Annotated in this window: 46 protein-coding genes and 1 tRNA gene; 23 read left to right on the top strand and 24 right to left on the bottom strand. The window is 63.2% G+C overall.

Going from position 1 to position 54777, the window contains the following annotated elements; translation table 11 throughout:
* The first annotated feature begins 187 nt into the window (after positions 1 to 187).
* Positions 188 to 604 carry a holo-ACP synthase gene (gene acpS / locus LLH00_08740; GenBank protein MCE5271359.1) on the top strand — a complete coding sequence of 139 codons (417 nt, stop codon included), beginning with the start codon at positions 188 to 190 and terminating at the stop codon, positions 602 to 604.
* 143 nt (positions 605 to 747) lie between these two features.
* The gene (locus LLH00_08735; GenBank protein ID MCE5271358.1) at positions 748 to 2967 is read left to right on the top strand and encodes a hypothetical protein; all 2220 of its coding nucleotides are present in this window, start codon (positions 748 to 750) and stop codon (positions 2965 to 2967) included.
* A 142-nt stretch (positions 2968 to 3109) separates the two neighbouring features.
* Here the strand turns inward: LLH00_08735 and LLH00_08730 are convergent, their stop codons facing one another.
* Positions 3110 to 3814: a 2-phosphosulfolactate phosphatase gene (locus tag LLH00_08730; protein ID MCE5271357.1), complete on the bottom strand. Its 705-nt coding sequence runs from the start codon at positions 3812 to 3814 to the stop codon at positions 3110 to 3112.
* A gap of 205 nt (positions 3815 to 4019) precedes the next feature.
* Between LLH00_08730 and LLH00_08725 the strand changes: the two genes are divergently transcribed.
* From LLH00_08725 to LLH00_08705, 5 genes are all read left to right on the top strand, one after another.
* Positions 4020 to 4979 carry a hypothetical protein gene (locus LLH00_08725; protein MCE5271356.1) on the top strand — a complete coding sequence of 320 codons (960 nt, stop codon included), beginning with the start codon at positions 4020 to 4022 and terminating at the stop codon, positions 4977 to 4979.
* Positions 4980 to 5051: 72 nt separating this feature from the next.
* Positions 5052 to 6200 (top strand): hypothetical protein, encoded by a 1149-nt coding sequence (locus tag LLH00_08720; GenBank protein MCE5271355.1) that lies wholly within the window; start codon positions 5052 to 5054, stop codon positions 6198 to 6200.
* 64 nt (positions 6201 to 6264) lie between these two features.
* Positions 6265 to 7476: an SIS domain-containing protein gene (locus LLH00_08715; protein ID MCE5271354.1), complete on the top strand. Its 1212-nt coding sequence runs from the start codon at positions 6265 to 6267 to the stop codon at positions 7474 to 7476.
* Positions 7477 to 7514: 38 nt separating this feature from the next.
* Positions 7515 to 8720 carry a 6-phosphofructokinase gene (locus LLH00_08710; protein MCE5271353.1) on the top strand — a complete coding sequence of 402 codons (1206 nt, stop codon included), beginning with the start codon at positions 7515 to 7517 and terminating at the stop codon, positions 8718 to 8720.
* A gap of 321 nt (positions 8721 to 9041) precedes the next feature.
* On the top strand, positions 9042 to 12170 hold the full coding sequence (locus LLH00_08705; GenBank protein MCE5271352.1) for a PAS domain S-box protein: 3129 nt from the start codon (positions 9042 to 9044) through the stop codon (positions 12168 to 12170).
* A gap of 18 nt (positions 12171 to 12188) precedes the next feature.
* On the opposite strand, the gene LLH00_08700 is transcribed toward LLH00_08705, so the two are convergent.
* The 11 genes from LLH00_08700 to lpdA all read right to left on the bottom strand — a co-directional run bounded on the left by LLH00_08700 (position 12189) and on the right by lpdA (position 22655).
* Complete coding sequence (locus LLH00_08700; GenBank protein ID MCE5271351.1) at positions 12189 to 12509, bottom strand: cupin domain-containing protein; 321 nt, start codon at positions 12507 to 12509, stop codon at positions 12189 to 12191.
* A gap of 95 nt (positions 12510 to 12604) precedes the next feature.
* Complete coding sequence (locus tag LLH00_08695) at positions 12605 to 13171, bottom strand: NADH-quinone oxidoreductase subunit I (GenBank protein MCE5271350.1); 567 nt, start codon at positions 13169 to 13171, stop codon at positions 12605 to 12607.
* A 24-nt stretch (positions 13172 to 13195) separates the two neighbouring features.
* Entirely contained in the window at positions 13196 to 14293 is a 1098-nt protein-coding gene (locus LLH00_08690) for an NADH-quinone oxidoreductase subunit H (protein MCE5271349.1), read from the bottom strand.
* A 27-nt stretch (positions 14294 to 14320) separates the two neighbouring features.
* Complete coding sequence (locus LLH00_08685) at positions 14321 to 15958, bottom strand: 2Fe-2S iron-sulfur cluster-binding protein (GenBank protein ID MCE5271348.1); 1638 nt, start codon at positions 15956 to 15958, stop codon at positions 14321 to 14323.
* A complete protein-coding gene (gene nuoF, locus LLH00_08680) occupies positions 15955 to 17262 on the bottom strand; it encodes an NADH-quinone oxidoreductase subunit NuoF (GenBank protein MCE5271347.1) in 1308 nt (435 codons plus the stop codon). The genes LLH00_08685 and nuoF overlap by 4 nt, the downstream gene beginning before the upstream one ends.
* A 3-nt stretch (positions 17263 to 17265) precedes the next feature.
* Positions 17266 to 17751 carry an NADH-quinone oxidoreductase subunit NuoE gene (gene nuoE, locus LLH00_08675; protein ID MCE5271346.1) on the bottom strand — a complete coding sequence of 162 codons (486 nt, stop codon included), beginning with the start codon at positions 17749 to 17751 and terminating at the stop codon, positions 17266 to 17268.
* 339 nt (positions 17752 to 18090) lie between these two features.
* A complete protein-coding gene (locus tag LLH00_08670; protein ID MCE5271345.1) occupies positions 18091 to 19449 on the bottom strand; it encodes an NADH-quinone oxidoreductase subunit D in 1359 nt (452 codons plus the stop codon).
* 30 nt (positions 19450 to 19479) lie between these two features.
* On the bottom strand, positions 19480 to 19971 hold the full coding sequence (locus LLH00_08665) for an NADH-quinone oxidoreductase subunit C (protein MCE5271344.1): 492 nt from the start codon (positions 19969 to 19971) through the stop codon (positions 19480 to 19482).
* 56 nt (positions 19972 to 20027) lie between these two features.
* Positions 20028 to 20504, bottom strand: coding sequence for an NADH-quinone oxidoreductase subunit NuoB (gene nuoB, locus LLH00_08660; protein MCE5271343.1), 477 nt, complete (start codon positions 20502 to 20504; stop codon positions 20028 to 20030).
* Positions 20495 to 20851, bottom strand: a complete 357-nt coding sequence (gene ndhC, locus LLH00_08655) for an NADH-quinone oxidoreductase subunit A (protein ID MCE5271342.1) — start codon at positions 20849 to 20851, stop codon at positions 20495 to 20497. The genes nuoB and ndhC overlap by 10 nt, the downstream gene beginning before the upstream one ends.
* Before the next feature lie 403 nt (positions 20852 to 21254).
* Positions 21255 to 22655, bottom strand: coding sequence for a dihydrolipoyl dehydrogenase (gene lpdA, locus LLH00_08650; protein MCE5271341.1), 1401 nt, complete (start codon positions 22653 to 22655; stop codon positions 21255 to 21257).
* 338 nt (positions 22656 to 22993) lie between these two features.
* Between lpdA and LLH00_08645 the strand changes: the two genes are divergently transcribed.
* Genes LLH00_08645 through LLH00_08635 form a run of 3 tightly spaced genes read left to right on the top strand, consistent with a single transcriptional unit; the run spans position 22994 to position 26929 of the window.
* Complete coding sequence (locus LLH00_08645; protein MCE5271340.1) at positions 22994 to 23941, top strand: AEC family transporter; 948 nt, start codon at positions 22994 to 22996, stop codon at positions 23939 to 23941.
* 25 nt (positions 23942 to 23966) lie between these two features.
* Positions 23967 to 26096, top strand: coding sequence for a beta-galactosidase (locus tag LLH00_08640; protein ID MCE5271339.1), 2130 nt, complete (start codon positions 23967 to 23969; stop codon positions 26094 to 26096).
* On the top strand, positions 26093 to 26929 hold the full coding sequence (locus LLH00_08635) for a hypothetical protein (protein MCE5271338.1): 837 nt from the start codon (positions 26093 to 26095) through the stop codon (positions 26927 to 26929). The genes LLH00_08640 and LLH00_08635 overlap by 4 nt, the downstream gene beginning before the upstream one ends.
* 155 nt (positions 26930 to 27084) lie before the next feature.
* Here LLH00_08635 and LLH00_08630 read toward each other — a convergent pair whose 3' ends face one another.
* Positions 27085 to 28263, bottom strand: a complete 1179-nt coding sequence (locus LLH00_08630; protein ID MCE5271337.1) for a DUF2961 domain-containing protein — start codon at positions 28261 to 28263, stop codon at positions 27085 to 27087.
* 305 nt (positions 28264 to 28568) lie between these two features.
* Between LLH00_08630 and LLH00_08625 the strand changes: the two genes are divergently transcribed.
* The 3 genes from LLH00_08625 to LLH00_08615 all read left to right on the top strand — a co-directional run bounded on the left by LLH00_08625 (position 28569) and on the right by LLH00_08615 (position 30243).
* The gene (locus tag LLH00_08625) at positions 28569 to 29171 is read left to right on the top strand and encodes a sigma-70 family RNA polymerase sigma factor (protein MCE5271336.1); all 603 of its coding nucleotides are present in this window, start codon (positions 28569 to 28571) and stop codon (positions 29169 to 29171) included.
* Positions 29152 to 29547 (top strand): hypothetical protein, encoded by a 396-nt coding sequence (locus LLH00_08620; GenBank protein MCE5271335.1) that lies wholly within the window; start codon positions 29152 to 29154, stop codon positions 29545 to 29547. Before LLH00_08625 ends, LLH00_08620 begins: the two co-directional genes overlap by 20 nt.
* A gap of 117 nt (positions 29548 to 29664) precedes the next feature.
* A complete protein-coding gene (locus LLH00_08615; protein MCE5271334.1) occupies positions 29665 to 30243 on the top strand; it encodes a PspC domain-containing protein in 579 nt (192 codons plus the stop codon).
* A 97-nt stretch (positions 30244 to 30340) separates the two neighbouring features.
* Here LLH00_08615 and LLH00_08610 read toward each other — a convergent pair whose 3' ends face one another.
* A complete protein-coding gene (locus tag LLH00_08610; GenBank protein MCE5271333.1) occupies positions 30341 to 31360 on the bottom strand; it encodes a Gfo/Idh/MocA family oxidoreductase in 1020 nt (339 codons plus the stop codon).
* A 182-nt stretch (positions 31361 to 31542) separates the two neighbouring features.
* Between LLH00_08610 and LLH00_08605 the strand changes: the two genes are divergently transcribed.
* The 3 genes from LLH00_08605 to LLH00_08595 all read left to right on the top strand — a co-directional run bounded on the left by LLH00_08605 (position 31543) and on the right by LLH00_08595 (position 32543).
* A tRNA-Thr gene (locus LLH00_08605) sits at positions 31543 to 31618 on the top strand.
* A gap of 262 nt (positions 31619 to 31880) precedes the next feature.
* Entirely contained in the window at positions 31881 to 32156 is a 276-nt protein-coding gene (locus LLH00_08600) for a PilZ domain-containing protein (protein ID MCE5271332.1), read from the top strand.
* 15 nt (positions 32157 to 32171) lie between these two features.
* Positions 32172 to 32543, top strand: coding sequence for a hypothetical protein (locus LLH00_08595; GenBank protein MCE5271331.1), 372 nt, complete (start codon positions 32172 to 32174; stop codon positions 32541 to 32543).
* A 21-nt stretch (positions 32544 to 32564) separates the two neighbouring features.
* Here the strand turns inward: LLH00_08595 and malQ are convergent, their stop codons facing one another.
* The 4 genes from malQ to LLH00_08575 all read right to left on the bottom strand — a co-directional run bounded on the left by malQ (position 32565) and on the right by LLH00_08575 (position 39351).
* Positions 32565 to 34163, bottom strand: a complete 1599-nt coding sequence (malQ, locus tag LLH00_08590) for a 4-alpha-glucanotransferase (GenBank protein ID MCE5271330.1) — start codon at positions 34161 to 34163, stop codon at positions 32565 to 32567.
* A 126-nt stretch (positions 34164 to 34289) separates the two neighbouring features.
* Positions 34290 to 34505: a winged helix-turn-helix domain-containing protein gene (locus LLH00_08585; protein MCE5271329.1), complete on the bottom strand. Its 216-nt coding sequence runs from the start codon at positions 34503 to 34505 to the stop codon at positions 34290 to 34292.
* 89 nt (positions 34506 to 34594) lie between these two features.
* A complete protein-coding gene (gene glgB, locus LLH00_08580) occupies positions 34595 to 36541 on the bottom strand; it encodes a 1,4-alpha-glucan branching protein GlgB (GenBank protein MCE5271328.1) in 1947 nt (648 codons plus the stop codon).
* A gap of 395 nt (positions 36542 to 36936) precedes the next feature.
* Positions 36937 to 39351, bottom strand: coding sequence for a hypothetical protein (locus LLH00_08575; GenBank protein MCE5271327.1), 2415 nt, complete (start codon positions 39349 to 39351; stop codon positions 36937 to 36939).
* Positions 39352 to 39967: 616 nt separating this feature from the next.
* Between LLH00_08575 and LLH00_08570 the strand changes: the two genes are divergently transcribed.
* Positions 39968 to 42244: a methyl-accepting chemotaxis protein gene (locus LLH00_08570; GenBank protein ID MCE5271326.1), complete on the top strand. Its 2277-nt coding sequence runs from the start codon at positions 39968 to 39970 to the stop codon at positions 42242 to 42244.
* Between the two features lie 219 nt (positions 42245 to 42463).
* Here the strand turns inward: LLH00_08570 and LLH00_08565 are convergent, their stop codons facing one another.
* The 6 genes from LLH00_08565 to LLH00_08540 form a co-directional block, all read right to left on the bottom strand.
* Positions 42464 to 43858, bottom strand: coding sequence for an NAD(P)(+) transhydrogenase (Re/Si-specific) subunit beta (locus LLH00_08565; GenBank protein ID MCE5271325.1), 1395 nt, complete (start codon positions 43856 to 43858; stop codon positions 42464 to 42466).
* 2 nt (positions 43859 to 43860) lie between these two features.
* Entirely contained in the window at positions 43861 to 44142 is a 282-nt protein-coding gene (locus LLH00_08560) for an NAD(P) transhydrogenase subunit alpha (GenBank protein MCE5271324.1), read from the bottom strand.
* Entirely contained in the window at positions 44142 to 45329 is a 1188-nt protein-coding gene (locus tag LLH00_08555; protein MCE5271323.1) for a Re/Si-specific NAD(P)(+) transhydrogenase subunit alpha, read from the bottom strand. Before LLH00_08555 ends, LLH00_08560 begins: the two co-directional genes overlap by 1 nt.
* Before the next feature lie 215 nt (positions 45330 to 45544).
* Positions 45545 to 46147 carry a pyridoxamine 5'-phosphate oxidase gene (gene pdxH, locus LLH00_08550; GenBank protein ID MCE5271322.1) on the bottom strand — a complete coding sequence of 201 codons (603 nt, stop codon included), beginning with the start codon at positions 46145 to 46147 and terminating at the stop codon, positions 45545 to 45547.
* A 2-nt stretch (positions 46148 to 46149) separates the two neighbouring features.
* The gene (gene tenA, locus LLH00_08545) at positions 46150 to 46818 is read right to left on the bottom strand and encodes a thiaminase II (protein ID MCE5271321.1); all 669 of its coding nucleotides are present in this window, start codon (positions 46816 to 46818) and stop codon (positions 46150 to 46152) included.
* Between the two features lie 76 nt (positions 46819 to 46894).
* Entirely contained in the window at positions 46895 to 48280 is a 1386-nt protein-coding gene (locus LLH00_08540; protein ID MCE5271320.1) for a TIGR01777 family oxidoreductase, read from the bottom strand.
* 291 nt (positions 48281 to 48571) lie between these two features.
* On the opposite strand from LLH00_08540, the gene LLH00_08535 reads away from it, so the two are divergent.
* The 6 genes from LLH00_08535 to LLH00_08510 form a co-directional block, all read left to right on the top strand.
* The gene (locus LLH00_08535) at positions 48572 to 49069 is read left to right on the top strand and encodes a Rieske 2Fe-2S domain-containing protein (GenBank protein MCE5271319.1); all 498 of its coding nucleotides are present in this window, start codon (positions 48572 to 48574) and stop codon (positions 49067 to 49069) included.
* A gap of 185 nt (positions 49070 to 49254) precedes the next feature.
* Positions 49255 to 50634: a hypothetical protein gene (locus LLH00_08530; protein MCE5271318.1), complete on the top strand. Its 1380-nt coding sequence runs from the start codon at positions 49255 to 49257 to the stop codon at positions 50632 to 50634.
* The gene (locus tag LLH00_08525; protein ID MCE5271317.1) at positions 50621 to 51895 is read left to right on the top strand and encodes a hypothetical protein; all 1275 of its coding nucleotides are present in this window, start codon (positions 50621 to 50623) and stop codon (positions 51893 to 51895) included. The genes LLH00_08530 and LLH00_08525 overlap by 14 nt, the downstream gene beginning before the upstream one ends.
* A gap of 450 nt (positions 51896 to 52345) precedes the next feature.
* Positions 52346 to 53464, top strand: coding sequence for a hypothetical protein (locus LLH00_08520; protein MCE5271316.1), 1119 nt, complete (start codon positions 52346 to 52348; stop codon positions 53462 to 53464).
* A gap of 473 nt (positions 53465 to 53937) precedes the next feature.
* A complete protein-coding gene (locus LLH00_08515; GenBank protein ID MCE5271315.1) occupies positions 53938 to 54336 on the top strand; it encodes a response regulator in 399 nt (132 codons plus the stop codon).
* A 163-nt stretch (positions 54337 to 54499) separates the two neighbouring features.
* On the top strand, positions 54500 to 54777 hold a 278-nt coding region (locus LLH00_08510; protein ID MCE5271314.1), incomplete at its 3' end, for a carboxypeptidase-like regulatory domain-containing protein.

Raw genomic sequence — 54777 nt, 5'->3', positions numbered from 1 at the left:
GCAGGCCGAATATGTCCTGTTCGTTTTTGCGGCTCATTCTGCGTGTCCCGCCACCGGGCGGACCGGTGGACAAATGCCAGAGACTGACTTATTTTTGACCCAATAAAGCACAGGGGCAAATATACTACCTCGCGGGCGGCTGAATCAAGTCGGACCGCCATGACCGCAAAGGGAAACGGAGACTGACATGCTGGAAAAAGGGTCTTTACCGCCCGGGCTTTCAGTCCTGGGCCTGGGGGTGGACACGGTGGAGGTGGACCGTATCCGCGACGCGCTGGAGGCGCGCTCCGGGGCGCGGTTCGAGCGGCGGGTGTTCACCGCGGCGGAGGTGGTTTACTGCCGTTCCAAGGCCGACCCGTACCCGCATTTCGCGGCCCGTTTCGCGGCCAAGGAGGCGGTGATGAAAGCCCTGGGCACCGGCTGGACCGCCCAGGTGAACTGGACCGGGATCGAGGTGGTGCACGGCGAGCGGGGCAAACCCCTGCTGCGGCTCAATGACCAGACCGCCGAGTTTGCCCGCGGCCTCGGCCTGGCCGATTCGCACCTCTCGCTCAGCCACGACCGGGTGCGCGCCGTGGCCGTGGCCCTGCTGCTGAGAGCCTGACACAGGCTGAACCGGGCTGGCAAAGATTTAATGCTGTGTGTTGTTATGTCCGCGTAATTGTTTGTAAATAATTGAATTGAAACAGCGACTTGAAGTTGGTTGTGAGACTGAGAAAGTCCAACCTCCGGAGGTAAAAGGGAAAAATGAAATACGGTAGAGTGGTCATTCAGGCCGGAGCGGCCCTTCCGGTGCGCACCGCGGCGGAGGAGCTGGCCGCAGCCATCGGGGTGCAGATCGTGGAGCGTGAGACTGTCCAGGCGCCGGCGCGTAACGAAATAGTGCTTCTTACGGGTGAAAGCGGCCTGGCCCAGCCGTCCGTGGCCGCCCTGAGCGCCGGCCGGGACACCTCCGGCGAGTGGGAGGCCGTGGCCGAGTCCGGCGGCGGACTTGTTATCGCCGGGAGCGCCCCGCGCAGCCTCTGCCGGGCCACCCTGGGCTGGATCGCCAACCCGGCGCGGGAGACTGGGCGGTTCTCCACGTTCCGTTTCGAAGAACGCTTCACCATGTGGGACAACACCCTCAACCAGTGGTACCGCATGACCGAGGGCTTCGACCGCCGGCAGCACATCCGCGAACTGGCCCGCATGGGCCACACCGCAGTGGAGATCAACCGCTACGCCGACAGCGGCGGCTGGCATGTGCGTAACCGTGAATTTCCCAGCGACTCCTACGCCTGGTACCTGAGCTACGCCCCGGCGCTGGACGCGTTCGTGGAAAGCCCGCTCACCGCCGGGCTGTACCCGGCCGAGGAACTGGAGCACAACCTGGCCGACCTGGCCGAAGCGGCCTCGCTGGCCCGCGCCTATGGGATGGAAACCGGGTTTGTCTGCTACGAGCCGCGCAGCGTGAACGAGGCTTTCTTCAAAAAGAACCCGCAGTTGCGCGGTTCGCGCACCGACCACCCCGGGCGCAGCCTCCAGCCGCGCTACGCCCTGGACATCGCCCATCCGCGGGTGCTGGAGCACTATGCCGAGATGCTCACCCGCCTGATGCAGACCCTGCCCGACCTGCGCTATCTGGTGTTCTGGACCGGCGACAGCGGCTCGGGCCTGCCGTTCATGGAGGGGCTGTATTTCGGGCCCAACGGCAGCTGGCTGGCCCGCTCCAAGCCCCTGGAGCAGATGGCGGCCGAGTTCTCGGGCGCCCTGGCGGTCGCTGGGCGGAAAATCAACCCGCGCTTTCAAGTATTGATGGAGATCGGCTGGGAGTACCTTGAGAACGAGTGGAAGAAAATTATCCCGGCCCTGCCCGCGGGGGTGACTCTCACCCATCCGCTGACCGGCAGCGCCTCCGGCATCCTCTGCGGCGCCGACCCGGCCTCCGGAGCCGGCGCCTACCTGCCGTTCGACCGCGCCCACGGCAAGGAGCCGGCCGGCGAGGTGGTGATTTCCTCCTGGTGGGACCTGGAACCGGTATTCGGCATCCAGTTCCCCTGGCTGGTGCGCGAAAAATTCGCCAGCCTGGAGGCCTTGGAACTGAAACGCTTTTTCACCCGGGGCGGTATCTACTCGCCGCCGCAGTGCCCCTACGCGGTGAACCACGATGTATACGCCGAGCTGGTGCGCGAACGGGAGATACCGGATTTCCACGGTTTCATTTTCGCGCGCGCCCTGGACTGGTGCGAGGGCGACAAGCGCGCCGCCGCTCTTCTGGTGGATGCCTGGCAGGCCGGCGAGCAGGCCCTGCGCGACTGGCCCGCCACCAACTGGTACCACTGCGGCCCCTGCGCCACCCAGGCCCGCTGGATCACCCGTCCGCTCGTCCCGGATTTCTCGAAGCTGAACCAGGACGAGTTGGCCGCGTTCGAGCGGGCGGTGTTCACCCTGGAGTGGGATGTGGCGCGCCGGAACCTGGCTTTCGAGGGCGGTATCCGCATGTACAGCGAGGAGCGGATGGAGGAAACGGTGGCCGGCTACGACCGCCGGGTGCTGCCCAAGCTGGAGCTGACCCTGGGCCTGCTGAACAAGGCCTGCTCCCAGAAGAAACTGAAAGCAGTGGAGGACCAGCGCGACCGCTACCGGGCTCTGCTGCTGCTCATGCGCACCCTGCGCAACAGTTTCGCCGCCCAGGCCGCGATCAACCGCTACCTGCTGGGCCAGGGGGACAGGGCGGAGCAGAAAAAGAAAATGTCCCAGGCCATCGCCGACGAAACGGGCAACACCCGCGACTGGATCGCCCTGTTCGAATCCAGCCGGACGAACTTTTTCCACATTTCGGCTGTGGAGGAGACCCCGTTCATCTACAAGACCCCGCTGCAGGACCTGCGGTTGCGTCTCGAGGTGATGGAGCGCCATGTGAGCGACGCGCCCGGGCCCGACCTGGCCGAGTTGCGGGTCAGCACCGGCGAGAGCACGCTACGCTGAGCCGGGGGGGGAATTGAAAGCCCGGTGAAGGCGAAATGATTAAAAACAGTGGAGCGAAGAATTGGAGTCAGGCTGGATTCGTTTGAAATGACAGAATGGGGCACGGCGCACCGTCGTGCCCCGTTTTATTGTGCGGAGGTTCTTACTCCACCGGCGTCTTGCGCAGCTCCAGGCCCAACTCGGTGCGCTCCACCCGGATGGCCCAGGGAAACAGGTCGCGCAGCAGGCACCAGGTGACATCCGTGGGCGGGAACTGGGGCTTGTCGCCGCGCAGGAACTTGCGGGCGCTCTCGTGGCTCAGGATGCCATGCACCGCGGCCACGTGGTCGTAGGGCCGGCCCGGCTCCAGCAGAGACTGGATGTAGTCGGCGCAGCGCTCGTCCTCGGGCATCGGCTCCAGGGCGTTCCAGCCCATGGCCACGATATGAAGCTCCGCCGGGTTCAGCTTGCGCACCACGGCCGCCAGGGCGGCGGCGGTGGTGAACGCCCCGACAAACACCTGGCTGCAATGCTGCGCCGCGGCCACCGCGCCGCGCACCCCGGCCGAGGTGCGCTGCACCACGGTGCGTCCGCGAAGGACCTTGTCCCCGGCCGCCACGATGTCGCTGGGCGAGTTGCCCAGGTCGAAACCCTCCACCATCACCCCGTTCACCTCGCCCAGGGCCAGCCAGCCGTGCTCGTGCTTGAGCGCCAGGGCGCGCTCCGGGTCCTCCTCCAGGATCACCCGCTCCACTCCGGCGTTCAGCAGGAAACTCGAGCAGGTGTAGGCCCGGAAGACATCGATGATGATCGCGGTGTCGCGGGCGGCCGCAGCCCCGGTCAGCAGTTGTTGACGGTGGATTTGCATGGCCCGGAATATCGGTGTTTAGCGACTGCCTGTCAAGGCGTCCGAAAGGCCGAGGGTTTATTTTTTGACTTGAACTAAAAAGGGTGTTAGATTGCCTATCTATATGAAATTCTGATCGTACAACACCACTTAACACCGTCCCGACCCGAAAGGGACGGTGCGGATTTTGAATTGAACTGTCGCGCTGCAGCCAGGAGAATCAAAGATGCTGGGATCCTATGTCGTGATAATCGACAACGAGCGAAAAATCGACCGTCTGGTTAACGAGACCGAGAAAAGTGAAGTGACGATCAACCGTTACGGTTGTGAAGTCATCGGCTATCGAATCCATGACGCTGCCCGTGGACAGAGTGTACCGCTGCTTTGGCGCGACAGCCTGGTTGAGGCCCCGGAAAAAGGCTGGAAAAACCACGCCACGATCCTGTTCCCGATCGTGGGCGGGCTGAAGGACAAGAAAAGCCTGTTGGGTGACAAGGTCATCTCCACCCGCGGCAACCACGGTTTCGCCCGCCACAGCACTTTCGACCTGATAGAGACGAGCCATGACGGGCGGGCGATGATCCGTTACCGTCTGAAGCCCAACTCCGAGATCCGCCAGTTTTACCCCTTCGATTTCCAGCTCGACCTGGTCTACGAGTTGATCGGCAACATCCTGGCCGCCACTTTCGAGGTCACCAACCCCGGCCGTGAAACGATCCTCTACCAGTTCGGCTGGCACCCGGGGTTTGCCACCCCCGTGTTCAGCGGCAAGGGCAGCAAGACCGACTGCCGTATCCTGTTGCCCAAGGGCAAGATCACCAAATACGAAAACAACGAGCACTGCCGTCTGACCGGAAAGAGCAGCGAGATCACCGTGGGCGGCCCGCTGGTCTGGACCGAGCAGGAGTTAGAGGCCACCCTGATGTTCGGTGTCGAGGACCCCGAGATGCGTCATCTCACCCTCGAGGACCCGGCCTCCCGTGTGTCGATCCGCATGGAGTTCCCGGATTTCCCGCACCTGGGGCTCTGGTCCGAGCCGGGCGATGAGTTCATCTGCATCGAGCCCTGGCAGGGGATGGACGATCATGAGGAGCAGGAGACGTTTGACAAGAAGTTGGGGGTAGTGAAGCTGGAGCCGGGCTGCAGCGACAAGCGCACGATCACGGTCACTCCCCGAATCGCCTGACCGGGCGTGCCTGCAGCGCCGCAGAGAGAGCCGTGTCTGTCAACCACAACGCAATCCGTCGATGGAGGAAGAATGTCTGCATCAATTGAGCTGTCCGGGAAGGCCGTAGCGATGGCCGGCAAGCTGGGCCTGGACAAGCAGAAACTCGTCGCCCTGATCCAGGACATCCTCGCGGTGAGCCGCGAATCGGGCCGCGATATTTCGGGCAACATTGTCTGCGGGCTGGACGTGAACGGACCGATTGTCGACTGTGATGACTCCGAGCTGACCCCGTACCCCGGGGCCAACACGGCCATCGAGTACCTGATCGACAACGCCGGCATCGAGGTCACTCTCTGCACGGGCTGGGACCTCAAGTCCATGGAGTTCTTCAAGGAGAACCGCCTGGGCGTGGACAAGCTGGGCACGGTGGGCGAGTACGGCATGGTCTACGAGCGTGGCGGCAGGTTCAATTACCTGTACCCGTACAACGAGACCGAGGCCTGCAATTTCGTGCGGGATGTCCTGGGCGCGGCCGCCGAGCAGGGCGTGAAAGTGGCGTTCCAGGGCAATTATTCCACCGGCGCCGGCGCGATCTACATCGAGGGCGACCGCAACGGCAACGTGCTGCAGCACCCGCTGGTCAAGGGACGCCGTCCCACGGCCGGGCAGCTCTGTGACGCCATGACCGCAGGCGGCAGCAAGGCCGCCCTGAGCGCCGGCGGGGCCAAGGTGCGCTTTTCCAGTGAGCTGTCCAACATGCCCGGGGTCTACCAGGCCCTGATCAAGACCCATCCCCTGATCTCGGTGCGCGTGGCCCTGGAGGGCGCCGACTACGTGATCTGGATCGATGACCAGGACAAGGCCGGTTTCGATTTCGAGGCCCTCAAGGCGGTGACACCGGCGTTCGAGAAGCGCTCCGGGCGCAAAGCTTTGGTATACGAGGATTTCGGCGTGGACCTGATCGCCCCGGCCGTGGAGAAGGGCAACTATTCGAAGGATGCCGGCCTGCGTGCTTTCGGCCGCGAGGCGTTCGGCAACGATGATTTCCTCAGCATCATCATCGGTGACAAGCGCAGCGACATCCCCAAGACTCTGACCCGCACCCTGATGGCGGCACAGAAAGCCTCCAGCGCCGAGAAGATCGCCCGCGACGAGAAAATCCCCTCGTTCAACCCGATCGATGTGCGCGATTTCGCCCTGGCGGTCTCCGAGGCGCACCGTATCGCCGGCGGCAAATAAGGACCTTTGGACATCAGCTATATCTGTTTCTATATCCGTTAACCGAAGTCAGGAGATTGTTGAGATGGCAGATGCAATGATCAAGTTGATCCAGGCCCCGGATGCCGAGAAAGACAAGCGGGGCACCCGCCACACTCCGGCCGAGATCTACCAGCAGCCCGAGATGTGGGAACAGACCTATAAAATCTGCGAGGGCATGAAGAGCCAGATCCTCGCTTTCCTGGGCAACGAGACCGACCGCAAGTTCCTGCTCACCGGCGCCGGCACCAGCGCTTTCATCGGCATCTGCCTGGAGAACCTGTTCAACAAGGTCAGCGGCTACGAGGCCCGCGCGGTCGGAACCACCGAGATCATCACCGACCCGGCCGCCACGTTCCGCCCGGGCAAGAAATATTTCCTGGTCCATTTCGCCCGCTCCGGCAACAGCCCGGAGAGCGTGGGCACGTTCGTGCTGGGCGAGCAGAGCCAGGCCGATATCAAGCACATCGTCATCACCTGCAACAAGAACGGCAAGCTGGCGATCATGAGCCAGGCCAAGAAGGACCGCGCCCTGACCATCCTGCTGCCCGAGAAGACGAATGATGAATCCCTGGCCATGACCAGCTCGTTCTCCAGCATGGTGATCGCCGGCCAGTACCTGGCCTCGATCAAGGATAGCGTGGCCTACGGTAAAGTGGTGGCGAACCTGGCCGCGGCCGGCCGCAAAATACTCACCCAGTACACCAGTGACCTGGAGGCCCTGTGCGCCGCCGCTTTCGAGCGCGCCGTGTTCCTGGGCTCCAACACGCTGTACGGCTGCTCCAAGGAGTGCCACCTGAAGCTGCAGGAGGAGACCGACGGCAAGGTGGTGGCCAAGTTCGACAGCTTCCTCGGCCTGCGTCACGGGCCCGAGGCGGTGATCCACTCCAACACCCTGGTGGTCTACCTGATGAGCGAGGAGCCGCTGGTGCACCGCTACGAGCTGGACCTGATGAACGGGGTCAAACACAAGGGTATCGGGATGAAGAAGATCGCGGTCTGCCGCAAGGCCGACGCCGACACGAAAGCCGCCGCCGACCTGGTGATCGAGCACGGCTGCGACATCCCGGACGATTACCTCAGCCCGGCCTATGTGATTGTCGGCCAGTCGCTGGGCGTGTTCAAGTCGCTGAGCGTGGGACTGAAGCCGGACAGCCCCTCGGAGAAGGGTGTGATTACGCGTGTGGTGCAGGGTGTGAAAATCTACGATCACCCGGCGTTTCAGGCCGACGGCTCGCTGAAAGTGATCGCCGGCTGAACGGATCAAGGGCAACCCAAAACTTACGGAGTGGATCGATGTTGAAGGGTAACGCGATTATCGGGCAATCCGGCGGACCGACCTCGGTGATCAACGCCAGCCTCTGCGGCGTGGTCGAGATGGCGGTGCGCCAGGATTTCATCACCGGTGTCTACGGCATGCGCTGGGGCATCGAGGGGTTCATGCAGGAAAACCTGATCGACCTGAAGAAGGAAGACCCCAGCGTGATCGCGGCGCTGCGGCTCACTCCCTCGAGCGCGCTGGGCTCCAGCCGCCACAAGCTGAAGGACGAGGATTTCCCGAAGATACGCCAGGTTCTGGAGAAATTCAACATCCGCTATTTCTTCATGATCGGCGGCAACGACACGATGGACACGATCAACCGGGTCGAGAAATATTGTGTGGCTAACGGCTACGAGTTGCGCGGGATCGGTATCCCCAAGACCGTGGACAACGACCTGCACGGCACCGACCACACGCCGGGCTACGGAAGCGCGGCCCGCTTCGTGGCCCTTTCGGTGCTCCAAGGCGGACTGCTGGCCCGTGACATGCAGAAAGTGGACCAGTACGTGATCTACCAGGCCGTGGGGCGCGATGCCGGCTGGCTGGCCGCCGCCTCGGTCGCGGCCAAGCGCTGCGAATGCGACCCGCCGCACATCATCCTGATGCCCGAGCGCCCGTTCGACAAGGACAAGTTCCTGGCCAAAGTCGAGGAGTGCCATAAGAAATACGGCTTCGTCTCCATTGCCTGCGGCGAGGGCATCGCCTACGCGGATGGCCGTCCGGTGAGCGCCTCCGAGACCCGCGACCGTTTCGGCAACGTCGAGTTCGGCGCCATGGGCGGCACCAGTGCGGCCATGATGCTGCACCGCATGATCTCGGAAAAGTTCGGCTGGCGCGGCGAGTTTCAGGTGGTCGAGTCGCTGCAGATGTGCGGCTCCGACCGCACCAGTGCGCTGGACGTGGCCGAGGCTTTCCTCTGCGGCCAGAAAGCCGTGGAACTGGCGGCCGAGGGCAAGAGCGGCCTGATGGTCTCGCTGCTGCGCGAGGACGGGCACGAGTACCAGACCAAGCTGGGCACCGCGCCCCTGGCCGAGGTGGCCGTGCATTCCAAGCCCATGCCTGACAAGTATATCGACGCTTCGGGCATGTTTGTCACACCGGAGTTCGTCGAATACCTCAAGCCGCTGGTCGGTCCGCTGCCCAGCATGGCCCGTCTGGCCTACCATCCGGTGAAAGCCTGATTGACGGGCAGTGACGTTTGAATTGCCAGAGGGGACGGAGTTTTCAGCCGCCCCCTTTTTTTATCAAATTATTGTCCTCCCGGACCGATTTTTCGGGGGCGCATTTACTCGGCTGAATAAAAACCGTACATTCAGTTGAAAAGTACATTGTGTATTGATTATTTTTATTTGAATAGAAATTGTAATTTGAATAAGCGGTTGGTTTTGTAGATAAAATAGCCGAAAAACCTGAAGAGCGCTTTCCAGAAAATAGAAATACTTTGAGACTATCCTCAGCAGTTGTTTCGAGAAATAATAATCCCGGAAGACGAGACCTCCTCGATGCCGCGCTCAGAACGGGAAAACCTTAGAATATTGCTCGAACGGTACCAGTCCCTGGTGGATCAATCTCCTCTGGCGATTATCCGTCTTGATACCGAGGGCCGGGTCCTGGGATGGAACCGGGCGTGCGAGGCCATGTTTGGCTGGACCGCCGCCGAGGTGCTCGGGAGGAATCTGCAAACCGAAAATCCTGACAAAATCGATGAAATCAGGGCCAATGTCCAGAAGATGAATGCGGGTGAGTCGATAAGCGGCTTGGTGACCCACCGGAGGCACAAGGACGGCTCACGGGTGCCGGTGCGGCTGTTCATATCCCCCCTGCGCGACAAGAGCGGGAAAGCAGTGGAACTGGTCGGGATGTACGAGAACCTGACCGAATCGGCCCGCTCCGCGGAGCAGTTGCGCGAGAAACAGGAGAGCCTCAACCTGGCTTTGGATGCCGCAACCGCCGGTGTCTGGAGCTACAACCTCGCCACCCGTGAAATGTCGTGGGACGACCGGGTGCTCGATATATTTCAGGCGGGTGGGGTCGCTCCCGAGAAACGCCAGGATTTCCTTCGCAACGCAATCGACCCCCAGGACCGGATAAGATTGCAGGAGCGTTTCAACTCGATCGTACGGGAAAAGCTTCACCTCGTGGAGACTTTTTGTATCCGTCTGCTGGACGGCAGAATCAGGTTCATCAGTCTGCGCGGCGATGTGCTGAAGAACGAGAAGGGCGAGGTGGAAAGGGTCATGGGGCTGTGTCTGGACGATACCGAGAAAGTCCAGGCCGCCGCGGAACTCAAGCAGAAAACCGAGGAACTCGACATGTTTTTCGACGTGTCCCCGGACCTGTTCTGCATCGCGGACACCGAGGGCGTCATCCACCGGCTGAATCCGGCCTGGACCAAGGTGCTCGGTTATCCGGTCAAGGAGATGGAGGGACAGCGTTTCATCGAGTTCGTCCATCCCGAGGATGTCGGCACGACCCTGATCGAGCTGCGCAAGCTGGGCGAGGGTAAGGTGGTCTCCAATTTCATCAACCGCTACCGTTGCAAGGAAGGCGCCTATCGCTGGGTGGAATGGCGCTCGGTCCCATACCAGGAGAAACTGATTTTCGCCGCCGCCCGTGATATCACCGACCGGATCGAATCCGACAAGCGGATCATGGAAACACGGGACCGGGCGCAGAAATATTTCGATATTGTGGCAGTGATCCTGTTGATCCTCGATTCCAATGGCCGGATCGCCGACCTGAACCAGACCGGCTGCCGGATCCTGGGCCACCAGCGGGAAAACGTGCTGGGCCTCGACTGGGTGGACAATTTCGTGCCGGCCGAAGACCGCGACCGGTTGCGCGAATATTTCAGGCAGATCATGAACGGCAGGACCGGGTTCGTCGAATACGACGAGAACACGGTGATAAACAGCCAGGGCCAGGAACGGATAATCGCCTGGCACACCACGCAGATCCGAGGCAATGACGGCCGCGTGGCGTTCACTCTCAGTTCGGGGGAGGACATCACCGACCGCAAGCTGGCCGAGGAAGCCCTCCTGCGCAGCGAGCGCACTCTCGAATCGATCCTCCGGACCATCCCGGACATTGTCTACCGCCTCGATCCCGAGGGGAAGATTCTTTTCATAAACGACGCGGTGCGCAATTACGGCTATACGCCCGAGAAGATGCTCGGTCGCGGGATACTGGAGTTCGTGCACCCGGAAGACAGGCAGAGGGCCGTTCACCGGATCAACGAACGCCGCACCCGTGAGCGCCGCACGCGTTCTCTGGAAATCAGATTGATGCAGAAATCAGGCGAAAGCATGGATTTCGAGGTCCATTCAGAGGAGGTGACACAGGAACAACCGGTATTCCTTATTGACGCCGAGGGACTCTACCAGGCAGAAAAACCGAACCACGATTCTTTTATCGGCACCCAGGGCGTGGCCCGTGATATCACTGAGCGCAAGAAACTGGAGCAGCAGCAGCGCGAGCTCGAATCGATGCTGTCCCATTCGCAGAAAATGGAGTCGGTGGGGCGCCTGGCCGGCGGTGTGGCGCACGATTTCAACAATCTGCTCACCGTGATAATCGGCAGCCTGGAGCTGGCGAAAGTGTCGGCCCCCAAAGACGGGATCACCGGCGGCACGGATGACAGCCTGGAGGATGCCCTCAAGGCGGCGGAAAGGGCCCGCGACCTCACCCGTCAGCTCCTGGCTTTCGGGCACAAGCAGGTCCTTTCGGTCAAGACAGTCGGCCTGAACGAGGTCGTGCTCGGGTTCACCAATATCCTCAGCCGCGTGATCGGCGAGAATATCCGGGTCGAGACGTTCCTGCGCGCCGCGCCGGACATGGTGGAGGCCGATATTTCACAGTTGGAGCAGGTGCTGCTCAACCTGGCGGTCAACGCCCGGGACGCGATGAGCGGGGGCGGGATTCTCACCCTGGAGACCGGCAATGTCGACCTGGACGAGGAATACGCCCGCACCCACCCGGAGGCGGCCCCCGGTGAATATGTCCAGCTGGCAGTGAGCGACACCGGCTGCGGGATGGACGAGGGGCTGCGCCGGAGGATTTTCGAGCCGTTCTTCACCACCAAGAATGTCGGGTTCGGCACCGGCCTGGGGCTGTCGATGGTCTACGGCATAGTCAAGCAGCACGGCGGCAGTATCTGGGTTTACAGCGAGGTCGGTGTGGGCAGCACGTTCAAGATATACCTGCCGCGGGCGGCCTCCGGCGCAGTCGCGGCAGGCGGCCAGCCCCGGGCCGAGAGCCGTCGTGCCGAGGGCGAGTCGGTGCTGGTGGTCGAGGACGACCCTACTGTCCGTGAAACCCTGCGCCAGTTGCTGGGCCACCTGGGCTACCACGCGCTTATCGCCGCCAACGTGGAGGAGGCGGTGGTCCTGGCCAACGCGAACTCTCCACTGCAAGTCCTTCTCACCGATGTCATCCTGCAGGGCGGCACCGGCCGGGATGTGCTCGAAAAAGTCAGGGCCATCCATCCAGAGGTGCGCCCGGTGTTCATGTCCGGCTACACGGATGACGTGATAGCGCATCACGGGGTGCTGGACCAGGGAGTGCTTTTCCTGCAGAAACCTTTCAACGCCGAGACGCTGCACCGCAAGCTGCGCGAGGCCCTCGGCGGCTGAGAACGCCCGCCGGACAGCCTAAAGGTAGTCCTCCCGCGGCGGGCAGAACACGTCCAGCACCTTGCCCGCCTCGCGCACCTTGGCCCCGTGGACCACATCCGGCGGGGCGTAGTAGCTGTCGCCGGCTTGCAGTATCCGGGTTTCCCCGCCCACGGTCAGCTCGTACTCGCCGCTCACGATATAGCCCACCTGCTCGTGCGGATGGCTGTGCATCGGCAGCAGGGCATCCTTTTCGAAACTGAACTCCACCGACATCAGCTTGCCCGCGCTCAGGCAGACCCGGCGCACCACGCCGCCGCCCAGGTTGGTGACAACGGTTTCCTCTCTGGTCTTAAGCATCCTGCCGCTTCTCCTCTCTGTCCTGAAATAAATACGCCGTCCCCGGCCCGGCCGGTAAACGGCGAATGAATGGGAACGGGTCAATCACGCTCGACTCATTCCTGCAAAAAGCGTTTGTAGTCCTTGTACGGGGCCGGGTCGTGCTCCGTGGCCAGCAGCCGGTCGATGGGATACATCATCTCCTGGCGGCTGTAGCAGCTTATCTCCAGGTGGCCGCTGTCCATGCGGATCGCGTCCTCCGGGCAGGCCTCCACGCACAGGCCGCAGTAGACACACTTGCCCATGTCGATGGTGAAGCTGGCGGCCTGCTTCTCGGTCTCCGGGTCGGGGTGTTCCTTGGCCACGATGTAAATACACTTGGCCGGGCAGATCGTCTCGCACATCATGCAGCCCACACAGCGCGGGCCGCCGCCCTCGCGTCTGGTCAGGTAGTGCGCGGTGCGCAGTCGCCAGTGGTAGCCGCGATGCTGCTCCGGGTACTGGATCGTCACCGCCCCCTTGCGCCGGGTCTTGATCCCCACGGCGTTCAGGATGTGCAGGCTGAGGTTCACCACGAAATGACGGTTGGTGATCCAGAGTCCGCGCAGAATCTCGGGCAGCCAGATACGCTCCAGGAAAGTGAGCTTGCGGCGGAACTCGATCTTTTTGACAGTGATGGCCAAAACAGCCTCCGCTTGCGGCGGAACTCAGAGATTCAGCACCGCCAAAACTATCGCGGTGACAATTATGTTGGCAAAGGCCAGCGGCAACAGGAATTTCCAGCCCAGGTGCATGAGCTGGTCGTAGCGGAACCGCGGCAAGGTCCAGCGCACCAGCATCAGCACGTAGATCACGATACAGACCTTGACCGCGAACGCCGCGGCACGGAGCGCCCAGACCAGCCACGCCGCCAGGGGCAGCACGCTCGCCCCGCCGAAAGCTAAACCGCTGTCGGACAGCCAGGGAACCTGCCAGCCGCCCAGGAACAACGTGGTGGCCAGGCAGGCGATGAGTATCTTTTCCACGAAATCGGTGAACATGAACGCACCGAAACGCATGCTCGAGTATTCGAGCTGGAAGCCGATGATCTCGCTCTCGCCCTCGGGCAGGTCGAACGGGATGCGCTTGGTCTCGGCCGTGCCGGCGGTCAGGAAAATGAGGAACGCCAGGGGCTGGACCACAATGCCCCAGAGCGGCAGCCAACCCTGGAAATAGCCGCCCTGCCAGAGAACGATCTGCTGCATGTTAAGGCTGTTGTATACCAGCAGCGGGCCCACCGCCGCGGCGGCCAGGGCCACCTCGTAGCTTATCATCTGGGCCGTGGCGCGCATCGAGCCCAGCAGGGCGTAGTTGTTGTTGCTCGACCAGCCGCCTAACACCACGCCGTATACTGTCATGCCCATCATGGCGAACACGTACAGAATGCCGATCTCCGGGTTGGCGATCTGGAGCGAGAACCCGGCGCCCAGCACCGTGATCGTCGGGGAGAACGGGATCACCGCGAAGCCTAACAGGGCGAAAGTCCAGGCGATAAACGGGGCCAGCACGAACAGGGCGCGGTGCTCCGTACGCGGGATGAACTCCTCTTTCATGAACATCTTAAGGCCGTCAGTCATGATATGGAACAGGCCCAGAAGGCGGAAACCCAGGATGTCCGCGCGGTTGGCGCCGATACGGTCCTGCATCAGGGCGCTCTGCTTGCGCTCGACCCAGGTAAGGAGGCCGCCGAAAGAGAGCACTCCGGTCAGGACCGCCCCGGCTTTGGCCGTATCGATCAGGATTTCGGGCAGCATGTCGGGAAACATCGTGTCAGGCTCCGCAGGAACAGGGGATCACTTTTTCACCGGGCAGCCGGCCGGGCCGATTGACTCGTAGCTCAGGCCGGCCAGTTGCGGGACCGTTTCGGCCAGGCGCTGGAACACCTGCTCCGGCCCCTCGAACTCGTACTCACCGCCCAGGGTCTCGCCCAGACGGCGCAGGATTTCCCAGCCCGGCAGCGATTCGCCCGCTGGGTCGAACGCCCGGCGCTGGAGCTGAATGCGGCCCTCGAAATTGGTCACAGTGCCCTCGCGCTCGGCGAACGTGGCGGCCGGCAGCACAAGGTCGGCCCGCTGCGCGGTGGCACAGTCGTTGTGACCCAGGTAGATCAGGGTGTCCACTTTCTCCAGGGCGGCGTCCCAGCCCTGGCCTGCCTCGCCGGTCAGGCCGGTCAGGTCGGTGTAGCAGACCAGCAGCGTGCCGATACGGCCCTCCAGGGCGGCCCGTTTCAGTTGCGCCAGGTCCATGGACTTGTCCTCGCCCAGGCCCAGAGCCCGCGCCCCGAAGGTGTTGGGGTTCTTGTCGGCGCGGCGCAGAAAGTCATCCTCGGTGGGCTCGAACGGGGTCGCCGCGCTGAACGCGGCCCGCCAGCCGGGAAGGCGCTCATCGCAGACTTTCTTGAGCAGGAACAGCTCCTCGTTGGAGGCCTGGGGCGAGACCAGCACGGCCAGATCACGCTCCTGCGCGGAGGCGGCGGCCAGCATACGCTCGGCGGCTATTGCCAGGGCCGCGGGCCAGTCGATTGTCTCGGACGCTCCATCCACCCGGCGCAGCGGCGCGCTCAGGCGGTCGGGGTCATCGATATACTTGAAGCAGAACCGGCCCTCATCGCAAATCCACCACTTGTTGACCTCGGCGTTGAAACGCGGCTTCAGGCGCACCACCTTGCGGCCCTCGTTCTTCCAGGGACGCTTGATGTTGTAGTGGATGAAGATGTTACAGCCGCGGGAGCAGCGCGGGCAGACCGATTCGGCGGTCTGCTGATACCAGGAACGGGTCTTGAACCGGCTGTCGCGGCTGGTGAGCGCACCAACCGGGCAGATATCGACCACGTTGCCGGCGTAGGGGTTGTCCACCTGACGGCCGGAGAAAGTGTCGATCACCTCGCGGTCGCCGCGCTTGAACATCCCCAGCTCGTGGCTTTTCGAAACCTCGCGGCAGAACCGCACGCAGCGGCTGCACAGAATACAGCGCTCCTGGTCGAGCATGATATTGGGGCCGACCGGGAAAGCTTTCTTGGTCTTGCGGACCTTGTTCTCACGGATGCGCGAGGTGTACAACCCGTGGAGCATGTAGTATTCCTGCAAGCCGCACTCGCCGGCCTGGTCGCAGACCGGGCAGTCGGTGGGGTGGTTGACCAGATGGAACTCCAGGATCGACTTGCGCGCCCGCTTGACCCGCTCGGTGTCCGTGTGCACCACCATGCCCTCGCCCACGGTCATGTAGCAGGAAATCTGGAGCTTGGGAATCTTCTCTATCTCCACCAGGCACATGCGGCAGGCCCCGGCGATGGACAGCCCCGGGTGGTAGCAGTAGTGGGGGATCATGATCCCCACGCTCCTGGCCGCTTCCAGGATCGTGGCGCCCTCGGCGAACTCGTACTCGCGCCCGTCGATGGTGGTTTTCACCATTTTGGTTTCGCCGCCGCTCACCGGGTGGCTCCTTCCGCACCGGGCGAGGCGATCTCGCCCGAGGGGACATACTTGCGCGACAGACGGGCCTCGAACTCGGGCCGGAACTTGCGGATGAAGCTCATCACCGGCAGAGAGGCGGCATCGCCCAGCGGGCAGATCGTGTTGCCGCCGATCATCTCGGCGATGTCGACCAGGTTGTCCAGGTCCTGGCTCGTGCCGTTGCCGCGGTAGACACGCTCCATGATCCGGGTCATCCAGCCGGTGCCCTCGCGGCAGGGGGTGCACTGGCCGCAGGACTCGTTGGAGTAGAACTTGCAAATCCTATAGAGCACCTTGACCAGGTCGGTGTCCTCGTCCATTACGATCATCCCGCCCGAGCCCAGCATGGAGCCCAGCTTGGCCAGGCTGTCGAAATCGAGCGAGACGTCGATCTCAGCCGGGGTGAGCACCGGGCAGGAGCTGCCTCCAGGGATTACGGCCTTGAGTTTCTTTCCGCCTCGGATGCCGCCAGCCAGGTCGTAGATCACCTCGCGCATCGGGGTGCCCAGGGCGCACTCGTAGATACCGGGGCGGTTGACATGCCCGCTCACCCCGAACAGCCGCGCGCCACCGTTGCGCTCGATCCCCACCTTGGCGAACTCTTCCGGCCCGATATCCAGCACCACCGGCACGTAGGAGAGGGTTTCCACATTATTGACCAGGGTGGGGCGGCGGAACAGGCCTTTGACCGCCGGGAACGGGGGCTTGAGCTTGGGCCAGCCCTTGTAGCCCTCCAGGCTGGTCAGAAGGGCGGTTTCCTCGCCGCAGATATAGGCCCCGGCGCCGCGGTGCACGGTCACATGCACGCTGCGTCCGCTGCCCATGATCCTGTCGCCCACGTAGCCGGCTTTCCTGGCCTCGTCCAGGGCGTTTTTCAGCACCCGGTAGGGTTCCCAGTACTCGCCGCGGATGTAGACGAACACCTCATGCGCACCCACGGCCAGGGCCGCGATTGTCAGGCCCTCGATAAGCAGGTGCGGCGCGCGCATGATGATGTGCCGGTCCTTGAACGTGCCCGGCTCCGATTCATCCGCGTTCACCACCAGGTACTTGGGCGGCTCGGCATCCTTGGGCACGAAACCCCATTTCATGCCGGTGGGGAACCCGGCCCCGCCCAGGCCGCGCAGGCTGGAGGCCTTGAGCGTGGCGATTATTTTCTCGCCGGTCCATTCCTCCTCAACTATCCGCCGCAGACGGGAGTAGCCGCCCACGGACTCGAACACCGGGAGCTTCTCGCAGCCCGGGGTCTCGAAATATTTCGTAATCAGCTTGACCTGACCCATCTATCACTCCAGGCTGTCGAGCAGCTCGTCGAGTTTCTGCACAGTGAGGTTTCCGTGAAACTTGTGGTCCACCAGCACCACCGGGGCCATCTCGCAGGCGCCCAGGCACTCCACGGTCCAGAGCGTGAAGCGGCCATCCGCCGTGGTCTGCCCCGGCTCTATCCCCAGGCGCTCCTTGAGGTGCGCCACCAGTCCCTCGGCCCCGCAGAGCATGCAGCTCACGTTGTCGCAGAGCATCAGGTGGTGACGGCCCACTGGCTCCTGGATGTACATGTTGTAGAAAGTGACCACCTCGTGGACATAGCTGGCCGGCAGGTCCATGATGCCTGCGATGTAAGTCTCGGCCTCGGGGCTCACGCACCCGAACTCCTCCAGGGCCATATGTATGACATCGCCCAGCGCGGCCTTGCGGTCCGGAAGACGCTGCATCAGGCTCCGGATCAGTTGCAACTGCTCGTCGCTGAACGCAATCGGCTTATCGGTTTTCATCGTTCTTTCCGTGGAAAGGCGGTGAATGAAAATCGCATTATATTTACAGATTCACCCATTATCGGGACCAGCCGGGCGAACACAAGGTTCGCCCCTACGACAACGCTGGGCAGCACTGTACAGGCCGGCGACCAGCTTCCCCCCTTTAGCAAAGGGGTGGCAGGGGGGATTTAACCCAACAGTACGCCTTATCACCGCTTGGTGCTGCCATCCCCTGTGCAGCAGGCAAACAAGACAGAGGAAAGAGAATGATTAATTCTGCTAAATCCCCCTCAATCCCCCTTTGTCAAAGGGGGAGGTAAGGCCCAAACCTCACCCTGCCACAGTCTTGTCACCCACTCAACGGTCCAACTCACCGGCGATCATGTTGATCGAGCCGAAAGTCGGGATTATGTCGGCCACCATGCCGCCGGTTATCATCTCGTGCAGGGCGGCCATGGGGAAGAAACAGGGCCCGCGGCAATGGGCGCGCCAGGGGCGGCCCTCGCCGTTGGAGACCATATAGAACCCCAATTCGCCGTTGGCCCCCTCCACCGCGTGGTAGGCCTCGCCCTTCGGCGGGCGCACCCCCCAGTAATCCATGATGAGCATGAAATGGCCCATCAGGCCCTCGATGTTGCCGTAGGTCTCCTCCTTGGGCGGCAGCATCATGCGACGGTCGGTGCTGCGGCTCACCCCGGCGGCGGTGACCCGGTCGGTCCCGTCCAGGGTGAGGTCCACCCTGGCCTTGGAGCCCACATTGTCCGCCACGCGGGCGCGCTTGAACTCCTCCACCATCTGCGCCCCGGTCAGCTCGCGGCCGTATGGGTCCACGGCCACCGCCCCGGCGGGCATCCTGTCCAGGGCCTGGAGGATGATGCTTATGCTCTGGCGCATCTCCTCCATGCGCACCAGATAGCGCGCGTAGTTGTCGCCGTCCTCCACCACCGGCACCTCGAAATCGAGCTGGTCGTAGACCAGATAGGGCTTCACCCGCCGGATGTCGTAGGGCACGCCCACGGCGCGGATCAGGGGCCCCGTGATCCCGTAGGACAGCGCACGTTCGCGGCTCAACACCCCGATGTCCTTGGTGCGGTCGAAGAAGATACGGTTGCGGGTGAGGAGCTTGTCCACCTCGTCGATCACCTCGCGCACCTGACCCAGCACCTTTTTGGCTTTCCCGGCGAAACCCTCGGGCAGATCGGCTTTCACGCCGCCGATACGGATGTAGGTGGCCATGATCCGTCCGCCGGAGACCCACTCGATCAGGTCGTAGAGGTACTCGCGGGCTTTCATGAAATAGAGGAACGCGGTCATCGCGCCCAGCTCCATGGCCGAGGCGCCGATGCAGGTGAGATGGTCGACTATGCGGGCGATCTCGGAGACCACCACGCGCACGTACTGGCAGCGCTCGGGCACGGTCACGCCGAACAGCTTCTCGGCGGCCATGGCCCAGCCCACGTTGTTGAGCATCGAGCTGACATAGTTCAGGCGGTCGGTGTAGGGGAAGGCCATGGTCCAGCTCACGTTCTCCACGTCCTTCTCGAAACAGCGGTGCAGGTAGCCGATCTCCACCTCGGCCGAGCGCACGATCTCGCCCTCCAGAGCGGTGACAATGCGGATCACCCCGTGCATGGCCGGGTGGGAGGGACCCACGTTGAGCAGCATGCTCTCGCTGCGTAGTTGGCCTGTGGTCTGGCTGCTGTCCGTGTCGCTCATGCTCGGGTCATCTTTCCGTAGAATCTTTTCTCAGTTTTTCGGGCCGATCAGCGGCTGACGGCGATTGATCGGGTAGTCCTTGCGCAGCGGGTGGCCGACAAAGGAGTCGTACATCAGCAGGCGCTTGAGGTTCGGGTGGCCCTCGAACACCACGCCGAACATGTCCCAGCACTCGCGCTCCAGCCAGTCGGCCACCGGGTAGAGGTCGCTGAGCGTGGCCACGCGGCAGTCCTCCTCCGGCACGGTCACCTTGAGGCGCAGCCTCTCGTTGCGCTCCAGACTGTGCACCTGGTAGACCACCTCGAAACGCGGCTTGCGGGGAAGGTAATCCACACCGCACAAGTCGATCAGCATGTTGAAATCCAGCTCGGACGTGTCGCGCAGGAAGGCCACGATCTCGTGCAGGCTGTCGCGAGTCACCACGGCCACCAGATCGCCCTTGTCCTGTCCGGACTCGATAACCGCCGCGCCGAAACGGGCGGTCAGGCTGGCGAGCGTGCTGTTTTCAACCGGTTCGAGCATCCGTTCAATTCCGTGAATGATTGTTTATAACGCCGGCATATCGTTCAACCGGCGGTTCAGTATTCCTGTTTCTGTCTGGCGATCTTTTCCTGCAGCAGCATCATGCCCTGGATCACGGTCTCGGGCCGCGGCGGGCAGCCGGGGATGTAGACATCCACGGGGATGATCGTGTCGATCCCCTGGACCGTGGCGTAGTTGTCGTAGAACCCGCCGGTGCAGGTGCAGACCCCGAACGCGATGACCCACTTGGGCTCGCACATCTGGTCGTAGACCCGTCGCAGCACCGGGGCGATCTTGTGGCTGATCGTGCCCACCACGAACAGCAGGTCGGCCTGACGGGGGGTGAAACGCGGGAAAGCCATGCCGAAACGGTCGAGGTCGTAGTGCGAGCTGGAGAGCGACATGTACTCCATGCCGCAGCAGGCAGTGACAAAGGGGTAGGGGAACACCGAGTACTTGCGCGCCCAGCCCACCACCTTGTCCAGGCGCGAGGTGACCCAGTTTTCGCCGCCAAGCATCGGTTTCAGCGCCATTCCATGCCCCCTTTCAGCCACTCGTAGAGCAGGGCGAAAGTGAGCAGGAACAGGAAGATCAGCACGGCCAGCAGGCCATAGGCGCCCACCGCGTTGCGCGCGGCGATCCAGGGATAGAGGAACACCACCTCGATGTCGAAGACGATGAACAGGATCGCGGTGACATAGAAATGCACCGGGAACGGTCGTCCCGGCTCCTCGAACGGCGCCCGCCCGCACTCGAACGGGGTTTCCTTGGTCTTGTCGGTCCGGGGCCTGGGGCCGCAGAGCGCGGCCAGGCCCAAGGCGGCCCCGACCATCACCGCGGCGATAACGATTGTGATGACTACTGGAATGAAACTCTGCATCTGGAGCGCCTGGTATCCTTGTGGCAAGGGGTTCAGAGGCCGGTGCGAATTAATTTATTTTACAGTTTGGCCGCACCTTTGTCCAGTAAAAAACCCGGCATTCTTCCGGCTGTTTAACTACCGGGCATTTGCCGGGGTTACGTAAAGTCTTCAACACAATATGCTATTCCATCCCTACTAAGTTGCATTTAGCTGTCTTTTCAATCGAAACTGATTCCGCCCCACCTGCTATGGGCTAAAACAGCCAACTCCTGCGTAGGGCGGGTATTAAACCCGCCCCTGCATTTGATTCTTGGAGGTTTCCTATGTGACAGGCTCCTGCGCCTGCCCTGACCTGTTCGGGCGGCCACAGGGGGCCGCCCCTACGGTAGTTATCCTCGGGCGGTGCGGGCGCAAATCGATGTCAGATGTGTATCGCCTGCCCCAGACAGTCGGCGGCGGCCTCGGCCACGGCCTCCGAGAACGTGGGGTGCGGATGGACCGCCCGGTGCAGGGCGGCGGCATCCAGGTCGAGCCAGCGGGCCAGCGACAGCTCGGGGATCAGCTCCGTGGCCTCCGGGCCGATCAGGTGTGCTCCCAGCAGCTTTCCGGTTCCGGAGTCGATCACCAGCTTGGCGAACCCATCCGTGTTGCCCGAGGCCAGGGCCTTGCCCAGGGGCCGGAACGGGAACCGTCCCACGCGCACCTTGAACCCGGCCGCCTCGGCCTTTTTTTCGGTCAGGCCGATGCTGGCCACCTGCGGCTCGCAGTAGATCGCGCCGGGGATAAGGCCGGGCGCGGGGCGGAGGGCCGGGAGACCGCAGAGGGAGTCCACCGCCACCAGGGCCTCCCGCGAGGCGGCATGGGCCAGGAGCGGCGCGCCGATGCAATCGCCGATGGCGCTCACCCCCTTGGCAGCGGTGCGGCAAGTGTCATCCACCCGGATGAACCCGCGTTCGGTCTCCACCCCCGCAGCCTCCAGCCCGATCCCCTCGGTGTTGGCGGCCACGCCCACGGCCAGGAGCACTTTCTCAGTATCTATCTCCGTGCTGCCGGAGGCGGACTCCACAGTCACCCGGCAGAGGCCGCCCTCGCGGCTCAGGCTGGTCACTTTCGCTCCGGTGATGAACTTGATCCCGCGCTTGGTGAATATCCTGTGCAGCTCCTCGCTCACCTCCTCATCCTCCAGCGGCAGGATACGCTCCAGCAGCTCGACCACGGTCACGGTGACGCCGAAAGAGTTCAGCATGTAGGCGAACTCGATCCCGATAGCGCCGGCGCCCACGATCAGGACCGAGCGGGGCAGCTCGGGAAGGGCCAGGGCCTCGCGGCTGGTGATCACGCTGGTCCGGTCGATCTCCAGGCCCGGCACGGCCCGGGGATGGCCGCCCACGGCCAGGATTATATCCTTGGCTGCGAGTTCCAGCTCTCCGTTTTCACCTTTCACTCCCATCTTGCCGCGGCCCAGCAGTTCGCCCCGGCCCTCGACCACCGTGATCCCATTCTTTTTCATCAGGTAATTCACGCCGCGGCGGGTGCGGTCGGCCACCTGACGGCTGCGCTTGACTATGGCGCTCCAATCGAAACCCGGCTCTGCGACTTTCAGCCCGAAGTCCCCGGCGCGCAGGATATCCTGGTAAAGCTGGGCGCTGCGCAGGAGTGCTTTGCTGGGCACGCAGCCCCAGTTGAGGCAGACCCCGCCCAGGGCCTCCCGCTCGACCAGGGCCACGCTGCGGCCGAGCTGGGCGGCGCGGATAGCGGCCACGTAGCCGCCGGGGCCACCGCCCAGGACCAGAATATCGAAGCTGCTCTGTACGTCTGACATGGCGACTCCAATTACGGACAAATTGTTTTCTGTGTCGGGTCGAGTCCGGCCTGCCGTTCTCCGGTGGCGCCCATCGGCCAGTCGCTTCCGGAAGCGCACTCTATTTAGTATGAAAATGAGCCGGTCGTGTCAATTGTTTTGCCGCGTGAGTGGCTGAAATCTCGGTGCTGCCCGTGATCGGGAGCGGCCCGCCACGGTGTGGCGCCGGCCGAGCGACTTGAATAAATCGACGTAAATGGCTATCTTTTTAGCTTGTCCGGTACGACTCCGTCGGGTGCCGGCCCACGGAGAAGCCCTGATCTGAAAAAGAGTGCAAAACGGAGCGAAGATTGATTGCTGTGATCGGTAAATCCTTTCTGGCCACCCTCGCGGCGCTGATCCAGATCGCCCTGGTGATCGGGGCCTCGGCGTTCCTGGTACGGCGAAAGGTGTTCGACGAGAACCACATCCGGGCCCTGAGCGGAATTGTGGTCAATCTGTCCCTGCCCTGCCTGATATTCGGCAGCATCATGCGCGATTTCAACGTGGCCGAGTACCACGACTGGTGGAAATTTCCCCTGCTGGGTATCTTGACCGTGGTGTTCGTCCTGCCTCCCTCCTGGCTGATTTTCCGCGACCAGCACGAGCACGGACGGGCCCTGAGCGCCCTGACCACGTTCCAGAACGCGGGCTATCTGGTGCTGCCGATCGGCGAGATACTGTTCCCGGACCAGTTCCACCGGTTTTCGATCTACCTGTTCCTGCTGCTTCTGACCTACAACCCGCTGCTCTGGAGCATCGGCAGCTACCTGATCTCGCACCGCAAGGGCAACCGTCTGCGCCCGGGCCAGCTGATCACTGTCCCGTTCGTGGCGACCCTGGCCGCGATGTTCATGGTGTTTACCGGCCTGCGGGTCTGGTTCCCGACGATCATACTCAGCCCGGTGGAGATGATCGGGCGCTCCTGCGTGCCGCTGGCCACGGTGGTGCTTGGCCTGACCATCGGCTCGCTGCACGTGCAGCGGATGCCCTCGGTGTTCAACATCACGCGGGTGGCGCTGATCAAGCTGGTGGCCATTCCCTTGGTAATGTTCGCGGTGCTGAAATACACCTCTTTCAGCAGCGGGCCGCTGGAGAGTTCGTTCTGGATGCTGGAGATGTCCTCGCCGCCGGCGACCGGGCTGGCGCTGCAGGCCGTGCATTTCGGCGGAGATGAGCACCTGGTCTGCGGGGTGCTGGTGATCTCCTATCTGATCGCGCTTCTGACCATGCCGCTGTTTTTCAGCCTGACGCAGGTTCTACTCTGAGCCGCAGAGGGGACGGGTTCGAGCCGTGAATGCCCTGACCAGGATAAGCCGGAGGGACTTTCTGACCGCCCTGGGAGTACTCCCGGCAGGGGGCGCGATCCTGCTTGCCAGCGCCTGCCGCGGACGGGGCGGCGGGATCGAGGTGGGGCGGGACGGGTTTGTGATCGACAGCCGTGTGTATCCTCTCTACAGCGGGACAGTGCACTACTGGTGCCACGAGCCGGCGCGCTGGCCCGAGCTTCTGGACAACCTGTCCCGTCTGGGGCTGATCACCCTGAGAGTGGACATTCCCTGGTCACTGCACGAGCGCGCGCAGGGCGGATTCGATTTCGGCTCCGGGCGGGCGGAGCTTGACCTGGACTCTTTCCTCAAGCAGGCCGCCACGCGAGGTATGAGAGTGCTGGCCCGTCCCGGACCGTTCCAGGGCCACGAGGTCCAGGACAACGGCATCCCGCGCCGCGTGCTGTTCGACCCGCGGGTGCCGGCTCGCGGCAGCGACGGCAACATGGAGATACATTTCGGACGCAACGGGCAGTACCCGCTGCCGAGCTGTTTCAGCCAGGCTTTCGAGGACGAGGTCGGGTCCTGGTTCGACCTGGTGGGGCAGCTTCTCAAGCGCCACCTTTGCAGCGCAGGCGGTCCGGTGATCGGGGTGCAGGTGGATGACGGCGCCGGCCTTTTCATACACTCGCGCTACGTTTACAGCCTCGACTACAGCCTTCCCGCCCTGGACAGCTACCGTAGCTGGCTGGCCGGCCTCTACACCGACATCGAAGAGCTGAACAACGCCTACGGCAGCGACTACCCCTCGTTCGAGTCCGTGGAGCCGCCGCGGCGCTTCGAGGCCGAGAACCCGCACGAACTGCCCCGCCATCTCGACTGGGTGGAATTCCGCGAGGTCTCCATCGCCCGTCACCTCGACCGTCTGGCCAGCATGCTGGTCAAGCGCGGGGTGGAGGGCGTGCCGGTGTTCGCCGCCCTGCCCTCGGGTTTCCGCGCTCCGTTCAACCCGGAAGCGGTCGAGAGTTCGCATGACATCGCTTTCGCCGGGTTCGACAACTCCGGCTCCGGGACGCTGGATTACCTCACCGAGCGGCGCAGCGCAAAGATGGCCTCCGGGATCAGCCGTTACCCGTTCCACTCGGGTTTCACTCTCGGCGCAGCTCTGGAGAACGCCAATGTCCCACTCACTCCGGAGGAGTTCGAGTTCCTGGCCCTGACCGCTGTGATGCAGGGTCTGCGGGGATTGAATTTTCATCTTGCGGCCGAGGCGGACAACTGGACCGGCGGGGCTTTCACCCGGGACTGCCGGGTGCGCGGGGAGTACTGCGAGCCGTTGCGCCGGGTCGTTCGCTTTCTGCGCGAGAGCCGCTTCCAGGATTATTCCAAGCAGGCCGAGACTATCGTGCTGTTCAACCGCGGCCTGGACCGTCTGAGCGCCGCCCTGGAACACCGCCGCGACATGGCCGGCCTGGACCTGGGCGGGGAGGTGTTCAACGAGACCGCGGACCTGGGCCTTCTCAACTCGCCCGAGACCTGCACGCTCTGGCTGGACCAGGCTACGGAACTGATGCGCGAGGTGGGTTTCGACTGGGATTGCGGCGATTCTGCCATCTCCGCCGAGCGGCTCTGCTGCTACAAGGTGGCGATCCTCTCTTGCAGCGATTATCTCGACCGGCGGGAGATCGAGACCCTGCGGGCGTTCGTGTCCAAAGGCGGGGCGCTGGTGTTCGGGCCGGGACGGCCTTATCTGGACCAGAGCATGCACCGCAACCTTCAGGTGGAGAACTTTTTCGCCGGTGCGATGCCTCTGGCCGACTATCTGGCCCCGGCCGGACGAACCCAGGCGGCCAATCTCAGCCTGATCCAGATGGAAAGCCCGCACGAGGTGGGCCGCCTGATTAAGACCCTGGGCATCTCGCCCCGTTTTACCCGGGCGAACACGAGCCTGGACCTGTCGTTTTTCCAGAACCTGGAGGGCGCGGGTCTTCTTTTCGTGGCCAACAGCAGCGACCGCCCGCAGCACAGCGACATTTTCTTCCAGGGCCTCCTGACTGTCACCCCGTACGGCCGGGCGGAGGCCTCTGTCATGGAGGGAAGCCTCAGAGTGGAGCTGGCGCCGCGCAGCCTCGCAATCTGGGAGGTGCGCCCGTGATCTCGCCCCGGATGACAGTCAGGGAAATCGACCCGCGCGGTTGGAGCGCCTATGTCGGTTATCTGCAGAAAATCTCGCAGCGGGCCCCCCAGGCGGTGCTCTGGCACGAGGACGGCATCCCGCGGCGGTTCGTGCTGGACGGGGAGGCGCGACAGTTCGGGCTTTCCCGTATCACGGACGCCCGGATCAGCGCCCGGCTGATCTACGACAACAACAGCTACCGGGTCCGTCGTGTGATTATCACCGACCGCGACAGCTACGACAACCTCTGCGCGGCCCAGAACCTCACCCCGGCCCCGGATGAGGGACGCTATGCTTTCCTGGCGCGGGTGATCGAAGCGGTCAAAGCCTGTCAGAACGAGAAATTCGGGATATACCCGGAACTCAGCCTCGACCGCGGGCCGGTCGGGTTTCAGGCCATGAGCGATTTCCTGCGGCAGAACATGAGCGTGGCGGGGACTTTCCTGCTCTCGGTCTTTGCGGAGGAGAACCTGTCGTTCAGCCTGATCGCATCGGTGGAACAGGGCGAAGTGACCCTGGTCACCAGCCTGGACCGCTACGCCGGTAGCTGGGCTGCGGTCGATTTTTCGGCCGAGAGCCTGGACCGCGCCGCGGAGATGATCTCGGGCGAGTTGGGCCCTCTGGCCGGGGGACTGTTCATCCAGGAGCGCGATTTCACCCGTCTGTTCGACGGCGCCGGGCACGCCGAGTTCCCCTCGGCGCTGATTCTGGGGGGACTGGCTTTCGGCTACTCCCAGCTACCCGGAGTGGTCGAGAACACACTGCTCCACACGGCCGGGCTTTTCGCCTACGCTCCGGACTGGGCCTACTGAGCGGGCCTGGGGTGCGGGGGGGGCCGCGCCGCCGCCGTGAAACGGCGGGCGGCTGCGCACGCGGCGCCTCCGGCGCCCGGCGCGGCCCCCAGTCCGCGGCCCGAGTCTCCTGACCGTACCTAAACCTCCCGCAAACCGCATCGCACACTCCGCAATCACGGCTTGGGCGGCAGAAGAAGGTCTTTCATGCGCGAGGCGTAGGGCTCCAGCGGCCCCCACTTGGGCGAGGGCAGGCTCTGGTACCAGTAGGCCGTGGCGCAGACATCCTGCGGCGCCTCGAAATTCCGCCAGATATCCTCGCTGTAATCCGCCGGGTTGAAAGGCTTATGCGTGTCGACCATCTCCGGATAATTCTCCGGGCTCACTTTCTCTTTTAGCTGCTCGGTCATGGCGCCTTGCATCTGCTGAAGGTCGACCTGGATTTCTTTCTGGAAATACACCGGGTCTGGCACGTGGAAGCGGTAGAACCCCCAGACCCCGTTACCGCCGTCACCCAGAAGGCAGCCCTGGTAGAGGTGGTTGAACGGCCCCAGGCCCCAGGCGCTTCCCAGCAGGTCCTCGGTGCCGGTTCCCACCAGGGTGGGATACTCGCGGTCGCCGTCCAGGTAGATTTTCATCTCGCCCTCGCCGAACCATGTCGGCTGGCCGAACTGCCCGATAGCGCGCACCCCCACGTTGCAGCCCAGGTACCGTCCGCGGCCCTCGACCCGCGGCAGGATCTGGAAATCCTTCTTGGGCGTGGTGGGGTTCTCACGACGGTAGCGGGCGTGGAAATAGCAGAAATCCGCGGGCAGATTGTCGCCCACGGTGCAGTCGATGTCGTAGAACAGCGAGCCGGCGCTCTCGGGGGCCTGGTTTTCGATCGTGACCCGGGCGTGTGTCTTGAACGGCATGGGGACAAAGCAGTTGAAAGAGCGGCCCTCCGGATTGGAGAACAGGGCGCTCTCGAACGCCGCCTGACGGGCGAACGGGATGCCGAAGAAATCCTGCAGCGGGGCCTCGACCGAGGGGTAGTCCTGGTCCTCCCAATAGATACGCAGCACCAGGCCGCGCAGGTTCTCCGGCTTGTTGCGCACAGTCATCCAGATACGGCGGATGATGCCCGGTCCCTGGATGTCGGCCAGGGTGACAGTCTCGCCCGAGGCGATCTCGCGGGCCGCCGCGCCCTTGCGGGTCTGGTTTGTCTGTCCGCCCGCGCCTTTGGCTGCGGTGGGGTTCTCGAAAGAATACCAGCGCGTGCTGACCCCGGCGGGCGCCTGGAACAGCTCCTCTGCCGCGAGGGATGAGAGGGTCAGAAAGAGCAGTAGGATCAGGCTGACAGTCAAACGGTTCATGGCTTTTCTCCCTGGAATGGGTGGTGGAGGAACGGCGGCCTGGTTAGCCTCTGGGAAATGTAAACGGCTCGTGCCTCTGGTTCAACGGTAACTTTTTCTGCGGGTTGTCTGTCAATCTGTCTTGTCGTGGTGGGATAATTCTGATATTATTTCCCCAATGCTGAAACAGGAAAAACTGCTTAATAATTGAACCGTCGGCCAGTTCCCCGAGTCTGATTGTTTGGAAGATGAAACTCGGGGTTCCGGCTGGCGGGTGCGCGTAGGAGCAATGACAGGCCGGAGACAGAAACTACAAGGACCTGCGGATGGAAAGTCCCCTGGCCGGGGCGATAATAGAGGATGAAACCGCCCTGGTGGACAGACTTCAGTCTGGTGACCCCGAGGCCATCGACGAGGTGGTGGATGCGTTCAGCAAGCCGCTGTACGCTTTCATCATGCGGCTGGTGGGCGACAGCGCCACGGCTGAGGACATATTTCAGGAGACCTGGATCCGGGTGATCCGGCATATCGGTGGGTTCAGACGGCAGGCGCGCTTTTCGACCTGGCTGTTCCAGATAGCCTTGAACCAGAGCCGCAGCTCGATGCGGCGCTCCTCCAGCCGGGAATATGTGGCCTTGGAGGATGCTCCCGAGCTGTCTCAGGATCCGGATGTGGATGCCGAGTCGATCCTGCGGGCCGAGAAGGTGCGCAAGATCGTGGACAGCCTGCCGCCCAAGATGCGGGAAGTGGTGGTGCTGAGGTTCTACAACGAGAAGAGTGAGCAGGAGATTGCCGAAATTATCGATTGTCCGCTGGGCACGGTCAAGAGCCGCCTGCACCGCGCGATGATCTTCCTCAAGGAAAAGATGGACGGTTTCAACCCGTCGGAGTATGCCACGGAGGCTGAGGATGAAAACGAATTTGAATGATGCGGATGTCCAGAGGATACTGTCCGCCTACCGGGTGCCCGGTCCGCGCGCCTCGCTGCTGGAGGCGACCAAGCGCCTGATGCGCGAGGAGCTGCTGTACAGCGCCTCCCGGGCCGAGTCGGCCGCGCCGGCCTCGGCACGGACAGTGATGCTGATCGCCGGGCTGGCGGTGGTGCTCACGATGAACCTGTTCTACACGTTCGCCGTGGGCACGGTGCTGCGGTTCACCCTGCCGGCCGCCTGGACCGTGTATGTCACCCGCTCGCTGTTCTGGATGCCGCTGGCCGGTGTGTCTCTCCTTATCGGGACACTGCTGGTGGTGACGTTCAAGCTGTTGCAGCCGCGGGCTGTCCCAGCGAGGGAGCGGCAATCCTGAGCCGGACTGGAGCGGAATAATATCGCATTCCGCTGCGCGGACGTAGAGCTTTCGCAAGGTGTCCCGGCGCGGCGGTGTGTCAGGAACATGACTGTAAACCAAAGCAAGGAGAGAGAGATGGAAGATAACGGGATGAAAAAGTGCCCCTACTGCGCCGAGATGATCCGGGTCGAGGCGATTAAGTGCCGCTACTGCGGAAGTATGCTCAGCCACAAGCCGAGCGTGGCGCAGGCCGATTCCAACGGCGGCTACTGGCGACGGGTGAGCCAGGGCAAGAAAATTGCCGGGGTCTGCACCGGCCTGGCCCAGCAGTTCGAATCCCCGGTGCTGATCCTGCCGCTGCGCGTGCTGTTTGTGGTGACCACGCTGTTTTACGGGTTCGGTCTGGTGCTGTATATCGTGCTCTGGCTCCTGATGCCGCCCCCGCTGAATGTGGAAAGCCCGGCGTCGGACAAAGGCGCGGACAGCCAGGCGCAGCAGTATGCCACGCCCGCTACCGCCTACAACCATAGCGCACCGCCCCCGGTGGCCAGCTATCCCGGCCGCAGCGATTCCGCCGCCCCCGAGGTGGTGGCGCCCGGCCGCAAAGAGCCCAAGTACAAGAACCCCGCGGCCGAGAAAGCCCCGGAGGAATCATCGTCCGCCGGCACTATCGACCTGAGTCAGCCGGGTAGTGACGCCGAGCAGGAAAAGTAAACCGCCCGAAACCCGCGGCTGCGGGTTCCGGGCGGTGATAGCAGGGAATTCACCTCTTGAAGGGCGGGAGACAGAGTAACCGGGCGCTCCGCCGGTCTCAGGCCACCGGGGCCACTCCGGCGGCCGAGCCGCTACGGGCCGCCTCCAGCAGCGCCAGGGCCACGGCCACATCCCGGGCCGTGCTCTCCGGCGTGCAGTCCGGTGTCGCACCAACGGTGATTGCGCGGTGGAAATCCAGTTCCTCCAGATAGAAACCGTCCTCCGCGCCGACCTCGATAACTTCCTCTTTTCCCTCCAGGTCCAGCTTAATTATCCGTTCCCATTCCACGATCAGGCTCCCCTCGGTCCCGAAAGCCTTGAGCGGGTTGTCGCCGCGGTCTTTGGCCCGCCAGCTCAGGTTGAGTGAGCTGAGCACTCCGCTGTCATGGTTCAACAGGCAGAACGCGTGGTCCAGCTCGCCCAGGCGCGGTTCCACCGAGCGCACCTCGGCCTTGACCGAGTTTACCTTTCCGGCCAGCATCTGCAGTACGTGGATATTGTGCACTCCACCGTCCAGAAGGTAGCCGCCGGGGTAGTCGTGGTGGATACGCCACCCGGTGCGGGCGTACTTGTTGTCCAGGGGCATGAACCCCAGCGGGCTCCAACTGATCGAGACCAGCCGCCCGATCGCGCCCTGACGCACCAGTTGGGCCGCCCGGGTGAAACAGGGCGTGTAGTGGCAGTCCTCGGCCACCATGTAGGTCACTCCGCAGCGCCTGCCCAGGCCCACCGTGGCGCGGGCCTCGTCCAGGCTTGTCCCGGCGGGCTTTTCGCACAGCACATGCTTGCCGGCTCTGGCCGCCGCCTCGCTCACCGGGTAGTTCATGCCGATTGGCAGGCAGACCAGCACCGCATCCAGCGGGGCCTCGGCGATAAAGCGCTGCCAGTCCTGCCAGATCATCCTGCGCGGAACGCCCAGACGGTCGGCCAGGGCCTCGGCCTTGGCCGCGCTCCGGTTGCAGACCGCCGTGACCTCCAGCTTGTCCCGCAGGCGTTCCAGCGCCGGGGCGTGTGATTCGCTGGCGATTATGCCCGCGCCGATCAGCCCGAGCCTGATTTTCTTCTGTTCAGTCTGCATGCCGCTCTCCTGGGTCTGGTGAGTTGTTTTCCACACTTTTGTCCGAATGCCCTCGTACCACGAAAATACTTCAGTCCCCGGGCCGCGGCAAGCAAGGGACGGGGGTGAGGGGCGAAACTCTTGACGTACTTGACGAATCCGCCCCAGGGGATTATTTTTCTATCTCTTTTTTACGATTTCAGGCCACCATAGCTCAGCTGGTAGAGCAACGCACTCGTAATGCGTAGGTCCCCGGTTCGATTCCGGGTGGTGGCTCCAGTATGAGGGGACCGCTTCTTTCATGGTGCGGTCCCTTTTCTTTTCGACCAGTTCCTCTCCGGGTGCGGCCCGGCCGGCGAACTGCAGTCCTGTTGTCGTTCTAAAAACATTCCACTGGAAAATAGCAGCACAAAATATATAGCAGGAATTCACTTCAGAGTTGACATTTCAGAAATGAGCTAATATCTTTAGAAAACCTTGAGAACGTTGTTCGTTAGTATTTTCTTGAGCGGTATTGCATTACGCATGAAAGGGGTGCACCGTGATTGCCGGTAAGGACCCGAACGGAAGGCGTGCCGAAAGGGAACCCTTCATCACGGATGTCGACCTGGTGGTCGGGGCCGAGGTGATTCAGGCCATGACCGTGGACATGTCCGATACAGGTCTGCGGATCGACATGGACCGTCCGTTGAGTCTCAGGATACGGTTCCTGGTGGACGGGGCTCTGGTGGACCGCAAGGCCCAGCTCGCCCGGGCCGAGAAGACCCCGGACGGCGGGATGACCTACGGGATCGAATTTTCCGCCGATGAAGACTGACCCGCCGTAACGGGTATGAAAACCGCACTGCACGTATTCCTACTGACCGTTTCGCTTCTCGTGTCAGGCTGCACCGAGCCGCAGCCGGAACAGCGGCTACAGGCGCTTGAAAGCGCCGCTCCTGTCGACACCGCCGCCACCCGCAAATTGAAAAAAAAAGCCTGGATCCAGGCCTCACTGGGCAACTACCGCGACGCGATAACCGAGGTGAGCGCAGTGCTTCGCCGCGACCCCCGCGACGCCGAGGCCTATTTCATGCGTTTCCGTTTCACCCAGCAGGTCACGGACGAGCCATTCACCCGTCAGGCCGTGCAGGACCTGCGCGAGGCGGCCGCTCTGGGCCACCCCGAGGCCCGCGACATCCTGCGCCGCTATGTCGATTATTGATCCCGGAATTTCAGAAGAGCCTCAGCCGCGGCCGTAGATCCGTGTGGCGGCCAGGAGCCGCCCGGCCACCCCGTCGCACAGGTGTTCCTCGTTGCAGCGCCAGCGCCAGTTGCCGTGGGCCGTGGAGGGCACGTTCATCCGCGCGGAGGCATCCAGCCCCAGGATGTCCTGAAGCGGCAGGACCGCGGTGTCGGCGCGCGAGCTGAGCACCAGGCGGATCAGGTCCCAGGCCACGCTTTCGGCGTCGGCCTCCCGTCCCAGGTAGGCGTTGAGGTTGCCCCGCTCGGACGGGCCGGCCTCGGTCTCGAACCAGCCGCGGGCGGTATTGTTGTCGTGGGTGCCGGTGTAGTAGATACAATCCTCGGGCACGTTGTGCGGGATGTAGGGGTTGCGGGCCATGTCGCCGCCGAAAGCGAAAAGCAGCACTTTCATGCCCGGAAGTCCGAACTGGCTCATCGCTTCGCGCACGTCCGGGGTGATCAGGCCCAGGTCCTCGGCGATGATGGGCAGGCTGGCGCTGGAGCGGGCCAGACGAACCAGAAAATCACTCACCGGCGCCTCGACCCAGCGGCCGCTCACCGCGGTCTGGGCCCCGGCCGGTATCTCCCAGCAGGCCACCAGCCCCCGGAAATGGTCGATCCGCACCCGGTCGAACAGGCGCAGGTTGTGGTGGATTCTTTCGATCCACCAGCGGAAGCCCTCCGCGCGAAGGGCCTCCCAGTTATAGACCGGGTTGCCCCAGAGCTGGCCCGTGGCGCTGAAATAGTCGGGCGGCACACCGGCCACCACCCAGGGACGCTTGGCCCCGTCCAGCTTGAACAGGTGTGGGTGCGACCAGAGGTCCACGCTGTCGGCGTCCACGTAGATCGGCAGGTCGCCGATCACGTGCACCCCGCGCTCGGCGGCGTAATTTTTCAGCTCGCTCCACTGGCGGTGGAAGATGTACTGGGTGAATTTCTCCAGGGCGATCCGGTCGGCGTGACGGTGGCGTGCGGCTTCCAGGGCCCCGGGGTGACGGTCGCGCAGCTCGGGCGCCCAGTCGACCCAGGCCCGCGCGCCGAACTCGACCTTGAGGGCCTGGAACAGGCTGAAATCCTCCAGCCACCAGGACTCGCGCCGGATGAAACGCCCGTATTCGCAGTCCGTGACACCCGCCCCGCGCCAGCGCTCGAAAGCCAGGGGCAGCAGCCTGGAATGCACGGCGATGGCTTTCTCGTACTCGGCCCGCGAAGCAAGCTCCGGGACCACCGGCTCCAGCTCGCCCTCGGCCAGCAGGCCGTCGCGCACCAGCAGCTCCGGGCTGATAAAGAGCGGGTTGAAAGCGAACGCCGAGATACTATGGTAGGGTGAGTTGTCGTAGAGCGGGTCGGTCGGGTTGAGCGGCAGTATCTGCCAGTAGATCTGGCCCGCGGCGGCCAGGAAATCGACAAAGCGCCGGGCCGCAGGACCCAGGTCGCCCACGCCGAAAGGCGAGGGTAGAGAGCTTACGTGCAAAAGGACGCCGCCGCCCCTGGTCTTCATTCTGTCTCCTGGCTGATAGCTCCGCCTGCCGCGCGGCAGCTCGCGGCCGCGGACAGCGTTCTGTTTCCCGAGGTTGGGCCTCCACCGCGCGGCGCACAAGATGACCCGCGTCCGGCCGGATGCAAGAAACCGGACAGGCCGGGCGTGAGAAACGCTCAACCTGTCCGGAAAAAAGAAGCCCGGGCGGTGCCGGACCGGCTGTCCGCCCGGGTTAAAGGAAACCTGTCAGTTGCCTTTTTCGCTCGGGACAATTGAGACCAGGTTCTTCGCCCCATCGATGCGGAATTCCACCTTGTCCTCGCGGGCCAGCCAGCCCAGGGCCATCTGCACCACAAGGGCTTTCTCGTCCAGCGCTTTCGGAAGCGCGGCGATGTTCGTCTCATCCTTGTCCCGCAGGTAGTTCCAAAGCTTGCCGGCGGTAATGCCGATCTGATCCTTCATTTTGATCTCCTTTCAAGGATTGCCGGGTTTATCGGCCGTTCGACCGGGGCCGGTTGGCAAGGCCCCGTTTGACTGCATGGGATAGTGCGTCACTGCAAGCCGCGAGTAAGGATCACGGCGCCCAGGGGGGGCAACTCCAGCTCCAGCGAACAGGGCCGTCCGTGCGAGCCGTGGGGAATGGCTTCCATGCCGCCCTTGTTCCCGACACCGCCTCCCCCGTACTCCACGGCGTCGCTGTTCAGGTTTTCTTTCCAGAACCCACCCTCCGGTACGCCGACAATATAATTATGACGGGGCACGGGGGTGAAATTGCAGGCCACGAGCGTGTATTGTCCGTTGGTTTTCCCTTTGCGCAGGAAACTGACCACGCTCTGCTGCCAGTCGTTGAAATCGACCCACTCGAACCCGCCGGCCTCGAAATCCAGCTCGAAGAGGGTGGGGTTGCTGCAGTAGAAACGGTTCAGGTCGCCCAGCCAGCGTTTGAGCCCCTGGTGCGCGGGCTGCTCCAGCAGGTGCCAGTCCAGGCTCTCATCGTGCGTCCACTCGCGCCACTGGCCGAACTCACCGCCCATGAACAGCAGTTTCTTGCCCGGATGGGTGAACATGAAAGCGAACAGCAACCGCAGGTTGGCGAATTTCTGCCAGGTGTCGCCCGGCATCTTGTTGATCAGCGAGCCTTTGCCGTGCACCACCTCGTCATGGCTGAGCGGCAGCATGAAATTTTCGGTGAACGCATACCAGATACTGAACGTGATCTGGTTGTGGTGGTAGCTGCGGTATACAGGGTCGCGCGAGAAATAGAACAGGATGTCGTGCATCCAGCCCATGTTCCACTTGAGGCCGAAACCCAGCCCGCCCACGCTGGTGGGACGGGTGACCATGGGCCAGGCGGTGGATTCCTCGGCGATCACGTTGACGTCCGGTTCCTCGGAGTAGAGCACCTCGTTCATGCGGCGCAGGAAATAGATCGCCTCCAGGTTTTCCTTGCCGCCGTAGCGATTGGGCAGCCACTGGCCGTCGCGGCGGGCGTAATCGAGATAGAGCATCGAGGCCACCGCATCCACCCGCAGACCGTCCACATGGTATTTCTTCAGCCAGAACAGGGCGCTGGAGATGAGGAAATTGCGCACCTCGTGCCGGCCGTAGTTGAAAATGTAGCTGGTCCATTCCGGGTGATAGCCGCGCCGGTCGTCCTCGTGCTCGTACAGGTGCGTCCCGTCGAAATAGACCAGGCCGTGGATGTCGCTGGGGAAATGGCTGGGCACCCAGTCAAGGATCACCCCGATGCCCTCGCGGTGCAGGTAGTCCACCAGGTACATGAAATCCTGCGGGGTGCCGTAGCGGCTGGTCGGGGCGAAGAACCCCAGGACCTGGTAGCCCCAGGAGCCGTAAAACGGGTGCTCCATCATGGGCAGGAACTCCACGTGCGTGAACCCGAGTTCCCTGACATAGTTGGCCAGGCGCGGGGCCAGCTCGCGGTAGGACAGGTGACGGTTCCCCTCCTCTGGGACACGCTGCCAGGAGCCCAGGTGCACCTCGTAGACCGACATCGGGTGGTCCAGGGAGTTGTGCTCCCGGCGGCCTGACATCCACCCGGCGTCACCCCACTCGTAGTCCAGGTCCCAGACCACCGAGCCGGTGCGCGGGGCAACCTCGTGGTACAGGCCGTAAGGGTCGGCTTTCTCCACCCGGTAGCCGTTGATCTTCGACTCGATGTGGTACTTGTACAGGCAGCCCTTGTCCAGGCCGGGGATGAACCCCTCCCAGATGCCGGAGTCGAGATGACGGCGGCCCAGACGGTGCAAGCCGGGCATCCAGTCGTTGAAATCCCCGATCACCGATACGGTAAAGGCATTGGGCGCCCAGACCGCGAAATAGACCCCCGGCCGCCCATCCACCTCCATCCGGTGTGAACCCAGCTTGTCGTATAGCTGAAAATGGCTCCCCTCGGCGAAAAGGTAGTAATCGGTGTCGGTGAAAAGGGTCACATCATAATCCACCGTGGGGTTCGATCCCTTCTCTTCCGGTTCTGCCATCTGCTCTTCTCTGCCTCATGAATTCGGGATTGTGATTCCCTCCCGCGGCGCTTTTCCGGAGTTGAAAGCGGGCCGGAACCGCCGCCACATCCATCTGTCGGCCGGGACCCGGCTCAGCAGCGGAAGGGCCGGGCCCGAGCGCATCCAGGCGCCCGAGAAAACCCGGTTCTGCACTTAATACATTATCACTGTTCGAGGCGCTTCTGTCAACTATCCGGCGCTGATTTTATTCTTTTTTGAGCATGATAATCAGCTTAATCAGCTTTTTGCTGTCTTGAATAATTTACAGTTTTTTCTCAAGTGAATTGAAAGCCTGGCCCGGCGGGAGGCTTGCGGCGAGCCGGTGAGGAGGCCGGACAGGCAGGCTGCGCCTGTCCGGCCCCTTTCGGCAGAGGTCAGAATTGCGGCCGTATTTCCAGGCCGGAGTTGTTCTCCACGCTCAGGCTGTACCCGGCCGGCAGCTGCACGCGGTACTCGATCCGTCCCCCGCGCTTGATCCAGGCGGCGGAAATCTCACCGTCCGGGGTGGGCAGGCTGCCCTCGCACCATTCGATCCCGGGGTCGGACAGGCGCAGTGTCACACGCTTGTGGACCGTATCCACCCGGCGCAGTCCCAGGATGTCACGCAGCAGGAAATGCGCGCAGTGCGAGGCGAAGCCGTGGTTGCAGCTCGCCCGCTGGTCCTGCATCTCCCAGAGCGTGCCGGTGCGGTCGGCCATGTACAGAAGGTAGTCCCGGCACTCCTCCAGGGCCTGGGCCACCCGGCCCTGATTGGCAAGAATATCGAGGCGCAGCTGGTTGCCGATGAACGGCCGCGACAGCGACACCTCGGGCCAGGCCCCGCTTTTTTCCCGCTGCGGTCCGAACTGGCTCACCAGGAGCTTCCAGAGTTCGGGATAGCTTTCCGGCGTGGCCGTGCCCAGGTAGAACGCGTAGTCCTGGCAGGTCTCGGTGCGGTTGCGGGTGGGCTTGAGCACCCCTTTGACCCGCACGGCGTTGTCCACGAAAAAAGTTCCGTCGTACGACTGCTTGCGGATCACCTGGCGCACCTTCACGGCCTGTTCCGCGCAGGCGGGCAGGTCGTACAGCCTGGCGGCGGCATCCAGCGCCGCGGCGTAGAGCATGTTGGTCGGATAGTTGACATCCTGCACGTAGTCGTTGGCCTCGGACCATTCGACAAAGACCCAACTGTCCAGTTTTTCAAGCAGTCCGTCCCGGTTGCGGTAACGTCCCAGCCGGTCGAGCAGGGCAGTCACCTTGGGCCGCGCCGCCTCGACCAGAGCGCGGTCGCCGCTGCGGGCCAGGTATTCCTCCAGCTCCAGGACGAACCACATGGCCCAGTTGGGGATATAGCTGCCGTTGCGGTTGTCCGCCGGGTAGCACATCGGGAGCATGCCGGCCGGCAGCATGGAGAAACTGTCGGGCAGGATGAAATTCTCGAGGAAAGCCTTTTCCACCGAGGAATTGCCGCAGAGGCTCTGCGCGGCCCGGGCGGTGAAATAGCTGTCACAGAGCCAGCCGGCCCGCTCGCGCGAGGGGCAGTCGGTGAACAGGTCGACCGCGTTCTGACGGAAAGTCTGGCGCGCGGCCTCGAACAGACGGTCGAGGCGGTTGTCGCTGGAGGCGAACCGCGCCCGGGAGGCCTCCGGGTTGGCGTATTCGCGCAGGCTGACTCCTGTGATTTCGGCCTCTCCCTGCATGACCATCACTTTCAGGTATTTCATCGTGTAGGGCTCGGCCGCCTCAAGCTCGTATTGTCCGGGCTCCAGGCGCCAGTGCACCAGGTTCACGCAGCCCAGACGCTTGAAATCCACGTCCCCGTCCGTGAGCAGCTCGTCGAAAGTGAAAAACAGCTCGGTCGCCTCGCGGCAGCTCAGACGGACCGCGGGAAATCCGGTCAGGTTGACGCCCAGGTCGAAAATGGCGAAAGAGTTGGCCCGGAGCGCGGTCGAGGAATCGGGACAGTAGGGTTTATCCAGCGCATTGTTGGCGATTGTGCGCACATACTGCATCAGCACAAACGAGGAGTCCTCAAGCTCGGAACGGGGGAACCCCTTGATCTGGGGCCCGACCTGGGTCAGGGCCCGGTCGACCCAGAGCGAATCTGGCCGCGGCCCCACCTCGAAACGGCCGGTCGAACGCAGGCTCACCGGTTGGCGCAGCTCGAAACACGGCAGCGCGGTGCGGCAGGGGAGCAGCTTTTTCGGCGTGGAGAGCGCCAGCTCGGCCCTGTCGAACCGGGCGCGGCTGTCCGTGCGCCAGGCGCTGAAATCGGGGCTCAGGCGGTAGACCTCGCTGAACGCACGCTGGAAACTGTAGCGCTGCACGCTCCTCACGCGCTGAGGAAGAACCGCGGCCTCGAAATTCACCCCCGCGCCGGCGGTGGAGGCAAGCACCCGGCCCTCAGACACCACCTCCGCCTGCAGGAACGCCGGCTGGTCCAGAAGATAATAGCTGTTGATGTTGTAGCCTGTGACCTCGAGCGCCAGGGTGTTTTCCCCCGGAGCGAGCAGCCTTGTGATGTCCCATTCATCCACCCGGCGCCAGCCGTGGGGCCCGCGCGAGGGCCCGTGGCCGGCAAAGGCCCCGTTGACATAGAACCGGTACATCGAAGAGGCGGCCAGGCGCAGGACAGTCCTTTCCGTGCCTCCGGATTCGAACACCGCCCGGAAGCCCGCGGTCAGATTCATGCTCGTGTCGCAACCTGCGGGCCAGACCGGCCGGGCCGAGTGAAAAGGCTCCTGGCCGGCGAGCCACCGGGACTGCAACAGCAGAAGGAAAAGGATCGGGAGAAAGAGCTTTTTTGACATTGCGGGTCCTCCGGGAGGATTGGCTGTAAATCGGCTTGAGTCGCTGTAATGAATACAGGCAGCGGCCAGAAAAGGCAAGCCCTGTTTACTAAATCAGACAGATTGTGCGGTTTCAGCCACGGAATGCCCGATTTCGAACAAGGTGTTTGTAGAGTTTGAAATAGATTCTCCTTTTTGAATAGTGTAAAACGTGGCAAATGAACAAAATGCGATTATTGGATAATTTGGCATGCTAATTGATTATTAACATATCGGGTTTGAAATCGGAGAGCCTTGTGTTTGCTGAATTCGATGGCTGTACCCATGCCTCGGTTAGTGCATTTCTGATCACGTTTTTGCCAGGCTGTCTCAAGAGTTCCTCTTCTTCGCGTGCACCGTCAGCAAGATATAAAATATTGAGTTCCCGATCCTTGTAGCAGGTTTAGCTGGCAGATTCCATTTAAACCCGTCACTACGGATAAGGAGATGCGAAAAATGTGATTTGAACGAAGGTCTCAGGGTCAGGGTGATGACACAAATGCCAAGGAGAACGGAAAACCGGAGAGAGCACAGATGCAATAGAGGAGAAACATATCAGATAATTGCCTTGTCAACTAATCAACCGAGGTGAGTCGGAATGGGAACCAGATGGACAGTAGGCAAAAAACTGATGATGTCGTACATGAGCCTGGCAGTAATTGCTTTGGCGATCGGCATATCCGGGTATTACGGTATCTCCAGGAGTTCCAGGGCCGTTGCGGATATCGGCACGATAAGGTTGCCCGGAGTTGAGCATCTGTTGATAATCAACGAGGCCCTGACCGCAGTGACCACTGGCGAGCGCGGACTGCTGAACAACAAGATGATGGACCCGAAGGTCCGTCAGGCCCAGTACGATTACATCGATCAAGCTTTCAGCCGGGCCGATGAGGCCTGGAAAGCCTTCGAGGAGCTGCCCAAGAGCGCAGACGAGGAACAGCTTTGGAAAGATCTGGAGCCGAAATGGGCTAACTGGAAACAGGGACACCAGGCGGTCCGGGAGGCCAGCCTGAAGAAAGACCAGTTGATCTCGCAGGGCCTGAGCAAGGATGATCCCCAAATCCTCGAAATGGATGAGACCGCTTTCCAGGCCTCGATGGCCGCCCGCACTGCTTTCCTCGAGACCCAGAACCAAATCCGCCAGATGGTGGAAAGCACCCGCGATGGGGCCAAGTCAGAAGTCGCGGCGCAGCTCCAGAAAGCTTTCGTGCAGAAAACAATCGCCATCGTGTTCATGGTGTTCGGTTTCGGCCTGGCTCTTCTGCTCGGAATAATTATGACGCGCTCGATCACCCGCCCGCTCATCCTGCTGACCGATGTGACCCGCATCCTGGCGGATGGAGATGTCGAGTTGACCGGCGTGTCCGTCGATGAGAGAACCAAAATCAAACAGCGCCAGGACGAGCTGGGGGACATGGGCCGTGCTTTCGCGCACATGATCGCGAACCAGAAAGAAAAGGCCGAGGCCGCGGGCCAGATTGCGCAGGGCAACCTGGAGGCCAAGGTAAACGCCGCCTCGGACAAGGACCTTCTCGGGCATTCCATGCTCCAGATGATCGACAGCCTGCAGCGGATGAACAACGAGGTGAAACACCTCATCAAGTCCGCCCTGGACGGTCAGCTCAAGGAACGGGCCGACAGCTCCAAGTATGCGGGTGATTACGGCCAGATAGTCGGCGGGGTGAATAACCTGCTGGACACCGTGACCCGCCCGATCGAGGAGGCCTCCCAGGTGCTGTCCGCGGCCGCGGATAAGGACCTGACAAGCCGGGTGACCGGGGACTACAAGGGCCAGCTGGCCGAGTTCAAGCAGAATATAAACACCACCATCGAATCCCTGGACGAGGCGCTGCAGCAGGTGGCCCTGGCCGTGGAGCAGGTCGGATCGGCCAGCGGCCAGATCGCCAGCGGCAGCCAGAGCCTGGCCGAGGGCGCCAACGAGCAGGCCTCGAGCCTGGAGGAAATCAGCTCGAGCCTGGAGGAGATGTCCTCCATGACCAAGCAGAACGCCGACAACGCCAAGCAGGCGAAGAACCTGTCGAACGAGACGCGCGGTTCCGCTGACAAGGGCCGTCAGGCGGTGGAGCAGATGGTGGCGGCGATCGGAAAGATCAAGTCCAGCTCGGACCAGACCGCCAAGATCGTGAAGACCATCGACGAGATCGCGTTCCAGACCAACCTTCTGGCCCTGAACGCCGCGGTGGAGGCGGCGCGCGCCGGTGAGGCCGGCAAGGGCTTCGCCGTGGTGGCCGAGGAAGTGCGCTCCCTGGCGCAGCGCAGCGCGACCGCGGCCAAGAGTACGGCCGACCTGATCGAAGAAGCGGTCAAGAACGCGGACAGCGGAGTGGAGATCACCGAAAGCGTGGCCCGCGGGTTTGAGGAGATCGCCGAGGGCTCGCGCAAGGTGAGCGACCTGGTGGCCGAGATAGCGGCCGCGGCTATCGAGCAGGCCCAGGGCATCGAGCAGGTGAACACCGCAGTGGCGCAGATGGACAAGGTGACTCAGCAGAACGCCTCCAACTCCGAGGAATCTGCCAGCGCCGCCGAGGAGCTCAACAGCCAGGCTGAGGAGCTGCGCAGCATGGTGGATGAGTTCAACCTCAGCCGTCAGCACGAGACCCGCAAGGCCAAGACCGAAATCCTGGCCCGCCCGCTCGCCCAGTCGGCCACGGCCGCCGGACAGCGCCAGGAAACAGTGACAATGTCGATGAAGAGCGAGCGGACTGCCGCGCGTAAGCCCGCCAAGGTGCGGAACGGCCGTCCTGTCCTGGCCGGCAGTGTCAAGAGCGGGCCGATCACAGGCAACGGGCACGGCAAAGCTCTGAACCCGGAGCGTGTGATCCCGCTGGATGACAAGGACTTCGTCGATTTCTGATCTGCCATTAGGCACATGGAAGTGAAAACAGGCCGGGGTGCGGAGCGATCCACACCCCGGCCTGTTTTTTGTTTTGACGAGCCGACCTTGTGGAAACGACTCAGGGGCGGGTTTCAAGCCCGCCCCTGCCGTTGTGCGTTCCAGTGTTTTCCGCTCTGCCCGGCGTCCTGGACTGGCCTCGGATTTGAGCTCCCTCCTCCCGGCCGGGGTTGCACCGGATCAGCTCTCCTTGAGCGCCGCCACGATCTCCAGGATCGCTTTCTTGCCGTCCGCGAAGTACATCAGCGTGTTGTCCGCGATGAAAAGCGGGTTGGGGATCCCGGCGAACCCGGGGCTCAGCGAACGCTTGATCACAACCACGGTGCGGGCCTTGTCCACGTTGATGATGGGCATGCCGGCAATCGGGCTCGCGGGGTCGGTGCGGGCGATGGGGTTCACCACATCGTTGGCCCCCAGCACGATGGCGATGTCGGTCTCCTCCATCATCGCGTTGGCCTCGTCCATCTCCTTGAGCTTGTCGTAGGGGATGTCGGCCTCGGCCAGCAGCACGTTCATGTGCCCGGGCATGCGTCCGGCCACCGGATGGATCGCGAACTCGACATCCACCCCGCGCGACTCGAGCAGATTGGTCAGGTCGCGCACCGGGTGCTGAGCCTGGGCCACGGCCATGCCGTAACCCGGCACGATCATCACCCGGCGGGCGTCCTCCATCAGCATGGCCACTTCCTCGGCGCTGGTGGACCTGACCTTGCCGGCGTAGATGTCGTCTTTCTTGCCGCCGGTGGCGACCACTGCGCCCACCCCGCCGAACAGCACGTTGGCCAGGGAGCGGTTCATCGCCTTGCACATGATCTGGGTCAGGATGATACCCGAGGCCCCTACCAGCGAGCCGGCGATGATCAGGCCGTAGTTGTTGAGCACGAACCCGGTGGTCGCGCCCGCGATGCCGGAATAGGAGTTGAGCAGCGAGATCACCACCGGCATGTCCGCCCCGCCGATGGGGATGACCAGCATAACTCCCAGGACCGAAGCCACCAGGGCCATGATCCAATAGATGTTAACCTGGCTGGGTTCGAGCACGAGCCAGACGCCCAGTCCCACCGCGATCAGGCCCAGCAGGATATTGACCACGTGCCGTCCCGGGAACAGCACAGGGTTGCCGCCGATCAGGAATTCCTGCAGCTTGAGGAAAGCGATCAGGCTGCCCCAGAAAGTGACCGCGCCCACGATGCCTGAGGCTGCGGTGGCGATGGTCATCTGGGTCAGGGGGGTGCCGCTGGCCAGGCCGGATTCGACCAGGGCCGACCCGGCCACGATCAGCGAGGCCCCGCCGCCGAACCCGTTGTACAGGGCCACCATCTGCGGCATGGCGGTCATCGGGATGCGGATCGAGACGATCACCCCGATCAGCGAGCCGATCAGGATGCCGATCAGGATAACCTCGAAGCTTACGATGTGACGGTCGAACAAAGTCACCACGATGGCGAGCAGCATGCCGAGTGCGCCGACGAGGTTGCCCCGGACCGCGGTCCGGGGATGGGCCATGCCTTTCAGCCCGAGAATGAACAGCACTGAAGCGACCAGATAGGCCAGGTTGATTATCGCTGTGTACATGATCAATTTTTCTTTTTGAACATCTTGAGCATTCGGTGGGTCACCATGAAGCCGCCCACAACGTTAATAGTCGCAAAGACCACGGCCGTGCAGCCCAGGATCGTGGTCAGCAGGGTCTCCTTGGCCCCGGCCGAGATCATCGCGCCGATGATCGTGATGCCGGAAATGGCGTTGGACCCGCTCATCAGCGGCGTGTGCAGGATCGGAGGCACCTTGTTGATCACCTCGAACCCCACGAACACCGCCAGGACGAAAATGGTCAGCGAAATGATGAAAATATCCATCATACCTTCTCTGGCTGGGCCGGAGCGAGCGCCGGCAGGTTCAACAGCTCACGCACCCGCGCCTGTGTGACCTCTTTGCCGTGGGTCAGCATGGTCTCGCGGGTGATCTCTTCGCTCGGGTCTATCTTGAGGCTGCCCTCCTTGGTGAGCAGGTGCCTGAGGAAGGTGACGATGTTCTTCGAGTACATCTGGCTGGCATGGTAGGGCACCGTGGAGGGCAGGTTGAGCGTCCCGATCACTGTCACTCCGTCCACCTCGACCGTTTTGCCGGCCTGGGTCAGCTCGCAGTTGCCGCCGCGCTCGGCGGCCAGGTCGACAATCACCGAGCCGGGGGGCATTCTCTTCACCATGTCGGCGGTGATCAGCACCGGGGCTTTCTTGCCCGGCACAGCCGCCGTGGTGATCACCACGTGGCTGTCGGCCACCACGCGCTCCATCAGCTCGCGCTGACGGCGGTAGAAATCCTCGCCCATCTCTTTGGCATATCCGCCCTTGGTCTCGCTGGCGGCGGCATCCAGCTCCATTTCGACAAACTTGCCGCCCAGGCTTTCCACCTGCTCGCGCACCGCGGGACGGACATCATAGGCCTGCACCACCGCGCCCAGACGTTTGGCCGAGGAGATGGCCTGAAGGCCCGCCACGCCCGCGCCGATCACGAACACGCGGGCCGGACTGACAGTGCCAGCCGCGGTCATCATCAGCGGGAACATGCGGGGAAGCTGCGCCGCGGCCAGGATCACCGCCTTGTATCCGGCCACGGTGGCCATCGCGGAGAGGGCGTCCATACTCTGCGCCCTGGTGATACGCGGCATCAGCTCCATCGAGAACGCGGTCACTCCGCGCGCGGCCAGCTCCTGGACCTGATCCGGCGCGGACAGAGGGTCGAGAAAAGCGATCAGAACCTGACCCTCGCGCAGGAGAGCATAATCCTGCGGCCCTTTTTCGGGGTTGGCTCCAGCGGCCTGAAACTGGAGGATGATGTCCGCGGCCTGGAACACTTTCTCCCGGCCGGACAGCATCTGGACCCCCTTGGCCTGGTACTCGCTGTCCGGGTAGCCGGCTGCAGCTCCAGCCCCGGCTTCCATCACGACCTCGAGTCCCGCTTTAGTGAGTGCGGGAACACCATCGGGCACCAGTGCCACCTGGTTCTGGCCAGGGAATGTCTCCCTCGGAACACCCACTCGCATTGGAATCGGCCTCTCCGTTCGGTTGAGGTTAGCGTTTTCAGCCGGAGGAATGCCTCCGGCCAGGAAACCGATTTTGTGGAACAGCTCGGCAGCCATCCGGCTGCCGCTCTTTTACAATACTCTCTCAACTGCCGTTCAGTGATATTGTAAATAAATCTCAAATACAAATCAAGTCCGTAAGGCATCTTCTTCCCGAACCGGCCCGACGGAAACGCTCAGGGCGCCAGTCGCTCGATTGACCAGACGCCAGCGGCCTGAAAATAACGGAACCGGTCGTGCAGGCGGTCCGCTCCGGCCTGCCAGAATTCGAACTCCTGCGGCGCCAGACGGTATCCGCCCCAGAACGGCGGCAGAGGGACCTCCTCCGGGGAAATACGTTCCATTTCCCGCTGTGCGGCCTCCAGGGTTTCACGGTCCTGGATCGCCCGGCTCTGGGGTGAGGCCCAGGCCCCCAGGCGGCTGCCGCGGGGGCGGGTCCGGAAATAAGCCAGGCTCTCCCGGGGCGTGGTTTTTTCGACCTCACCGACAATACGCACCTGGCGCGCAGGCTCGCTCCGCCAGTAGAAAAGAAGGGCCGCCCTGGGCCGGGCCAGGATATCCTGCGCCTTGCGGCTGCCGTAGTTGGAGAAAAACACGAAGCCCGCGCGGTCGAACCCGCGCAGCAGCACCATGCGCGAGGAGGGCGCGCCCGCCGCGTCCACCGTGGACAGGGCCATCGCCTCCGGTTCGGCCACTCCCTCTCGCTGCGCCTGGCTGAACCAGCGTTCGAACTGCACGAACGGATCATCGGCCAGGGATTCTCTTTCCAGGTGCACCATTCTTACCCCAGTGCGCTGTCGAGTTTACGCCAGGACATTTCCCAGAACAGCACCTCGAACTCCACGCTCCTGGCGAACAGGTTTTTCCAGCGCTCATGCGCCGCCCCGTCGGAATGCCGGGCCTGGGCCTCCATCAACTGGCGCAGACAGTCAGAAATATTTTTCATCTGGTCCGAGGCATAGATCTCGATCCAGTCCCTGTAAAACTGGGCCTGCGGCAAACCCTGTCTTTGAAGGCGTTGGCCGATCTCATGGTAACCCCAGACACAGGGGAGCATGACGGCCAGAAGGTCGGCGAAACTGCCGGAATAGGCGGTGGAGAGAAGAAAACTGGTGTAGGCCAGGCACCCCGGCGCGGCCACGGTGGATTCGAGCACGGAGCGGCTCAGGCCGTACTCGGCGCAGATTTTCACGTGCAGTTCCATCTCCGATTCGAGGATCTGGCCCAGCAGGTCTTTGAAATAGCGCATGGTTTCCAGGTCGGGCGCCTTGGCGCAGGCCAGGGCCAGCAGGCGGCTGTATTCGATCAGATAGACATAGTCCTGGCGCAGGTAGAAAACGAATTTGTCCTCTGCCAGCACTCCCTCGCCGATCTCGCGTACGAACGGGTGCTCGTGCATCCTCTGCCAGGAGTCGTTGCAGGCGGCGGCGAGACTGTCGGTGAACGACATGCGGTTTCCCTTCTCTGGTATGGATGAACAGGTCCTGGTTTGTGACCTGATTCGGTTGCTCCGGTTTAGCTGTTCTTCAGGTTAATATATGGGTCTCGCTCAAGCGGCCTGTCAAGTGACCAAGGGCGCGCCCCAGGTCCGGGTAGCGGTAGCGGAAACCCGATTGCAGCAGTCGCGACGGACACACCCGCTGGCTGGACAGAAGAAGTGCGCTGCCCATCTCGCCCAGGGCGGCGCGCAGCAGCGGGGCCGGGGCGGCCAGAAAGGCGGGCCGCTGCAGAACGCCAGCCAGGGCCCGGCTGAACTGAGCGCTGGTGGTCGCCTCGGGCGCGGCGGCTATCAGCGGGCCGCTCAACTCGTTGTGTGCGACAACATGCCGGATCACCCGTAACAGGTCATCGATCGCGATCCAGCCGAAATACTGCTCACCACGGCCCAGCGGGCCCCCCAGGCCCAGGCGGAACGCGGGCAGCATCGCCCGCAGCGCCCCGCCGGACTGGGAGAGGACCATCCCCAGCCGCAGGAACACCACCCGCACTCCGGCCTCAGCCGCCGGGGCGCAGGCCGCCTCCCAGGCCGCGCAGACCCCGGCCAGGAACCCCGTGCCGCCGGGGCTGTCCTCATCCAGAACCTCCTCCCCCCGGTCGCCGTAGAAACCCACGGCCGAGGCGCAGACCAGCACCCGGGGCGGATTGTCGAGCCGGGCCAGGTTGCGCGCGATAAGCTCCGTGCCGCGCACCCGGCTTTCCAGAATGCCACGCTTGCGGCGCTCGTTCCAGCGCCCGCCGGCGATACTTTCCCCGGCCAGGTGCACCACCGCCTGGGCGCCCTCCAGGGCGGCCGGGTCGAGCCGGCCGGATTCGGGCTGCCAGCGGAACTCATCGCCGCTATCCGGCTCCCGACGCACAAGACTGCGCACGCGGTGCCCGGCCGCACGCAGGTAGGGGACCAGCGCCGAGCCGATCAGCCCCGAGCCGCCGCTCACCACGATCTCCGAATCGCATTCACCGTAATCCAGGCTGTCGCGCAGGTCGGAGGCGGTCACCCGGTGCCGCCAGCGGAACGCCCGGTCGAGGCGATTCGCGATGAAGCGGTCGGTCAGCCGGGGCAGGGGCGGCTCCCACTCCACCCGGTCGGTCAGGACACAGCTTCCGCCCCCCTCGACAGCCGTGAAAACGTGCTCGTGGACCCAGCGCCGGAACGGACCGCGCACCTGGGTGTCGGTGAAAGAATGTCCAGGCTCCACACCGCTCAGCTCGGCCAGCCAGTCGAGGCGCAGCGGCCCCAGACCGGCCTGCAGGTGAAGGCGTGCGCCCTGGGCCAGGGCGGTCGTTCCGCCCTCAAGCAGCCGGACTTTCTGCCAGGGCGGGATAAGGCGTTCCAGGGCCCCCGGCCGGGCGTGCCAGGCGAACGCCGCCTCCGGGCTCACTCCTTGCAGAAGGCTCTGAAGACGGTATTCCATCCTGCCCCCGGTCCCAGAAGGTCCGATTAACAGAGGGCTAAACCCACCTCCGTTGTACGACTTTCATATTAACTCTACAGTGATTCAGGTGCGGATTACAACAGACGGCGTGGAAAAGCCGCCGCAAACAGGAACAGTGGAAAATATTTTGTGTAGTTAATAAAAGTCGATCAAAGAGTCAAGAAAGCGCATTGTGCTCATTTCTTAAAGCCGCGTTGACGGCTCGTTCCGAGAGGCATTCCATTTTGGGGAGGGGTTGCGATGAAAAGCGACAAACCTGAGGAAGTACGTATGACAGGATGCGCGTGCGGTGGCGCCGGGCACAGCCGGCGTGAATTTATCGGCCGGTCGGCCCTGGGAGTGGGCGTCTTGGCCTCGGCCGGTGCTCTTCTGTCACTGTTGCAGGGTTGTGGCGGGGGAGACTCCTCAAGCCCGGTGGCGCCAGCCACCGGCGGCGGCACGGTGCAGCTCGACCTGAGCCTTCCGCAGTACAGCGCACTCGGCACAGTTGGCGGATCGGTCAGTCTGAACGCAACTGCGGCGAGCGGACTGCCGCGGTTCGGAATCATCGTGGTGCGCACCTCCGAGAGCGTGGTGACGGTCCTGGACCGCACCTGCACGCACGAGGTGAACCAGATCGGGGCCCTGCAGCCGGACGGCGTAGCCACCTGCCCCCGTCACGGGGCGCAGTTCAACGCCTCGGGCAGCGTGGTCCGCGGGCCGGCCTCGCACAGCCTGGCTCATTACCAGGCCAGCCTGGAGAACGGCATTCTCAGCATCCAGATCTGAGCGGGGCGGCTAAACGCCGGGGGCAGGGAGCGGTCGCGCGGCGCGGATCAAACAGGATGCGCTTAGTATTCCAACGATAAAATCACTTGTAAAAGTCGGGTCCAGGGTCTACACTCAGGTCAGGGAACGCAAACCGGAGATTGGGCGCGGTTCAGGCTTGAACTGTACAATCCCGCGAGGCGAGCATGCCGCTTGAGCAGACCCGTTCCACACAACCGGTCCGCGTGGCCGTGATCGGCGGTGGCCCGGCCGGGGCCTTTTTCTCGATACGCTACCTCAGTCTTTGCCGCGAGAACGGGATTGAGGCCCGGGTGACCATTTTCGAGCCCAAGCTGTTCGAGCGCGGCGGCCCCTCCAACTGCAACTGCTGCCAGGGAGTGCTGTCCTCGGCATTGGTCTCCGAGCTGGAGGCTTTGGGCCTGGCCCTGCCCGAGCGCGTGGTGCAGCAGCGTATCACCCGCTACCGTCTGGTCACCGGGGTGGGCAGCCTCTGCCTGGAGGCGCCCGCCGGTGCGCACATCCTGACTGTCTACCGCGGCCACGGCCCGCACCCCGACCGCAGCGGGCGGCTCAGTTTCGACCAGTTCCTGCTGGACACCGCCCTGGGCCTGGGGGCGATAAAGGTCCCGCGCCGGATCGAGAGGGTGGCGCTCGAACGCAGCGGCCCCGACCCGGTGCATCTGACCGATGAGCTCGGTCAGAGGTACGCCGCGGACATGCTGATCGGCGCGTTCGGGGTGAACTCCAGCACCGGCCAGCAGTTCGAGCGGCTGGGGTTCGGCTACAACCGTCCCGCCACACACGCCGCGGTGCTGGCCGAGTTTCCGATGCCCGAGGGCCAGCGTCCCGAGGGAGCGGGCAGCGAGATCGTGGTGTTCATCCCCGGTGAGCGTCCGGTGCAGTTCGGCGTGATAACGCCCAAGAAAGACTATGTCACCGTGTCGCTGGTGGGCAAGGGGCTCAGCCTGAGCGACCTGGAGGAGTTCGTGCGGCGCACCGGCCTTGAGAGGGGTGCACAGGTCGCCACGGTGGACGGCAGTCCACGCTGCCGCTGCGCCCCGCGTTTCCCGGTGCAGCACAGCCCGCGCCTGGCCGCGGCCCATTGCCTGATCGTGGGGGATGCCGGAATCTCGCGCTACTACAAGAAAGGCATCGACAGCGCCCTGCGCTCGGCCTCCCTGGCCGCCGAGGTGCTGGTCCACTGCGGGCCCGCGGATGAGAGGGGCCTTCGCCGCGACTACGAGAGCCGCATCCAGGGCGAGTTCGGTTTCGACAACCGCCTGGGCCAGATCATGTTCCGCCTCTACGACCGGATCAACCGCGTGCCGGCGCTCACCCTGGCCCATCTCCGCCTGGCCCGCGGCGAGTGTCCGCTGTCCGGCCTGGCCGCGCACCGTCTGCGCTGGGTGCTCTGGAACATGTTCACCGGGGATGCGCCCTATCGCCGGATATTCCTCCACTGTCTGGACCCGCGCCTGGCTTTCGGCGTGGTTTGCTCCGCGCTGCGCGTGCTGCTGAGCGGAAAGAAAGCTTTCGGACAGGAACACGACAATGATTGCAGGTGAGACAAAGCCCCTGCGGGTGCTGATCGCCGGGGCAGGACCAGCCGGAGCGGCCTGCGCCATCTCGCTGCTGCGCCTGGCAGCCCAGGCCGGGCGGCAAGTGCAGGTGGACCTTTTCGAGCACAAGCAGTTCGGCCGCCACTACAACCAGTGCATGGGCGTGCTCAGCCCGCCGATCCAGGAGCTGTTGACCGGCCTGCTCGGCCTGGAGATACCGGAAAGTCTTATCCTGCGCCGGATATACGGTTACTGCCTGCACACCGAGAGCACCAGTATCCGCCTTCAGGAGAGCGAGGCCGGGGGGGGCGCGACGCCCTCGCTGGCCACGCGGCGGGTGCAGTTCGACGCCTTCCTCAACGAATCCGCCTGCCGGGCCGGGGCGGCTCTTCACCCCTGCCGGGTCTGCGATGTGGAGTTCGGCGCGGAGGCGGTGAACATTTTCACCGAGGGCGGCAGTTTCAGCGGCGACATCCTGGTCGGGGCTTTCGGCCTGGACTGCCAGATGAGCGAGGCGCTCGAGCGGCGGATCGGCTACCGGAGGCCGGACTACCTGGACACGGTGGTGACCAAGATCCATCCGGGCCAGGAGCGGGTGGACGCTTTCGGCGATACGATCCACGCCTTTCTCGTTGCCACGGCCGGGGTGGAGTTCGCCTCCCTGGTCCCCAAGGGCAACCATATCACGGCCCTGGTGGCCGGGCGGAAGGTCAGCTCGTTCACCCTGCGGCAGTTCCTCGGCTCGCAGTCAGTGCGGCAGTTGCTGGACTATCCGTTCGAGGTGAGTGACATGTTCCGCGGCAGTTTCCCAATCTCGCCGGCACGGAATTTCTACTGCGACCGTTTCATCGCCATCGGAGATGCCGCCGGGCTGGTGCGCCCGTTCAAGGGCAAGGGGATCAACTCGGCCCTGCTCTGCGGCAGCCACGTGGCCGGCCTGATCCTGGAGCGCGGGGTGACGAGGCAGGCCCTGAGCGGGATCGAGCGCTGCTGCGCCGAGATCATCGGCGACCTGTGGTACGGGCGGGCCACGCGGCTGATCACCGGGGTGATGACCCGCCTGGGGGTGTTCGACCCAGTGCTGGCCACGGCCCGCCGCAGCCCGGCCCTGCGCCGCGCCCTGTTCGACAGCGTCTCGGGCCAGGACACCTACCGCAATGTCTGGCGGCGGATCCTCGGCTCGCCCGCCGATCTACTCAGGGTGAGCGCCGGGGTGGCCGCCGCGGCCCTGCGGCACACCATGTCCTGCCCGCCGGACAGAAGCTGAGCCCTCGCTCCGGGACTGCTTTCCGCTTTGCGCTGTTTACTTTCCGCCGCTTTTGTGCCATATTTCCCGCCGCACTTCGGCCTTTGGGACGAATTTGCATTCAGCTTGGCGTTTTCGTATTAAGGCGGACCGGCATCAGTGGCAATCCGATCCCAGCGACGCCGTCGGTTCGCCGCAGCCCAGCCTTTGGGGTGGATGGTTCGTTTATGATTTATGTAGGGTCGCACCCGCGTGTGCGACCGGGCGGACACATGGGTCCGCCCCTGCGGCTAAGACCGGGCTTAAGTTGAAACACTGCCCGTTGTGCAGGCTCAGGCATGCGCGGCCCCCAAAGACAACCGCGTCGGCCTGGCGGCCGCAAGGGGGGCTGCGGCTGGGATACGCCTGCTTAATGGCGAGAATTGTACGTAATGCATCTGCCGGTACAAATTCACATCGCAAGGGAGAACAATGGCAGAACCGCTGTGTGCCTATTTCGGACGGTGCGGGGGCTGCACCGCGCAGCAGACCGACTACGCCGCCCAGCTCGACAACAAGCGCCGTCAGCTGGCCAACGCTATCGGCTGCGAGGACATCCGCGTGGTCCATGACCGGGAGTATTTCTACCGCACCCGGGTGGATATGATCTTTCACCCCAACGGCCTGGGGTTCCGCCACAAGGGCGACTGGCGCCGCATCGAGGATGTCGACCGCTGCGTGATCGCGAACGAGCGGATAAACGAGCTGTTGGCCGAGGTGCGCGCCTCGTTCACTGGCGCGGACACGTTCGACATCCGGCGCAAGAGCGGCACGTTCCGCTACGCCGTGATCCGCGCCCCGCAGAACGACAGCTCGATCTCCTTTGTCCTGAACGCCGACTCGACCCGTCTGCTGGACGCCCGGGAGCGGGTCGCCCGGTTCGCCGAGCGCAGCAGCGCGGCCAATGTCCTGGTGACCTATGTCCCCTCGAGCACGGATATGAGCGTGGGGGAGGACTACTACGTGGTCAAGGGCCGTGACCTGCTGGAGGAAAGCTACCTGGGACGGCGGTTCCTGCACCACGTGCAGGGCTTTTTCCAAAACAACTATTTCATGGCCGTGAAGTTGCACGAGCACTGCCGGGGCCTGCTCCAGTCGCACCCCACCGAGGGGAGGCACCTGCTGGACCTCTACGGCGGGGTGGGGACTTTCGGCATTATCAACGCCGACCTGTTCGACAGCGTGAGCGTGGTGGAAAGCTTCGGCCAGGCCATCCAGTGCGCCGGGATGAACATCGAGCTGAACGGGGTGGGCAACGTGCGGGCGGTGGTGCTGGATGCCGCGAAGCTGAAGAACCTGGAGCTGCCCAAGCCCCTGATCGTTATCACCGACCCGCCGCGCAGCGGCATGCACCCCAAGACCATCCACCAGTTGGGCGTGCTGCACCCCGAGCTGATCATCTATGTATCCTGCAATGTCAAGCAGCTCGGGATCGATCTGCCCAAGCTCAAGGACTACAGTCTGCGCAGCGCCGCCCTGTTCGACCTGTTCCCCCAGACCCCGCACGCCGAGGCGGTGGTGGAACTGGTCCCCACGGGCGAAACGGACTGAAACGCCTTGAGATATTGACAGCGGCCCACAGGACCCGGGGTGCGGAGCAATCCGCGCCCCGGTTTTTTTGTTGCAGCGGACGGGAGGAATGCCGCGCCGGGACGCCCGGGAAGGAATGGATGTCAAGAGCGGAGTAAGTGGATACCGCGAATAGCAATTCGGGAGCGGGAGCGACCTCCGGGATGGCTTTCCGACCGCTATCCCGAAGCGTGCAGGTACGCTGACTGTCCGCACCGAAAGGTGCAACCGCACCGATCGGTGCGGTGAAATCATGGCAGACGGTCCCGGCCCGGCCCAGAACCGTCGCCGCAGAGATACAGGAATACTGGTCTTACGAAATTGTTCCGCTCGAACTCCGCAATAAGGCCCGCCTGGCACCTTTCTTGTCTAAGTAAAGATATCAGATATCACTCCTATCCCCCTTTCTGGACACAATACGCCCTGTTGAGCCAATACCAGTATGGAATGAAATCATGAGAGTTTTAGTCATCGAGGATGATTACGAGCTGTTGGAAGAGCTGGAGGACGCTCTGAGCGGTGAGGGTTTCGAGACCGTGGCCTGCCGGAACTCGGGCGAGGCGATCGGCCTTTACCGCGCCCGGAGGTTCGATGTGGTGGTTACGGACCTGAAGATGCCGGTGCTGGACGGGTTCGGGCTGTTACGGGCCATCCTGGCCCTCGACCCGCAGGCCCGGGTCATCATCCTGACTGCCTGGGATGACCCGGAAAACCGCCGCCGCGCCGCCGAATACGGGGCGATTGGCTTCTACCGTAAGCCACTGATCGATATGGAGGAGTTTTTCGGCACTCTGCGGAGAATCGCGCTGGGCAGCCGGGATGAATCGGGAGCCGCGGACCTGAAACACGAGTGAGCTTCTGCGAGAGAACTGCACTGTAACTCAACAGCCAACTATCCATAATTAAGGAGGCGCCGGGTCATGAAATAGGAATGTCCGCCGAAGCACCAAGCAGGACAACAGCAAACTTTTGGAAGTATCCACAGTTTCCGCGAAAGGATCCACCGAAGGAGGATCTATGTTGGGAAAAGCCGAAAGAGACTCAGTCAAGCTCCGGAGCATTCTGCTCTGCCTGGGGCTGATGCTCTGGGCCGTGACGGGATACGCCCAGATCAGTACGGCCAAGATCGAGGGCGTGGTGCGGGACAAGAACAGCGGCCAGCCCCTGGCCGGAGTGCAGGTGACCTGCGAGGGCACACGTCTGGGTAATGTGACCAACAACGACGGGTACTATTTCATTCTGAACGTGCCGCCCGGACGGCGCTCGATCACTTTCACCTACACCGGCTACCAGAA

It is taken from the genome of bacterium, assembly GCA_021372515.1.
Taxonomy (GTDB): Bacteria; Gemmatimonadota; Glassbacteria; order GWA2-58-10; family GWA2-58-10; genus JAJFUG01.
This window is presented reverse-complemented; position numbering and strand designations above follow the sequence as displayed.

Excerpts from the sequence above, each read along its gene's own strand:
- nuoB (MCE5271343.1), bottom strand. The coding sequence starts at position 20,504 with ATGGCGCTGAAACCGATGCTTGGCGGCGAAAACTGGGTCACCTCGCGC.
- LLH00_08710 (MCE5271353.1), top strand. The coding sequence starts at position 7,515 with ATGTTGAAGGGTAACGCGATTATCGGGCAATCCGGCGGACCGACCTCG.
- nuoF (MCE5271347.1), bottom strand. The coding sequence starts at position 17,262 with ATGGGTCAGGTCAAGCTGATTACGAAATATTTCGAGACCCCGGGCTGC.
- LLH00_08630 (MCE5271337.1), bottom strand. The coding sequence starts at position 28,263 with ATGAACCGTTTGACTGTCAGCCTGATCCTACTGCTCTTTCTGACCCTC.
- LLH00_08720 (MCE5271355.1), top strand. The coding sequence starts at position 5,052 with ATGTCTGCATCAATTGAGCTGTCCGGGAAGGCCGTAGCGATGGCCGGC.
- LLH00_08730 (MCE5271357.1), bottom strand. The coding sequence starts at position 3,814 with ATGCAAATCCACCGTCAACAACTGCTGACCGGGGCTGCGGCCGCCCGC.
- LLH00_08725 (MCE5271356.1), top strand. The coding sequence starts at position 4,020 with ATGCTGGGATCCTATGTCGTGATAATCGACAACGAGCGAAAAATCGAC.
- LLH00_08700 (MCE5271351.1), bottom strand. The coding sequence starts at position 12,509 with ATGCTTAAGACCAGAGAGGAAACCGTTGTCACCAACCTGGGCGGCGGC.
- LLH00_08570 (MCE5271326.1), top strand. The coding sequence starts at position 39,968 with ATGGGAACCAGATGGACAGTAGGCAAAAAACTGATGATGTCGTACATG.
- LLH00_08610 (MCE5271333.1), bottom strand. The coding sequence starts at position 31,360 with ATGCAGACTGAACAGAAGAAAATCAGGCTCGGGCTGATCGGCGCGGGC.
- glgB (MCE5271328.1), bottom strand. The coding sequence starts at position 36,541 with ATGGCAGAACCGGAAGAGAAGGGATCGAACCCCACGGTGGATTATGAT.
- LLH00_08705 (MCE5271352.1), top strand. The coding sequence starts at position 9,042 with ATGCCGCGCTCAGAACGGGAAAACCTTAGAATATTGCTCGAACGGTAC.
- LLH00_08595 (MCE5271331.1), top strand. The coding sequence starts at position 32,172 with ATGAAAACCGCACTGCACGTATTCCTACTGACCGTTTCGCTTCTCGTG.
- ndhC (MCE5271342.1), bottom strand. The coding sequence starts at position 20,851 with ATGCAGAGTTTCATTCCAGTAGTCATCACAATCGTTATCGCCGCGGTG.
- LLH00_08575 (MCE5271327.1), bottom strand. The coding sequence starts at position 39,351 with ATGTCAAAAAAGCTCTTTCTCCCGATCCTTTTCCTTCTGCTGTTGCAG.
- LLH00_08735 (MCE5271358.1), top strand. The coding sequence starts at position 748 with ATGAAATACGGTAGAGTGGTCATTCAGGCCGGAGCGGCCCTTCCGGTG.
- LLH00_08670 (MCE5271345.1), bottom strand. The coding sequence starts at position 19,449 with ATGAGCGACACGGACAGCAGCCAGACCACAGGCCAACTACGCAGCGAG.
- LLH00_08665 (MCE5271344.1), bottom strand. The coding sequence starts at position 19,971 with ATGCTCGAACCGGTTGAAAACAGCACGCTCGCCAGCCTGACCGCCCGT.
- LLH00_08560 (MCE5271324.1), bottom strand. The coding sequence starts at position 44,142 with ATGGATATTTTCATCATTTCGCTGACCATTTTCGTCCTGGCGGTGTTC.
- lpdA (MCE5271341.1), bottom strand. The coding sequence starts at position 22,655 with ATGTCAGACGTACAGAGCAGCTTCGATATTCTGGTCCTGGGCGGTGGC.
- LLH00_08520 (MCE5271316.1), top strand. The coding sequence starts at position 52,346 with ATGGCAGAACCGCTGTGTGCCTATTTCGGACGGTGCGGGGGCTGCACC.
- LLH00_08540 (MCE5271320.1), bottom strand. The coding sequence starts at position 48,280 with ATGGAATACCGTCTTCAGAGCCTTCTGCAAGGAGTGAGCCCGGAGGCG.
- LLH00_08690 (MCE5271349.1), bottom strand. The coding sequence starts at position 14,293 with ATGTTTCCCGACATGCTGCCCGAAATCCTGATCGATACGGCCAAAGCC.
- nuoE (MCE5271346.1), bottom strand. The coding sequence starts at position 17,751 with ATGAAAACCGATAAGCCGATTGCGTTCAGCGACGAGCAGTTGCAACTG.
- LLH00_08615 (MCE5271334.1), top strand. The coding sequence starts at position 29,665 with ATGGAAGATAACGGGATGAAAAAGTGCCCCTACTGCGCCGAGATGATC.
- LLH00_08620 (MCE5271335.1), top strand. The coding sequence starts at position 29,152 with ATGAAAACGAATTTGAATGATGCGGATGTCCAGAGGATACTGTCCGCC.
- LLH00_08515 (MCE5271315.1), top strand. The coding sequence starts at position 53,938 with ATGAGAGTTTTAGTCATCGAGGATGATTACGAGCTGTTGGAAGAGCTG.
- LLH00_08715 (MCE5271354.1), top strand. The coding sequence starts at position 6,265 with ATGGCAGATGCAATGATCAAGTTGATCCAGGCCCCGGATGCCGAGAAA.
- LLH00_08530 (MCE5271318.1), top strand. The coding sequence starts at position 49,255 with ATGCCGCTTGAGCAGACCCGTTCCACACAACCGGTCCGCGTGGCCGTG.
- acpS (MCE5271359.1), top strand. The coding sequence starts at position 188 with ATGCTGGAAAAAGGGTCTTTACCGCCCGGGCTTTCAGTCCTGGGCCTG.
- LLH00_08565 (MCE5271325.1), bottom strand. The coding sequence starts at position 43,858 with ATGTACACAGCGATAATCAACCTGGCCTATCTGGTCGCTTCAGTGCTG.
- tenA (MCE5271321.1), bottom strand. The coding sequence starts at position 46,818 with ATGTCGTTCACCGACAGTCTCGCCGCCGCCTGCAACGACTCCTGGCAG.
- LLH00_08535 (MCE5271319.1), top strand. The coding sequence starts at position 48,572 with ATGACAGGATGCGCGTGCGGTGGCGCCGGGCACAGCCGGCGTGAATTT.
- LLH00_08585 (MCE5271329.1), bottom strand. The coding sequence starts at position 34,505 with ATGAAGGATCAGATCGGCATTACCGCCGGCAAGCTTTGGAACTACCTG.
- LLH00_08625 (MCE5271336.1), top strand. The coding sequence starts at position 28,569 with ATGGAAAGTCCCCTGGCCGGGGCGATAATAGAGGATGAAACCGCCCTG.
- LLH00_08555 (MCE5271323.1), bottom strand. The coding sequence starts at position 45,329 with ATGCGAGTGGGTGTTCCGAGGGAGACATTCCCTGGCCAGAACCAGGTG.
- pdxH (MCE5271322.1), bottom strand. The coding sequence starts at position 46,147 with ATGGTGCACCTGGAAAGAGAATCCCTGGCCGATGATCCGTTCGTGCAG.
- LLH00_08525 (MCE5271317.1), top strand. The coding sequence starts at position 50,621 with ATGATTGCAGGTGAGACAAAGCCCCTGCGGGTGCTGATCGCCGGGGCA.